The sequence below is a fragment of the Priestia sp. J2 genome, from assembly GCF_020790095.1.
GTDB lineage: Bacteria > Bacillota > Bacilli > Bacillales > Bacillaceae_H > Priestia > Priestia zanthoxyli.
This window is the reverse complement of sequence record NZ_CP086208.1, coordinates 1,950,361-2,008,031: the sequence shown is the minus strand read 5'-3', so window position 1 is coordinate 2,008,031 and position 57,671 is coordinate 1,950,361. Positions and strand designations below refer to the sequence as shown.

Below are 57,671 nucleotides of genomic sequence, written 5' to 3'. Positions count from 1 at the left end.
TTTCATCTTCAACATCAATGACGCCTACTTCTGATGAAAGTATGATGTAATCATCTTTTGTAACATAATAGCGAGCTGGACGTAAACCGTTACGGTCTAAAATAGCACCGATTTGCTTTCCATCCGTAAACGAAATAGCAGTCGGACCATCCCATGGCTCCATTAATGCGCTATGATACTCATAGAAAGCACGTTTTTCTTTTGACATGTGCGGATTCTCAGACCAAGGCTCTGGAATAAGCATCATCGCTGCATGGGCTGGCTTGCGGCCGGCCAATACAAAGAACTCTAGCGCATTATCTAACATGGATGAGTCGCTTCCTTCAGCATCTAAAATTGGAAGAACCTTCGGCAAATCCTTACCAAATGCGTCCGAAACAAACTGCTGTTCACGCGCTCTCATCCAGTTTTGATTACCGCGAAGCGTATTGATTTCACCGTTGTGAATTAAATAACGGTTTGGATGTGCTCTTTCCCAGCTTGGGAACGTGTTTGTGCTAAAGCGAGAATGCACTAAAGCAAACGCTGAAGTAAAGTCTTCATCTTGTAGGTCAAGATAAAAAGCATCCACTTGTTCAGGTGTTAACAACCCTTTGTACACAATTGTTCTGCTTGAAAGACTTGTAAAATAAAAACGGTTTTGACGTGCCTGCGCCCAATTTTCCGCTTGCTTACGAATAACATATAGCTTGCGCTCAAACGCTAAGTCATCTTGAATACTGTCATTTGCCCCAATAAATACTTGTCGTACGTATGGACAGCTTTCTTTTGCAACTTTTCCGATTTTTCCGACATTTACAGGCACAGTTCTCCAACCTAATAACGTTTGTCCCTCTTCTTCAATTAATTTATTAATATAAGCTTCAATTTCTCGACGCTCGTCTTCATTATTTGAGAAAAAGATCATTCCAACTCCATAACGACCGTTTTCTGGCAAGTTCAGTTCAACGCATGTCTTTTTAAAGAACGCGTGTGGAATTTGTACCATTAATCCAGCTCCATCTCCTGTTAGCGGATCACTTCCCTGTCCGCCTCGATGGTCAAGCTGGCAAAGCATGTTTAGTCCTTTTTTAACGATATCATGTGACGCTACGCCTTTCAATTGAGCGTATAGTCCGATTCCACATGCATCGTGCTCAAATTCAGGACGGTAGAGACCTTGAGCTTTTGGCATTTGATTGTATGTCATCTTCTTCTCCCCCGTTCGTTTTCTTTATCTTTTTAAGATCACCTGTTTACATTGTAAGTTTTCAAATCAATATAAACAATATATAATTTAGATAAAACTAATCTAATTTTGATATATATAGATGGAGGATGCTTATGGAACTGCGTCAATTACGCTATTTTATGGAAGTTGCAAAAAGAGAACACGTATCTGAGGCGGCAGAATATCTGCATGTAGCTCAATCAGCAATCAGCCGTCAAATTGCGAACCTGGAATCTGAGCTAGGTGTTAGTTTATTCAAACGTGAAGGAAGAAATGTCAAGTTAACAGCAATAGGAAAAGTCTTTCTTGAGCATACGGAGACGGCTATGAAAGCTATTGACTATGCGAAAGAACAAATTGATGAATACTTGGATCCCGAAAGAGGAACGATTAAAATCGGATTTCCAACAAGTCTTGCTAGTCACCTTCTTCCTACTATTATATCAGCCTTTAAAGAAGAACACCCAAATGTTGCTTTTCATCTTAGACAAGGTTCGTACAAATTTTTAATTGAATCGGTTAAAAAAAGAGATATCAATATCGCTTTTTTAGGCCCTGTACCTGTAGAAGATCAGAGTATTGAAGGGCATATTCTATTCACTGAAAATCTTTTAGCCCTTGTTCCTTCTCATCACCCGCTCGCTGAACGGGATAACATTCGGCTGCGGGATTTAAGAAATGAAGATTTTGTGCTATTTCCAAAAGGATTCATTTTACATAAAATGGCCTTTGACGCTTGCAAACAAGCAGGATTCATGCCCAATATTTCATCTGAAGGAGAAGATTTAGATGCGATTAAAGGTCTTGTATCTGCAGGAATTGGCGTGACGCTTCTTCCTGAAAGTACAGTGTCTGAAACGACTCCTCGTTTTACGACTAAACTTCCTATTCATACGCCGCAGCTTCAGCGGACAGTCGGAATGATTATTCCTAGAAATCGTGATTTAGCACCTTCTGATAAAATTTTTTATAAGTTTGTCAAAACCTTTTTTGAACGTTTGGAACAGTATAAATAAGAGAGGCCCCCTGCCTCTCCTATTCTTTGCTTTACACACTATTCCTCAGCTGATCAATTGTATAAATAGATCTTTTTCCCCTAAAGCTAACAGGCATTGACGCTTACCAGACTCTTTCTTATACTGAAGTAACTGACTAAAAAGAAACAAGGTGACTGCTATGGATTTTAAAATTAATTTTTTATCATTTTACGTAATACAAGTAGAAGGAAAAGAAGAACAGGCCTCTAAACAATATAAGCATTTTCAAACGCTTGATACGGAAGAATATGAAGAAAGTTCCATTAAAGATTTTTTAGACGGTGAATTTAAAAAAATTGTAAAGCGCAAAGTAGAGCGACACCCCAAAGCAGAACAAGTGCCTACAAAGCTCGGGTATTTTATAGTTGAACCGGGACACGCTCTCGACTCAAACCCTAATTATAATTTATTTCACCGCACTCGTTTTGCCACAACCAAAGAAGAATTTGAAGAAAACAGCGAACAGTTTATCAATGCGTACCTTGATACTGCAGCCGTTCGAGGAGGAGCATTTTTAGTGGTATCTGCTGTTCCAAGAAAATATTTTGATCATGCTTTTGTGTTTATTTTAAAATGTGACTTCGAACCAAAAGTGGCTTCAATTTCAGATGAATCAACCCTTATTCGTCACGTAGAAATGGCGATTACTACTAAAAACATGAAATCCATTCAATACCCATACATGCCTGAAGAAGGCATGGTGGAAGAAAGCGAACTCGTTATCCACCAAGCGTCTCACGCCCGTTATTTTGAAGACTTTTTGAAATTCATTGATTACAACGAGCCCATGCCTGAGATTATGAAAACACAAGTGATGGATATGGTGCGTGAACACGTCAGCGAAACGCTTGAAGCAGAAAGCGTAGAGCTTGAACAGTTTGAATCAGACATGGAACTGTGGGCAACAAGCGAAAAGCGTGAGCTTCAAGAACGTTTGGATACCCATCAAGTCATGGAAGCCGCTGCTCATATCGTCGAGCATACGCCTGATGCCGAGCTAAAAATGAAGCTTGGCGAAACCGAGATTAAAGGACTGTTAGCTGATTTTGGGGAGAATATTCACTTAGCGAAAGTGAACGGACGCTACGTGGCGTTAATTGAAGCGGAATCGATTCTGTTTGAAAAAGGCGCGTCTCCGATTGAGTTTCATAAGCCTGGTGATTTGCACGGGATTATTGAGAAGATTAACAGTAAGAAATGGGAAGAATAAATAAAAGGAAGAGAGCTGTGTATCTGCTCTCTTCCTTTTATTTAACTGAACTAGTAGCTCTATTTATCCACCTTAATTCTCTACTAATTGACTCACCGCAACATTTTGTTCATTTTCCGGCTGACCTAGCGGATAAATTCTTGCCGTATCATTTTCTTCGCTTACATGTTGAATATAAACGGCCGTATCGTTATACGTAACGTTAGCCATAACGGGTGAATCAGCAATTTGTTTTGCTCGCTGCTTGTCCACGTTTCTTCCCCCCTCTATGCTGATATACATATAAGGTTTGCTTAAAGAATGGATGATATTCGCCGTTTATAATCGTTCTAGCGCTTTTTAGCGGTGCGGTAGCCAAGGTAAAAGATGAAAGAAGTATAGATAATAAATGCAGCTCCAGCTAGCAAGATCATTTTGTGATGATGCCAAAGGTCTACGTATGTTTTGATGAAGACCCCTTTTGTAAGTAAAATATATTGATACACAATAAAACCAACCGCCAAAGCAAGAAACAGCACGCGAAACAAACGAATGAAATCAATGTTAGATAAAATGGAAGCAGCTTTTACCCAGGGCGATGTAGGAGGCGGAGCTTTTTTGGTGCTGCGGCTCTTCGGCTTTTGTTTCTTTGCAGGCGGAGCTTTTGATTCTTCTATTTTAGGTGCTGGTTTTTGTTTCCCTTGAGCCATCGGTCACTTTCCCTCTTTCTTAAATAAAGTGTCTAAAAAAGAAGCTTTTCTATTTTGCATATTCAAGAAAGGGTTTGCTATCTCCTTTTTCCTCTTAAAAATACTTTCCTTTTTTAAAATACAGAATGTCTTTAGGTATGTGCCTATAGCATTTTTCTTATCTTCGCATACGTTATATCGTGTTTGATTTGAAGTTACTATTTAAAAGGAGCGGTGCCCTAATGAACCCTTATTATTTCAACCCTGGATATATTCCTCAGCAAGTTGATTACTCAGTTCAACAATACTATCCCCCTTACGTACCACAGCATGAAGAATACGATGAAAGACAGCAGCTTCAAAATCTTGGAGGATTTGAACGAAGAATTCGTGCTCTTGAGAGACAAAATGAGGAGCAAGTCAGAGAAATTACTCGTTTAAATCGAATTGTGGAGCGACATACTGACCGTATAAACAGATTAAATCAGCGCTTACGCAATGTAGAAAGAAGACTTAACATTCCATTTACAGCAAGCCAGGACGGATTTTAAACTTACCTTAAGCATTCCCGTTTCTTTTGAGCGAGAATGCTTTTTACATATCTTCCGTCGTTTTTGATAGCACGAAGGATATTTGATTAAACTTTACATAAAATAAAATTCGACTATAAAAAAGAAAAGGAGAAAATCACATGAAATCCCCTGTTGTTATTTGTCCTAACTGTCATTCTCAAAAAGAGCTCGCTACCGTTTTAACTGCTCAGTCCAATCAAAACGTTATCTATATATGCTCAGCTTGCGGCTATAAGCTGACAAACATTAAAACAAGCAAAGGATAACCAGTATCTCTCCCCTCACTTAGTACCTATACTTAATACATTCTTCTGTCCACATACAAAAATTAACGTTTACGTAAATGTTATTAATTTTGTATACTGATAGTATTATGGGAAAGGGAGTTGAAGAAGTTGAAGTTTAAAATGAAGGAACGCGGGCAGCTGCATTTGAGTCCGGAAGGAAAACAATTGATTTTAGACTTATACGAATCAAATATGATGGAATCTGTAAATGAAGCTTTGGATGCTGAAACAAGAAGCTTTCACAGCGGAAAAGCCGACGGGATACAGGCTATTCTACTTCTTTTAGGGGTACAGCTAGAAGAAAACTCTTCACAATCATAAATAAATTCCCTATAAAACACATAAAAGCAGACGCACTCTTCTGGTGAATGCGCCTGCTTTTTATGATTCTTCCTGCTCGAATTTTACAATTGCAGCCTTAGCACGATCTCTCAGTGACAGAAGGTCAGACTCTACTTTTAAGATGTTTTTCTTTTTCTGTTCAATCAGCTTGAGCTGCTCTTCTACCGTATGTAACACTCGCTCTAACTTTTCTTTTTGTTGACTTGTTCCTTTCACTTGCCTATAATCCATCTTTTGTATTTCAAGAGTATCACTTAAAGCAAGAAATTCCTGTAATTCTTGAAGTGAAAAACCCATGACTTCTTTGGCATTCGTAATTTTCTTTAAGAATTCTACGTGTTCTTCCGTGTACAGACGAAATCCACCTTCACTTCTTGGAGGTGCTGGCATCAGTCCAATTTGTTCATAATAACGAATCGTACGTTTTGTTAAACCGCTTTGCTTCGCTACATCATCTATTTTTAGTTCACTCATTTTTAAATCCCCTTTAATCAATTAACAATGTCAACTTTTCGTACTTTTTACTATTATACACTAACGCTAGATATCTCAAAACAAATCTGAACAGCTGTGCACTTATTTAAAAATAAATAAGCAATTTCTTCACCCTTTTTTAGAGTAAAAAAATTGCTTATACAGTATATGCTGGGTTCTTTTCTCTAAAACCTTATCATAAATGCCGTTTCTGTTAATTTACGATTTAGCATACAAATTAATAAATTTGTTTTTGAGACTTCTTATTTCTATCGACTAAATGTTTATTAACTTGTATGTAGCCTTCTCTTTCTGTACTAGCCCCGCCTGCGCTGAGTACACCGATAGCCACGCATGCTATCCAACCTAGTTTCATTATAACAGAAAGCGCTTACATAATAAAGTGTTATGCTTTAATTTCTAAAAAGTTATAAATAAAATCAGCAGGTCTTTTTCTAGCCCCTGCTGATTTGTTAAATAGAACGAGCGACGATACACCTTTATGAAATAGTAAATAAGTCGTCTTAATAAGCTACTTTATAAATCAAAAACCGTTCATATGGATTTTTACGATTCAACTCTGGCAGCATTACCTCTTCTTTTAAAATGAAAGAAGGGTGTTTTTCGAGATGATGAAGATAATCCTCTGAACTATAATACAAAATTAAATCAATCTCGCGCTTATTCTCTTCCCACGAAAGCAAAATATTGTTCACTACTTGGATAAAAATTTGAACTGAAAAAGGATTAAAAAAATAAAAGCAGTTGTCTAGTGGGTGAATCTTATATTCCTGGGCTAAACAACACTGAAAATAAATATGACTTTTTCGGCCCTTGGCTTTTTTTAAATAGCGCCTCTGATTATCTATGGCCTGCTCATAGAAGTGCTCATTCATTTCTATCCCTACAGCGGTGGCATTACATAGGTAGTTCACATAAAAATTCAGCCTTCCTTTCCCACACCCGAAGTCGACAATTCTATCGCTGCTTGTTAGCTCATACTGACTGAAAAGTGCTTCTAATGCACTATAAGGCGTGGGTTCATAACGATGGTAATGAAATGAATCATTAAATCCCTTTTGTTCTCCCGTTGTTTTTATATTTAATAAAGCGTCATAATATTGTTCATTCATGGCCAATCTCCTGTTTATAGTTGTCGAAAAAGAGAAAGAAGGACAGATGTCCTTCTTTCTCTTTTTACTCACTCTACTTTTACGCGCATTTCTGATATTTTAAGACCAATCTCTTCGATTAACTGCACAGCTTCCGCTCGTTTTTGATCATCTAATGTGCTGATTTCTGGTATGTCTATGCTTTTTAAATATCGATAAGAGGCTTTAAGTCGTTCTAGGGTATCTTCTTGGTCAAACTTTTTCATGATTATCTCCTCCAGTTTATGTAGTTACTATATGTATACCACAAACATGTCCGTAATAAATCTAACCTGTTTAATAAATACTAAACGTATCTGATTTATCTAAGAGGAAATGCACTTCTAATAGCTGATATATACTCAAAAAATTCCTGGGTTTTCGAATTTTTACGTTCATTTCTCGTGTTAGTTGAAAAAAAAGCTTCTCTTTGCCCTTTACTTATCTCAATTTGCACACCCATCCGCCTAGCTGTTTTATTGGTTATATTTCTAGGGCTGGTACCGGAAACAGGATCTTGATCTGATAAAATTTCTGTACTAAAGCCTTTAGAAACAAGCGCTTCATGTACTTTGGACCTTAACGCTTTGTCAGCACCGCCGATTTTAGTATGCTTTTCACTTTTGTCGTTGTATCCATGAAAAGATACTGCATAGTCTTCTTTTGATATAATCGTTAACGCATGAGGTTCATCAAAATGAGTGGATGTGATATGAAGATCGGCATTTCCTGATTTCTTTAACCCTTCAAATATATAGTACGAGTATTCGTTGCCCGCTAGGCCAACAGCAAGTTCGGATGTTCCAGTTTCGATACCTCCGCCGTGTATCGCGAGCATAATAATGTTAGAAGGTCTGATTTCAAATTGAATTTTGTAGTCTTGGTTGTATACTTCATAAGAGGCAAGTTCAGAGAAGCTAGCATATTTATCTGGCATCATATATCCTCCTTGTGAATAAGACATAGTAAATAAACTTATTAGTTCTTTCTTTAATGTACCACATCTTTTCTTTCATCACATACTATGTGATTGCAATTACCAATAAATATGGTACGATTAAGTTCGAGTTTCTTGCTCGTTAAAAGTTCACCAGATAGTCAAAATTTTCGTTTTTAAGCATTCCATTTTTATCTTATAATAAAGGATGTACTTATTTTCAGTCGGAAATTCGACATTTTTCTTTGTTTTTTAAAAAAGTTCAAGGAATGTTAACAAATTTTACGAGCAACCTTGATGTAATTACGATATTTTTTTGTTAAAATAGTTTAGTTGATTAATAAAGATTAGGTTTATTCATGTAAGAATAAGCTCAAAAAGGAGAATTGCTGTGAAAAATACCGAAGTTATCACAAAGGAATCACTTCCTATCAATCAGTATTTTTCCCGGGAAGTAATCAGTGCTATTATAAAAACTGGGATTATTAAATCGAACTCACTAGGAATGGTTGCTGGGCTTTGTCTCGCAATTGCTGTTAATGACTTAAGCTTTGTGACACAAATTCCTATCATTATTTTGGCTTTAATTGGGACATCCTTTGTCGTAGGAGGAGCTGGGGCAGTTAATAACTTCTATGACCGTGATATCGATGCAATCATGAAACGTACAAAAGACAGACCGACGGTAACAGGAGCGGTCAACCCTAAATTTGCTCTATGGTTAGGACTGGCTTTATTTGTTATTGGTGTAGGTATTTTATTTTTAGTTTCTAACATGGCCGCCATTATGGGTATTTTAGGATTTTTCTTTTATGTAGTGCCTTATACTATGCTTACAAAACGTACAACCATTTATAATACCGAAGTCGGAAGTATTTCTGGAGCTATGCCTCCAATCATTGGCTGGGCCGCTATTTCACCAGACTTATTTCATCCGGTAGCAATTGGATTGTTTGTATTTATGTTTTTATGGCAGCCTCCTCACTTCTACGCTATTGCGATTAGAAGACTTGAGGAATATAAAGCCGCAGGTGTACCAATGCTTCCTGTAGTAAAAGGTATCCGTCGTTCCAAAGTCCAAACGCTTGTATACCTAGTTATTTTACTAGCGGCATCGTTCTTATTTTTATCGTTTAGTAAAATTATCGCATTTACAATGTTCGGTTTAACACTCGTGTGGATGCTTCTTGGAATTGTTGGATTTAAAAAATTAGAAGATACAAAATGGGCTACTTTAATGTTTGTGTTCTCATTGAACCATCTTACGATTATTTTTGCCCTTATGATTATACTGTCATTTTTTAAATAATAAATGCTCAAAAGCAGGTAGCTATCAGCTACCTGCTTTTATATTAGATACATCTTTTGCTTTAAGCGAAATCATTCCTCCGTATCTCGCCGAAACTGCTCCACCTAACGCGTTGGCAAACATTGTGTACTGCTTACATGACTCCTCACTTTCAGGCAAACCTTTTTCATGAATACACCAGAGAATTCCTGCCATAAATGCATCACCCGCTCCTGTTGTATCTATCGCCTGTACTTTCTTTGCACTCACATGAAGCATTTGATTTGCAGTAACGGCTACTGCGCCCTTTTCTCCTTGAGTGACCCATACGAACGGAATATGATACGCTCTCAGTTTTTCTAGGCTTTCTGCCAGATCTGTTGAATTCATCAAAAATAGGAGCTCATCTTGAGAGATTTTCAAAATATCTGTTTCGTACAAAAACGATGTTACAATATTTCTACATGCTGCTTCACTTTCCCATCTTTTCATTCGAATATTCGGATCAAAAGCTACCAGCATAAGATATTTTTTTGCGAGCCTCACAGCTTCTCTTGTAGTTTCCTGGGAAATCGGATGAAACAAAGTGCCTGATCCAAAATAAAAAATCGCTGCCTTCTCAAATAGAGCTTCCTGCAGCTCATATTTATACACTTGCTCATGAGGGGTAGAATCTATGTAGGAATGAAAGTAACGATCTCCTTCTTTACTTTTATGTACATACACTTCACAAACTTTTTTCGTCACCGAAGTTACACAGCCGCTTTGGTTTACTCCTTCAATTAAAAGCTTCTTTCTTACAAAATCACTTGTTTCATCACTCCCTAACTTGCAGATATAAGATGCTTTTGCTCCTAACTTCTGAACTCCAACTGCTACATTAACGGTTGTGCCTCCTAAAAAAGGGTCAAAGTCAGTGTTAGATTCATTTTTAGCGATAAAATCAATAAATGCCTCACCGTATGAAATAATTCCTTTTTTCACGTTAATCCCCACCTTCTTCCTTCTGTCTCGCAACGCATTTGACGCATACACACGCTTTCCCTCTGCTTTCCAAAGGAATTTGTTTAAACAAATCAGGAGTAAAAACTTTCTGCATGCACCAACACTTTTCTATTTCTCTGCCTTGTACAGAAGCACAGTTATTTTTCTCTTCGCAGATAGGACATCTGCTATCATCGCCTGAAAATGCCATAAATTCCTCTCCTTTTTTCTATGCAGTTGTATAAGTTATCTTTATTAGTATACAAGAGGCAGTTAAAATGCGCTTTCTGCTTTTTGATATTTTCGTTTTCAACTTCTTCTATTCTTGATACTATACATATAAAGGAAATAACATATTGAGAAAGGAGCCTTTATGACGATACATTTATTTCACCAAAAACCCCTTGCTACATGGATGCGTGAATATCCTTTATTAACACCTTTAATCAATAAACAGGAAATACTTTGGATAAATCCTTATTTAAAACCTGCTCAAGAAGCACTTTCGTCTCTTTCTTTACATACCAAAGATATAAAAGATGCAAAAGAGCGACTTTCTCGCTTTTCTTCTTTTCTTCAAATCGCTTTTCCGGAGCTAAAAGCATCAAAAGGAATCATTGAATCACCTCTTCAAGAAATTGCATACATGAAAGACTATTTAAATCAACAAATGAATAACGAGCTGCAAGGAAAATTATTGATGAAATGCGATCACGATCTTCCTATATCAGGTTCTATTAAAGCAAGAGGCGGCATTTATGAAGTATTAAAATTTGCTGAAAGTCTTGCTATCAAAGAAGGGCTGCTTACCGAAGAAGACAGCTATGCTCTTCTAGCTGAAGAACGATGTAAAAAGTTATTTTCTTCTTATTCTATTGCAGTAGGATCTACCGGTAATTTAGGTTTAAGCATTGGTATTATAAGCGCCGCTCTCGGCTTTAACGTCACCGTCCATATGTCAGCCGATGCGAAGAAATGGAAAAAAGATTTGCTTCGTTCGAAAGGCGTAACCGTTATTGAATATCAGTCTGACTACGGAAAAGCCGTGGAAGAAGGACGAAAGCAAGCCGAAGCAGACCCCGCCTGTCATTTTATTGACGATGAGCAGTCTAGAGATTTATTTCTTGGTTATTCCGTCGCTGCCTTACGCTTGGAAAAGCAGCTAGCCGAGCTGCAAATTCAAGTAGACGCTGAACATCCTTTATTTGTCTATTTACCTTGCGGAGTAGGGGGAGGTCCTGGCGGTATTACGTTTGGATTAAAAGCAATATACGGTGATCATGTTCACTGCTTTTTTGCTGAACCTACTCACTCTCCTTGCATGCTGCTCGGATTAATGACCGAGCTGCATGATGGCATTTCCGTTACCGATATTGGACTTGATAACATAACAGCTGCCGATGGACTAGCTGTAGGAAGGCCATCTAGCTTTGTAGGCGAAACGATAAAATCGCTTATTAGCGGAATTTATACTGTAGAAGATGATCAGCTTTTCCGATTTATTTATGAGCTAGCCAATCGTGAAAATATGTATATAGAACCTTCAGCAGCGGCTGGTTTACAAGGGCCTCTTCACCTGATGGAAAGCGGGTCTTCCTATATACAAGCGCAAGCACTAGAAAACGATATGTCAAAAGCTACTCACCTTGTATGGTCAACTGGAGGCAGTATGGTGCCCGCTGACGTGATGAATAGCTATTACGAGCAAGGAAAAAATTTAATGAATAGATAACGTCAAAAGGCATGAAGAACAATGATGTTCTTCATGCCTTTTTAGAAGAAGTAGCTTGCAGAAAGATAGGATGCCAAATTTCAAATGGAAAATATCCCGATTTATAGCTGCCGCTTGTACCCATAGTTGAAATTTTTATTTTCCTGTATCCTTTTTTCCATAAAAAGGTGCCTGCAAACACCTCAATTTGCTCCACTTTCTTCCTTCTAATAATCGTTGTTTTTCGTGTTAAAAACTGTGAGCGAATAGCGACAAATACCTCGTTCATCATTAAGCCGCCTTGGCGATAGCCCAACCAGTGAATAAGTACATATGCAAGGCATAGCACAGCAATAACCCACACGAACATTGATTTCCAAAAGCTGATGCCAATCCCTGCCGCTACAAATAACAAGAGCGGTAATAGTAATGGGTACCATGCATATTGAATAGCTGTATTTCTTGGACACTTTATATATTCGTAGTGCGGGACATATACGTTCATTAACGATGAAATCTCTTTTTGCTGGATAAACGGGTGTAAATAGACCTTTTCTTTTAAATCAGAGGTTACGACATTTAACGAAACGGAAGACCATCCAAATAAGCGTCGAACCAACCCTTCCTCTATCGTAACAGCCTGTATTTTATGAAAAGGAATCGTAAGGGATTTCTTATTTAATAGTCCGTATTTAATATGTAGATAATGATCGTAGCGTTCCACTGTAAAACCGCCAAATCGTATCACATATAAAACGATAGACAACAAATAAGCAAGCACCACAATTGCAGCGACTAATACAAATAAACCAAGCATCGATTGATGAATCACTTCTTCGTAAGCTGTCTTCACCCAGCGGTTGATATACGTATCAATATACTGATAGAGAAAACCAAGAGCAGCAAATATATAGCCAAAATTCCCGGAAAACGCAGCAGCTAACGCCAGCTGTTTCACCGACACTTTCATCATACGTTCAGGACTTTTTTCTGTTATTTCCGGCTGACTCCCTGACAGCTTTAACGTATCTTTAAGATGGTGCGCTTCTTTTAGTGAAATACCAGATAAATCAATTTCAGCATCCGTACCGCTGCTGGCCGTGTCAATACGAAGCCGGGCTAAGCGAAGAATTCTAAAGACAAACGGCTGATCTAACTGAATCGATTGAATGCGATTTCGTTGAATAAATCGTTTTTCTTTTTTAAAAATCCCTTTATACAGACGCACTTCCGTTTCCGTTACTTCATAACGAAATTCCCTCCAGGTAAAAAAAGCAAATAAAGCGACTACGCCTCCCGCTAATAGCGTTGCCCACCAATATGTAAACAACAGGTGCCGATTGACGATAAATACAAACACAAAAGGCAGGATATTATTTTTTATATGTTCAATAAATGCTATTGCAATATATAGCGGATGCAGCCGCTTACTCATCTTCATCATCTACCTCTGCTAGTCTAGCAATATACTCTCGCAGTGCTTCAGCATCTCTTTGTACGAGTGCAGGAATTTCGACGCTTCCAGCTGCTGTGATGATTTTAACAGATGCCAAGTCAAATTTTCGAAAAATCGGCCCTGTCAACGTTTCAACGTGCTGTACTTTCACAAGGGGAATTTTCGTATGATACCAGATGAAGAGCCCTCTTTGCACATCAATTTGAGTATCTGTTACTTCATATGAATATACATTCATATATACATTTGGAGCTATAATTGTATATATGATAAAGCTCACGACTAATAGTCCAGCTGATATCCATCCAATAATTGACCACCAATCAAAAAAATGAACGAGTAGAAAATAACCCGCTGTTGCCAGAAGCCACAGGCTATGCGTAAAAATGGATTGCCAGCGCATCGCTTTTTTAGCCTCGAGGGGCAATTTGCCCTTTAAATGTTCAAACTCCATAAAAACTCCTTTCTCTACCTTTTTTACTATTTCTATTACTATATTACGTTAAAAAAGGAAAAAAGTTTCATCGTTTACTATTTTCTTATTATTTTTTGATAAAAAACAAACAAGGCTGCCTATTTCGAGGCAGCCTTGTTTGTTATCGATAAACGCCGTCTTTCTCTCCGTGTGCAACAGCCGCTCTTTCAACTGCTTCAGATACTGCTTCGTGTACAGCTAGATTAAGAGGGTGAGGAACTAAATCGCCTGGACGCGTTGAATTTGCAATGGCTTCAGCTGCAGCTACAAGCATCGTATGCGTAATATCACGCACTCCCGCATTTAATACTCCTCTGAAAATACCTGGGAATCCAAGCACATTATTCACTGACCTTCCGTCAGTAGCATAAATAGCTCCTGCTTCAAGAGCATCTTCAGGTTCAATTTCTGGTTTTGGATTAGAAAGTGCTAAAATGATTTGCCCTTTTCGAATCCATTCTTTCTGTATTAAGCCAGGTACACCTGTTGTCGCAATAACAATATCACAGTTCTCCATAAGCTCTTCTAATGAATCCGCTACTTTTCCACCGTAGCTGACCAAGCGCTCATTCGCTTCAGGAGACTTATCAGCTCCTATCACCTGTTTGACACCGTAAGCCATGAACATTCTGCAAGTAGCGATACCAGCAGCTCCTAAACCAATCTGCCCTACTTTTGCTTCTTTCAAATTCACACCTGTGCTGCGACAAGCTGAGATAGCTGCTGCTAGCGTCACAACTGCTGTTCCGTGTTGATCATCATGCATAACTGGAATATCTAGCTCTTCTTTTAAACGTTCTTCAATTTCAAAGCAGTGAGGCGACCCTATATCTTCTAGTAAAATACCGCCAAATCCTGGTGAAATATTTTTAACCGTTTGAATGATTTCTTCCGGCTCATTTACATTCAACAAAATAGGGATAGCGTTTACACTGGCAAGCTGATCAAATAACGCAGCTTTTCCTTCCATAACAGGCATTCCTGCAACTGGACCAATATTCCCTAGTCCTAGTATAGCGGTACCATCCGTTACAATCGCAACCGTGTTTCCAATGCTCGTATAAATTTTAGCTTTGTCGGGCTGTTCTTGAATAGCACGGCAAACGTTTGCTACACCTGGTGTATATACTCTTCTTAAGTCAGCGATCGACTCAATTTTCATTTTGCTTTTCATTTGAATTTTACCGCCTTCATGCGCATGAAGAACTTCATCTGATACTGTATGTAAAGTAATGCCTTCTAAACTGCGAACCGCTTCAAGCAATTCCTCAAGCTGGTCTTCACTTTCTACTTGAACCGTAATACTTCTCATCGTGTAGTTATGTCCTACTTTAACGGTTTCAACCTCGCCAATGTCTCCTCCAACATTTCCAATGGCTGTTGCTACTCTTCCTAAGTTTCCTGGTACAGTCGGTGTTTGTACCATTAATGTGCGTATTAAATTATTCATCATATCCCCATATCCCCCTTGTCCTAATCCTGCAAGTACGTATACTTACTAATGAAGCGTTTAAAACGGTCCAATCTCCCATAAGTTCATATTATCTACTTATCTTACAAGTAGATCTATGCGTACTCTCTTTTTCATCAAAAGAAAAGAAATAGATAACGCTTTCAAACAGATGTTTCGCTTTGATTATAAGCAAAGTTTTTAGAATAATCAAGCGATGACATTGTGAAAATTCATAAATTATTAAGAAGGATTTTGTTGTTCATAAACAGAAAAGACTTATATAGAGAAGAAACAAAGGAGTGAAGAAATTGAAATCAATTTGTGTGTTTGCAGGATCAAGCGCAGGAATAAAAACAGAATATAAAGAGGCCGCCGTCTCGCTAGGACGCTACATGGCCCAAGAAAACTACCGGCTGATTTACGGAGGCTCACGAATGGGCCTGATGGGAGAAGTCGCAAATGAAATGCTTGAACATGGGGGCGAAGTCATTGGTATTATGCCCCGCGGTTTGTTTAGCGGTGAAATTGTTCATACCGCGCTGACAGAACTCATCGAAGTAGAGAGCATGCACGAGCGAAAAGCAACTATGCACGAGTTAGCAGATGCTTATATTGCCCTTCCTGGAGGTTTCGGGACATTTGAAGAGCTGTTTGAAGCTCTTTGCTGGGCTCAAATTGGCATACATAAAAAACCAGTGGGGTTATTAAATGTAAACGGCTACTACAACCCCCTTATGCAAATGGTTCAGCATGCAGTAGATGAAGGATTTTCTACGGATTCTGCTATTCGTCTCATCAATATTTCTGATACTCCCGAACAGCTTATCTCTTCAATGGACACCTATACGTCTCCTTCAGAGGACCAAAAATGGAAGACTGAACGCTAAAAAGCAAGCGCATCATTTGCGCTCGCTTTTCAGGCGTTGTCAAAAGTAATTTCATATTTTTTTACCCCAAAAACAAAAGGGCTATCTATTGGCTTTAAAGACTGATTCTGAACTTTGGAAAATTCCCCTTTTTCTAGTAATTTAGCAAAGGCAATTTTCCCTTCCATTCTTGCTAACGGTGCTCCTAAGCAAAAATGGATGCCAAAACCAAAGCTTACGTGAGGATTCGTTTTACGACGCACGACAAAAGTGTTAGACCGTTCAAACTTAGCTGAATCTCTATTTGCACTTGCTGCCCAGCTAATTACCTGCTGCCCTTTTTTAATTTTACACTCTCCAAGTTCTACATCTTCAGCGGCTATGCGTCCAATCGCTTGAATAGGAGGATAATAGCGGAGCGTTTCTTCCACGAGATTCGGAACTAGGGATATGTCTTGACGAACTTCATTCTGTATGTCTACGTCTTCTGTCATATACCGGACTCCGTTCGTAATTAAGTTTGTTGTTGTTTCATTGCCTGCTACTAGCAATAGAATACAAAACCCTAGTACTTCCTCTTCTGTTAAATGTTCGCCGTCAATTTCTGCTTCTAAAAGCAGCGAAATCAGATCTTCTTGTTTCTTTCTCTGACGCTCAGCGATAATTTCTTTAAAATACCCTTGTAAAAAAAGCACCCCTTCATTACGCTTTTGCATCATTTTCGCAAAAGCTTCGTCTGAATTATTTTCAGCACCGCTCACTAAGTCATCGGAGTACTTTTTAAACAGTGCTCGATCTTGTATAGGTACTCCTAGCAGCTCAGCTATTACAATAATCGGCAGTGGTCCAGCAAAATCTTCTACTATATCAAACTTTTTTTTGCTGCTTACTTCATCTAATAAATAATCTGCAATCTCTTCAATATGACCCTCCAAGTGCTGAATAGCTCTTGGTGTAAAAGCTTTATTCACTAAGTTTCGTAATTTTGTGTGTTTTGGAGGATCCATCATTAAGATACTTTCTTGGCGTTCTTCCATTGCTCGTTTGGATGAAAAAAGCGACGGGTTTTTTAAAATATACTTTACTGTTTCATAATCAAATACATCCCAGCAGTTTCGGCTTTCATCGTAACGAATAGGTGCTTCTTGACGCAGACTGTTATAAATATCAAATGGGTAAAGCTGCTGTTCAACGGATTTAATTTCTTGCATAGGAATTAAGTTAGCATAACGATTTTCTCTTTTCACTGCTTTTGGATTCATCTCGTCTTCCTTCTTTCGTTTAAAAGTGACCTCATTAAGTTTTTTGACCTTCTACAGATGAAAGAATTTTTTTCCATCTTTATATCTTTTGATCAGACTATCACAAGGTTTTTTCACTTTCAACGGACATAATCAGAAAATTTTGTCAATTATACAGAAGACTTATTTTATTTAAGGTCTAAATCAGTGATTCTTTTCCATTTTTTTAGTTCTTTTATCTTGTTTCATAATAATCACATAGATGGTTACACTACAAATAAGTACGCAAGAAAGTAGGGATCTCATGTGATAGATGCCCTTATGTGGGGTGGTGTCTCAGGCTCAGCTGTATTAATTGGAGCTATTATAGCTATTTTTGTACCTTTAAAAAAACAGTTGACTGCTTATATTATGGCTTTTGGCACGGGCGTTTTGTTAGGAGCTGCTGCTTACGAGCTCATTCAAGATTCGGTAAAAGAAGCGGGAATTATTGCTTCTTCTTTAGGCTTCTTAACAGGCGCAGCACTTTTTACTCTTCTTGATATGTCTTTAGCTAAAAAAGGTGCTCACAAAAGAAAACGTTCAAACCACCTTGTCCCAGCTAGCTCAGGACTAGCCATTTTTATTGGTACCATTATGGATGCTATACCTGAATCACTAATGATTGGCGCAAGTTTGATTGAACAGCACCACGTTAGCTGGCTGCTTGTTGTTTCTATTTTTATCAGCAATATACCGGAAGGAATCTCCGGGACAAGCGGACTACTAAAAAGCCAATATAAGCGAAAGAAAATTTTTTCATTATGGCTTTCGGTCTTCTTTATATCAGCTCTTTGCTCTTGGATTGGATATCTATTTCTTCAAGACGCTACCCCAAACATGATGGGCTTTATTGCCTCATTTGCCGGTGGTGGAATTGTGGCCATGGTTGCTTCTACGATGTTGCCGGAAGCTTTTGAAGAAGGTGGTCCTGTTATTGGTTTTATTGCTTCATTAGGGTTATTAACTTCTATTATTTTGGATTATCTGTCTTTTTAATGAATAAATTTATATTTTGTATGAAACAAAAAGTGTAGGTCTTTCGTCTTTACAAGTAGATATAAACAAAAGGAGTTACCATTATGAAAAAAATAGATGCTTCTCTTACACTTTGTATAGTGCTCACTTGCCTATCAGGGTGTGCCTATGCACCTCATAATAATCTGTCTGCTGAAAGAGTCTCTGCTTCTTCTATTCATCATACTTCTTCTTTAAAACGTGATACTTCAATAGAAGAAATAACAAATAAACTTCCAGGACACGTTTATTTAAAAGGTATAACTTTTCAAAATGCGCAAAAACCTTACTACTTAGCAATTAACTACGCTGCAACAGATAATCAGCATGCGTTTGAAAAAAGCTGGACGTCTGTTAAAACTAAACGTACACTTTTACATAACGCAACCATTTTACTTTCTGCCGTACAAAATGTTGACAGCGTTCACTTTACTATTAACACGACTGTTCCTCAGACAATCACGATTACTCGAAAAGAGTTAACCGACTTCTACGGAACAGATCTGCGCAATTATAAGGACGGGACTCAAGCATGGAAAGCAAAATACGAAGGGCAGCAAGAAAAAATCGAGGAATTTTATGATGCACATCCAATTACGGAAATGCAGTAAAAGCGGCCCATTGCCGCTTTTTAAAGTTGTTTTTTCATAAACACCTGCTCAAGTTTGATTCCTTCATCTGTATATAAATCTTGAAAACCAAATGATTTTAACATTTTCACGAGTAAGCTATTTCCTTTTTCAGGTACATTATGTGTATTGTAAGCAATTGGTCCATACATATTAAAAATGGTTGCTAATAAAAAGGCCAGAACGTCCTCTGAATTTGAGATATGTTCCTTAACGCTTCCTTGATAAAAAGTAACGGAATTCACGATGCCTCACGATGCCTATGGAAGAAAAATTCTTTTGAAATAATAGATAGCCAACTTCTTCGTTTCTTTCATTCAACGCAATAAACGATTCTCCATCACAAATACAGTCAAATTGATTTTTCCACGGAACGTCGTATGTATAAAAGGGTAGGTTCTGAATATCTTTTGCAAGCCTTCGCTTTAACGAATACGCAAGCTGATTCTTCTTTTTAAGTAAAGAAGCGGGAAAACTACCTCTATGCTTTAGAAAGAAAAGCGTATCTACAATTTCATATCCATATTTCTCATAAAGGTGAATGGCTTTTTTATTGACTGTAAATGCTTCCAGACTGGCTTCCACTACTCCTTGCTGCTGATATTTCTCAAGTGTAGCTTTTAGTAAGGCTTCACCAATTCCCATTTTTCGGTAAAGGAATGCTACACTTGTACCTCCATTCCAAGCATGTTTCTTTCCTTTGACTCTTTTTATTCCATTTAACATAATTCCAGCTGGTGTGTCATTATAAAAAGCTACAAAAGAATGCTCGACAGATAAACGATCCACACCAAACCTACAAATGAATTGATCTAGTGACATCTCAACCGGAATGTAATAATCTTCAAAACCCTTATTAAATGCTTCTAGCGCATCAGAAAAAGAACACTGACTTAAAGGCTTAATTATAATCACAGGACATTCCTTCCTTTTTTAAAAAGATAATAAGCTAAAAAACCATTATAAGGAAAAATCATCAATAACATTCTGAATTTTTGTGGTTTTAAAAAGGAAAGGAAGAAACAAACCCTTTATACACCCTGTCTCTTCCTTTCTTTTAACACTCTATTCTATTGTTTTTTAATCTCTACATCCGAAGCTTTCACAAACGCATAGCGGTGATTAAAATAAATTTGATAATATTCATCTTTTCCCACAATCATTTTGTGATCGTTTGGATTTGTTGTAAAAGTGGGTGCATAGTAATAGTCACTCCTTACTTTTTCTACCCCTACGTACACCTGATCCGGAGAGATTGTATACTGAAGTGGGACCATGTCTTTAACCGGGATATCAGAAGGATAGGCTGAAGCTTCCGGGAAAGCTCCTCCGTACACTTGAATGCCTTCTTTTCCTGCTTTTGGCGTTAATAATATGCCCGTACCTTTACTCGTATTTTTATTATGCGGATTGTAAAACCAGGCTTTTTGTCCTCCGTACCAAATCGCTGTCCATTCTCCTTTTGTCTCAGCCACTGCGTACGTTTGGCCCGTTACAGCTTTGCTTCCCCAGTCTAACGTTTGTTTCGTTCCTGGCCCTGAAGCTGCAGGCTCATTCAGTAGCGGTGAATCATTGCTCGGAGCTTGATGCAAATACACAAAGTTGGCCGGCTGCTTTGGTGCATCTGATACCTCTGGCTGATTGTTTTCAAAGACGGGATTAATTGTAACGGCTAGTTTGCTTGTATGCTGGCGCTCGACTGGGCTTCCTACTAAATCCATATAGTGCCCCCAATCCCAAAACGGCCCGGGATCCGAATGCATACCTGATTGAGCCTTAGGAGACAAACCCGGTACCTCGTCATGACCGATAATATGAGCTCGGTCTAATGGAATATGATATTCTTTGGCAAGGTGGCGTACGAGTCTTGCTGAAGAACGGTACATTTCTTCTGTAAACCACGTGGATCCTTCAAGGGCGAACCCTTCATGTTCGATTCCAATACTGTGCGTATTAAAATACCAGTTTCCTGCATGCCATGCTACATCTTTGTTATGGATCATCTGTGCAATGTGGCCATCACTTGAACGTATGACATAGTTTGCAGCTGCTCTATTAGGGTTAGCAAACAAATCAATGGTTCCGTCATAACTTACTTCTGTATCGTGAATAACAATATAGCGAACATCTGATTTTTGACGATTTGCAATATCATAGTTTCCGTAATCTGAAGGACTTTCGCTGAATTTCCCGTAAAAAGCAGGAATATATTCACATTTTAAAGATGCCGGACAATCCGCTTTATTCGTATTGGAATTTTCAGCACGAGGAATCGACATACCTATATGTTGAGGAGAAATTTTAAGATGCTGTCCATCTGATGTTGTACGCTCTGCCCCTTTTTCCAGCGTTTCATATACATCATCGGCAAATACTTGAGCGTTTTCTTTATCTTGAGAAGAACTGTAAGCGGCGACTGCGTCGTACCATTTCTGATCAGTAGACGGTACGTTTCCATTTTTGTCCTTTGCAATAAAAGCTAGTACAGCAGCGCCACCACGAATATTTTGCACAGGGTCATTTTTTAATCTTTCTTTATCTGATTTAAGCAGCTTAGCAGCTAAGGAGAGCGTTTGCTGTTTGTCATATGCTGGCTTTGAAGGCGCAGCTCCATTTCCTTTTCCATCTTCTAAAGAAGGGATGTCTGTTAAATGCATCAGGCCGTATCCCCCGGCTGCGCTGGGTTTTCCATTATGACTTTCCCAGCGCGACTTGTTGTAGGAAATTGCTTTTAAAAGCGAAGCTGGCACACCAAATTCTTTAGATGCTTGTGCAAATGCTAGCTCCAAAGAGTCCGACTGATTCTCTGCAGCCTGAGCGACTAGAGGCGCTTGTAGCATATGAATAGGCGTATAACCTGTACATATCACCCCAGCCGCAAGCATGGCTGCCCCTATCTTGTTTAGTTTAAATCGTTTTTTTAGTTTCAAACGTATTCCTCCCCCGTAAAGTATGTAAATGAGGTAAATAAAGACATAATATGACTTTACCTCGTTCTCAACCATTTCGTCTTCTTTCTTTCTATTCCCTTGAGACAATAGTCTAGAAGATTCGACAGAGTTACTAGGAGGAAAGATGTGGTAGGAGGAAAAAATGATAAAAACCATCCCTCTTCTTTAAAGCTGCGCTTTCAAAAATGGTGAGTACAAAGGCGGTATATTCATCCCTTTGGCTGCCTTTTTAATAAAGCAGCAATATTGTAGATAATGACATTACTTCTATAATTCAACTATTACTAAACCAAATTTCTTAATTTACCAGTTTTTTAACAGACTGTACGTTCGACATTTTAGTAACTTTTCACCATAGTTAACCATGGAAAAGGTTGCTATTATTAAAGACAAGAGAATGTTTACATATGATTGAACGCAGCAAGAACTGCTCTTGAAAGGAGATACCTTATGAGAGGACACAGCATTCCAGCAATTAAGTTGAATGAAGAAGAAAAAGAAAAATTAGAGGAACTTATTGAACACTATAATTTAAAACGAACGTCTCTCATTCGAAAATTTATTATGGATGGAAAAGTTAAGCCGCCTTTAATCGGCAAAGAAGCAGGTGTGGAACTATTAGTTAACCTGCGAAAAATTGAGTCTGAGCTAAGCCGGCTAAGCAATAATATGCATCAAATCGCAAAGTATTTACATAAACCAAAAGATAAGCAAAATCATTCACAGAACCTTGAACAAATCCTGTTAGAAATGATGAAAAAACAAAAACATGTGCAAGAAGATGTAGAAACTATTTCAGAGCAGCTTAGCGATCATTTATACGTTAAATAGAGAAAAAACGCTCTTTTCATTTTAGAAAAGAGCGTTTTTTATAAAGAAGTAGGGATTTAAATACTTTTTTTCATGCCGCACTTTGCGCATGTACGGATAAAAATAAAGTCTTTTACTAAGCTTTTAAATTTCACATGTCCACAGTTATCGCATCTGCCTGCAACTTTATCCGGAAACTCCTCATATACATATACTTTTGTTAAATCAATCGCTTCTTGTTGCTCTTCCATTTCCATCACACCTTTATACATCTTTACGATTCAGCTCTTTATATTCTATCAAAAATAAGTAAAATTACTAGGGTGAAAGCTTCAAAAAAACAAGCAGGTTTCTTCACGATGTTTTTATCCGTTCAGCTTTGTACCACCATTTTTCTCTATCTAAAAATGCTTTTACATTCAATATTTTTTTATCGTGAAGTGTAAAGATGGCTACCGCAGCTCCTTCTTCAGAAAAGGTTACCGCTGTTTCTAACTTTTCTTTCGTCACAAACACTTTTAATGTTTCCATATTCTCTTTTGTTAATTCCGCAGTTGTGATAGTTTCTCCTTCAATGATTGTATCTTTTTTTTCAATAAAATGTTCTCCATCAATTATCCAGGCTGCATGCGTTTCACTATAAACTTGAAAGAGGGTATTCTTTTTTAAATAACCTGTTCTCTCTGACATATTGATATACTTATACGTCTCCTTATCCTCGGTTGTTTTTATCCATAAAGGTTTATATAAAAAAGTAGGCTTTAGAAACCCTTCCTCGTCAGGATCTCCCACAGAATTTGTAGATTTAGGCTCTAAGTTTAAAAACTGCGCAATCCCTTTTGCATATGCCACCCCCATATCTTTTAGAAATTGAGGATTTTTTAAGAGCTTTGCATCGTGTTCTGTATCAATAAACCCAATTTCAGTTAATACAGACGGCATATATGAACGCCTTAACACACTATAATTAGCTAATTTCCTGCCTCGGTTAGAGTGATTGTATTTAGCGAGAACAAATTTCACATGATCGTGAATATCGTTTCGTAACACAATGGTTTGGTTATTTATATTTTTGCTATAAATAAAATCTTCATATCCCGTTTCGCCACCTGAATTTATATGAATAGATAAGTATATATCAGCCCCCCACACATTGGCTTTGTTGACCCGTTCATTTAATGACAAAAACACATCGGTTGTACGCGTTGTGCAAAGAGAAAATCCTTGATAGTGAGTAGAAAGAAAAGAGATGATGTACTGTTGAACAGCTAACACTACGTCTTTTTCATATAACCCGCTGGCTACAGCTCCTAGATCTGCCCCTCCGTGACCTGCATCTAAATAAATTTTTTTCATATAACCTGTCTCCTCCTTATTCCTAGCATATGCATAAATAAGCGAAGACGTTTGTTATACAAAACTACTTTTATGTATAAAGCTTTTTGCTATGGCTCATTTAGAAGTCTTTACAACTGATTTACCATAGCTGGTAACATCAAAATATGTATTTGATCCATCGTCTTCATTGATCACAACATCTAAGTCATGAAAATAACGATGAAGTTCTTTTAACAGTGCTTGATCTTTCGTCTGCTCTAGCTGTCCAGCGAGCTTTTCCATATGCTGAAAGTCTTTCTTTAAAACAGAATCTTTTACTTCAATGGTGCCAATCGTATTTTTAATGGCTGCTGCTTCTTCTTGTACAGCAGGCCAGTCTGGGTGTTCAATGGCACTCCACCCCGTCAAATCATTTAGTACGTCATGATGTTCAGCTATAAAATCTTTTGCCTGCTGATCGCTGCTTTCCAGCTTATCAACTTTTTGTTGATTCACCTTAATGGCACTTGCCTTTATACTTTGCTGTGATAAAAAAGGAATTTTTCCGTTTTGGTACAATATCCATCCTGTCGCTCCTCCTCCGACTAAAAGAACGGATAAAGATATCGAAATGATCATACGCTTCTTCTTACTTTTATGTCTTTTTTCCATTTGACTCCTTTCCGGGTATTCAAAACCCTTTAGGCCTTATGAACTGAAACGAATAACCTACAAAAATAATTTTACCATATTTTTAATATTAAAAATATTAAAAAAAGAGACTCCTTCGAGTCTCTTTTAATCCACTTCAGTTAACTTTCACCTGTGTGTAACGATTTTTAGGAACATTCAATTGCAAGTTACTTCTTAACGTACTCCCTTCGTATTCTGTACGATACAGGCCTCTTTCTTGCAGTATCGGTACGACGTGTTCAACAAAGTCATCTAAGCCATGCGGAACGCTTGAATGAATAATAAAGCCGTCAGCTCCTTTTTCTTCAAACCACTGTTGCATCAAATTAGCGATATGCTCTGGCGTCCCAATAAATTGTGTTTTAGGTGTAGCAATTCGCAGCGCCACTTCTCGCAGTGTCCACTTATGTTTTTTAGCGTTTTCTTTGATTTTATCAGTTGTACTGCGGAAACTATTACTTCCGATATCCCCTAAATCAGGAAACGCCTCATCTAATGGAAACTGTGAAAAATCAAAATGATCGAAAAAACGTCCTAAATAGTTGAGCGCATGTTCAATTGTTACCAATTGAGCAAGTTCTTCATATTTTCTTTCGGCTTCTTCGGTTGTACTGCCAATGATAGGACCTATTCCCGGGAAAATTAAAAGTTCGTTTTCATTGCGTCCTTGCGCTACGGCTCTTGATTTTACATCTTGGTAAAAAGCTTTCGCTTCTTCTAAATTATCTTGTCCCGTAAACACTGCGTCAGCCGTTTTCGCTGCTAAATCTTTTCCGCTTTCAGAGGAGCCTGCTTGAAACACTACGGGCTGCCCCTGAGCTGAGCGGCCAATGTTTAACGGACCTTCTACAGAAAAAAATTCCCCTTTGTGGTGCAAGCGATGCAGCTTTTTCTCTTCAAAAAATTGTCCGGTTTCTTTATTTCGAATAAATGCATCATCTTCCCAAGAATCCCATAATCCCTTCGTTACCTCTAGAAACTCTTCAGCTATTCTATAACGTTTATCATGAGTGGGGTGCTCTTTTCCATAGTTAAGCGCAGATCCTTCCAATGGAGATGTTACAACATTCCACCCTGCTCGGCCGCTGCTAATATGATCAAGTGAAGCAAATTGTCTAGCCACCGTAAACGGCTCGCTATACGAAGTCGATAGAGTGCCAACTAAACCAATATGAGAAGTGACAGAAGCAAGTGCTGATAGAATAGTGAGAGGTTCAAAACGATTCAAAAAATGCGGAAGCGATTTTTCATTAATATATAACCCATCGGCAATGAACACTAAATCAAATTTTCCTTCTTCCGCTTTTTGAGCCTGCTGCTTGTAAAAACCGAAATTAACGCTGGCATCTGACAAAATTTCAGGGTGTCTCCATGCCCCCATGTTTCCTCCCACTCCATGAATAATAGCCCCTAGCTTTAATTGTCTTTTTATTGTCATATTACCATTCTCCTTTTTCATATCCATTCATAAATTCTCGTAGTTGATTGGTCAAACCGCCTGCTCCAAAGCGAAGGACTCCTTCTTTTTCTGTCTTTCTTTCATTTCCTTCCTGTGCAAATTGCAAAAAAGCGATAACGTGAACTCTTCTAGGGTGAATATTTTCAATTCCTTCGTCATAAAACCATTGATCAATTGTATTGTAAATCCCTTTATTGACTCTGAATTGGCTGTGGCACCAATTAAAAAACTGTAGATCAGGCAGATTTAAATATCTCGCTTGCCCTAGCTTGGAAGCTGTATGTTCACTAGATACATAGCCCATATGTTGAAATCTTTGCTTAACTTGTAGTGTATCGGCTTTAATTTGATGTTTTAAAAACTCAATGGAAGGGAACTTTTTCTCACCTCGCACCCGAAAGATAACGTCGCATTGAACTGTCTCTCCATAAATAACGTCGTTAAAATCCAAAATATGAACCTCAAATGTTTTAGATAGTTCCGATCCAAATGTCGGCTTAACGCCTACATTCATAACTCCTATATGTTCAAGTCCCCGCAGATGAACGAGGACACCATACACGCCATTTTTTAATTCCTCATGCTGAGTATCTATATTAGCTGTCGGAAAACCCAAATGTCTTCCTTGCTGCCTTCCAGGTACAACCTGGCCTTTTATAATAAGTTTTTTGCTTGTTTTAGCTTTTAATGCTCCTCGATTCACTACGTTCACCCTTCTTCCCTTAAGTCTAGTAAAAAATAAAAGGTTCTTTGCACAATGCGTGACATTGTGCAAAGAACCTCTAGTGATCTAGTCGGTTTGTTTAATTTGATGATTTTATCATATACTTATTATTCCTATGAGTCAAGTGGGTTTTAAATTAAAATATTAGATTGTTTTTTCATAAACATAAGAGTAAGGCGAATGCGTTGGGTTAATACGCTTGAAAAATTGCTTTGTTCGATCTTCTTTTGGATTTAAAAATATTTCTTCAGGATGACCTTGTTCGACAATCTTTCCTCCGTCCATAAACACCACGTGATTAGAGACTTCACGGGCAAAACTCATTTCGTGCGTAACAATAATCATCGTAATTCCTTCTTCAGCAATTTTACGAATAACAGACAGTACTTCACCCACCAGTTCAGGGTCCAAAGCAGACGTTGGCTCATCAAATAAAATGACTTCAGGATTTAAAGCAAGCGCTCTAGCGATACCCACTCGCTGCTGTTGACCTCCTGATAACTGACTTGGGTACGCATTTGCTTTTTCAGCAAGCCCAACTTTTTCAAGGACGTCTAAACTTCGTTGTTTTGCTTCTTCCTTTGGCAGCTTTTGAACAATAACTAGCCCCTCCATAATATTTTCAATAACGGTTTTGTGTTTAAACAAATTGTATTGCTGAAAAACCATCGTTGTTTTTTGTCGAAGAGTTAAAATATCTTTGCGGTTTGGCTTTTGGCACTGAACCGTAAATTGATCGATTGAAACTTCTCCTTCATCTGCTTTTTCTAAGAAATTAATGCAGCGTAAAAACGTAGTCTTTCCAGAGCCACTCGGCCCTAAAATGGTCACAACGTCCCCTTTTTTAACAATTAAATCAATACCGTCCAATACTGTATGTTGACCAAATGTTTTTTTAATATTTGTTAATGTAATCATACAATCCCTCCTCGATTATAAACCGTTAATTTTCGTTCAAGCAGCGCTGTTATTCCTTCTATTAACATCGTCAGCATCCAATAAATAAGGGCAGCAGCAATATAGGCTTCTAAAAACTTAAGATTATTTGAAGCTACGATATTAGCTGCACCGTTTAACTCTTTTTGTGAGACGATGAATGCGATAGAAGACGTATGCAAAAAGCCGATGAAGATATTGCATAAATTTGGTAAAGATAAAGCAAACGCCTGAGGGAAAACAATTCGTTTCATCGATTGAAAACGATTCATTCCAATGGAATACGCAGCCTCAATTTGTCCTTTTTCTACCGCTAACAAACCAGAGCGAATGATCTCTGACATATAAGCCCCCGCTGTAAAAGACAAAGCGATTAATACAAATACGACAATAGGAATGCTGTTTGCATTGAAGCCCCATCCATAGTAGCTTGATAGTTTATTAATCAATAGCGGGAACCCTAGGTAAATAACCATAATATGAAGAATGGCAGGCGTTCCTCGAAAAAATGATACGTATACGTTGGCAATAGGCGTTATTATTTTTACTGAATTAATTCTCACAGCCGCAACAGCAATACCAATAAGCAATCCGCCTAGTAATGGACCGATGGTAATAAGGAGTGTTAAAGGTAATGCCTTCAAAATTTCTACAAATGCTGTCCATATAAACGGTACGTCAATAATCATGTTTACACCTCTTTTAGTAAGCTCGTTTTATACATGAACAGGCTGATCGTGTTTTTGCAGCTTCTGTTCGGATTTCATAAAAAATTTCTCTAATATAATGGCTACCAAATAATAAATAATGGCAAGTGCAATATATACTTCAACTGCATGAGCCGTTGCTGCGATAATGGTATCTCCTCTTCCCATCATATCCATGACACCAATGGTAAAGGCTAAAGACGTATCTTTTAAGGAACCAATCACAAGGTTTCCAAAGTTAGGAAATGCTACAACGAGAGCTTGCGGCAGCAAAATTCGAGTGAACGTTTGTTTTCCGGTCATTCCTACACTATACGCTGCTTCAGTTTGCCCTTTATCTACACTATTAATGGCACCGCGCATCATTTCAGAAAAAGACGCCGCCGTGCTCAGTGAATATGTGATAATCACAAATACGAGCGGAGCCATTCTAGAAACGTCAATATGAATCAATTGTAAGAGGGCAGGTACCCCGTAAAAAACTAAAAATAATTGAATTAAAATAGGCGTCCCCCTCATAAAAGAAATATAAACTGCTGCTAATTGACTTAACACCGGTACTTTATAAATACGAGGCAGGGCAATAAACAATCCCAAGGTACTGCCAATCAAAAGTGAAGCAACCAAAATCCAAATTGTAATATGCAAATAAGATAATAATTGAGGAATAGAGGTGAAAATCAGCTCTATATCAAATGCTTTTCCCATCTTTTTCTCTCCTTTGTTTCCCTCTACAGGTAGCGAAAGGACCCAAGTTCAAGGCTTGGGTCACAGTAAGTGATTTAGTTATTTCCAGCTGCTTTTGTATAATCTTCTCCTAGCCATTTTTTGCTTAATTTTGTCAATGTTCCGTCTTCTTTTATTTCTTTTAGCGCTTTATCAACATCTTTTTGTAAACCTGTTTCATTTTTTCGAAGCATAAAATATACTTTTGAATTTGAAATAGCAGGTCCCACAACTTTTTGCTCTGCGTCCGCTTGCTTATTGACAAAGTCAACTGCAAACGGCGTACTAATTGTAGCGTCCGCACGTCCTGTTTTTAGCTGCGTTTTTGTATCATCAGATCCTTGACCTGAATAAACGATATCAATTTTATTTCCATGTTCTTTGTTATACTTATCGATTAAGTTAGCAGAGTTACTCGTTGCTCCTACAATTACCTTTTTACCGCTCAAATCTTTAATTGATTTAATTGACGTATTTTTTTCATTTACAACTACATGTAGCGGAAAGATATTATAAGGTTCTTTATTAAACAGGAACTTTTGTTTTCTTTCTTCATTCACTTCCATCTGATGGGCGACTAAATCAATTTTGTTGGATTCCAAGCTCAAAAGTAAATTAGAAAAATCCATCGTTTTGAATTCAAACTTATAGTTTGGAAGACGTTTGTCTATTTCTTTAACAAGCTCTACGTCATAACCCGTTAGATTTCCTTTATTGTCAAGAAAGCAAATGTTGGGAAATTGCGTACCCGTTCCCACAATAATTTTTTGCACTTTGTCTTTGCTTGCGTTAGCTGCTGTTTCTTTATTGGGTGTTCCGCAAGCGGCTAATAATAAAAGAAGTGATAAAAAGATAGCTGTCAGCTGTAGTTTTTTCATGTGTTTGGTCCCTCACTATGTCTCAAAATAATTTATTGTTTTAACGAGTTAATAAAATGGATGTTGCAGCTATTTAACGATTGGTGAATAGTCTTCAATCAACTTTTCTATTTGTTCATAATCTTTTTCAATAACTCCTTTAAACTGCCCCTTATCTCCAATTTCAACGACCGGTACATGACGAATACCGTATTTAATTTCAAGTAGATCTCGCAAATAATCTTTTCCTTCTACATCGATACTTTCATATTGATGGCCTTTTTCATGAAAATATGCTTTTAGTTCTTCACAATGATGACAACCTTTTCGATTCCATAATAAAATTTTCACTGACATGGTTTCTCCTCTTTTCTTTTAAATGATTAATTAGCTTGTTGTAACTCCTTGTGTTTTTCTAACTCATATCTTTCGGGATGTAAGATCTTCCTTAAGAATACGCCTTTTCCTTCTTCTCCTTGATCGACTTCAAAAAAGCGTTCATACCCTTTTCTTTCATACATAGGAATCAGCCATGGGTGTCGATCAGAAGTAGCTAATGTAACAGCAGGAGCCCCCAGTTGATCTCGAATAACCGTTTCTTCAACCCACGTTAAGAGTTTAGAACCTACTCCTTTCTTTTTAAGCAAAGGATCTACCGCAAACCACCATAAGAAAGGCCAGTTCGTTATTTCTTTATACGTTCTTGCTGTAATCGTAGCTACGATTTTTTCATCACTTTCCAGCACGTAGCAGCGGCTGTTTTGAATGTTTTCTTTTACAAGTTGAATCGTTGCCGTCGCAGCAGGAAATTTAATTCCTAGCTTTCGAATCGGCTCATATGCTCGAAGCGTTAAATCCAACAGTTCTTCAGCATCTTCTACGGTAGCTAATCGAAATAATTCACTCATTTTCTTCACCTCATTTTATAAATGTTTGAAGGGATAGATTACCTTTGTAAATCAGCTCATCCACCGCTTCCTTTAAACGACTTTTGGCATTCGCATTGTTAATACCTGTAAAAGAGACGTATTCATGAAGTAGAAAAAGACTGCTGAGCCAGTAAGGTCTACCTAAAAAAGACGCTAAAAGTTTTAAATCATACTTAGCTTTTAGTAAAGAATTCACATTTTCACCAATAAGAATTGGCAGAAGTATTTTTTTATACAATAAATCTTCTGGCAATATTTTTGTTAGCCGTTCAAAAGATTCTACGTATGTTTCATTTACTCCCGATAACAGAACGACAATGCTTTTAGCTTGGTTCATTTTCGAAATAAATGCCTTTACTTCTTTCTGCGCTTCCTGCTTCAAAGCGTGTACATCATGATACGAGATAGCTTCGGCGTGCACTCCTTTTGAGGTTAAGCAAGCTTCTAGCTCATCTTTCACTGAGGCTATTTGTTGATAATTATGAGAGCTTCCGTTATATAAAATACATACATCGCTCACCTTTTCCCCCTCCTTTTTACAGCAAAAAGACTCCTAGAGTTTCCTCAGGAGCCTTTGGTAGACCAATCAGCTTTAACTGTTTTTTTGATAAAACCGGAGAATGAAGTGAAGTGTCTTTGAAACATACTCACTCAATTCTTATTTATCCAAGTTGTTTTATCGGCTTTTCTATTTGATGATTCAACTATATAGCCTCAAAATGGCAAAGTCAACTTATTTTTCAAAAAATATTTTTCTTTAAAAAAACTCTTTTCATCTGGAAAATCCTTTGCTAAAATTAATCCCAATTATTCTTACCTTTTTTATCAACTTTAAGGAGTGTTTTCAGTGAAATTAAGTATTTTAGATCAAAGCCCGCGTTATGAAGGTGAGCGTGCTGAAGATGCATTTCAGCATACCATTCAATTAGCTCAGCTAGCAGAAGAACTTGGCTACCACCGTTTTTGGGTAGCGGAGCATCATGACTCTGAACATGTTGTAGGATCATCACCCGAAGTGTTAATTTCTCACCTGCTCGCCAAAACACATCATATCCGTATCGGCTCAGGCGGTGTTATGCTTCAACACTACAGCCCTTATAAAGTAGCAGAAAATTTTAACGTTTTAGCCTCATTATCTCCAAATCGCATCGATCTTGGAATCGGCAGAGCACCAGGAGGACTACCTCATTCTACTCAAGCCTTGCAACAAAACTCTCAGCCCACTAAGTCCTTAACAGACAAACTGATAGAACTTAAACAATACCTAAACGATACGCTGCCGGAAGATCACCCTCTTTACGGTTTAAAAGCCTATCCAAGGCCCCAAAAAGCAGCAGATATGTTTTTACTGGGAGCAAGTGCTTCAAGCGCAGAGCTAGCGGCATCTCTAAATCTTCCTTATGTATTTGCTCAATTCATTAATGGTGATCAAAAAGTGCTAGAAGAAGCGATTTCCGTCTATAATCAGCACGTTTCATCCCATGCACGCTCGCTTGTCGTTGCCCTTTCCGTCATCGTAGCGGATACCGTAGAAGAAGCAAAAGCATTAGCATCCAGCACAAAAATATTTAAAGTATACTTACAAAGTGGGAAATCCGCTACATTAGGCTCCAAAGAAAAAGCGGAAGAATTTGTTCAGCAGTCTAAAGAAAGCTATCGAATTGAAGAAAAAGAAGCAAACGTCATATACGGCACAAAAGAAACCGTTCGTCAAAAGCTCCAAGCTTTGAAACAGGCATTTTCTATTGATGAATTTATTATTCTTACTGCTCTTAAAGATTTTGAACAAAAAAAGCGGTCTTATACGCTCTTAAAAGAAGCTTTCAGTGAAGGAGATGCTCAGAAAACGAATCAAACTCTAGCAGCTTACTAATCAAGAGGCTGAAATAAAAGAATTTTAGTCGAAGTAAAATACGAAGTAATAATTAAAATGATTGATTATTACTTCGTATTTTTTCGTTGTCATGGTAAACGTAGCTTTCATGTGTTTAATTGCTTTTAGCTATTGATTGGGCTGTTTTAGCTATGTCTCAAGTTCTTTGTTTCATCTACTTACGAGGCGTTCAAACAAAGTATACGCATGCTTCTTTTTTTCAAAAAATCATTAAATTGAATCAAACGTTTTTTTATAGTACCATATGAAGATATGAGTCTAGTAGAAGAAGGGAATTTAAAATTATGCCTTACAAAATGATTGTTTTAGATTTGGATGATACACTATTATGCGATGATCACACTATTTCTCCGCGCACAAAAGAAGCATTAATGAAGGCGCAAGAATCGGGAGTAAAAGTTGTACTTGCTTCTGGCCGACCAACTTACGGAATGGTTCACATCGCCAAAGAACTGGAGTTAGAAAAGTACGGAAGCTTTATTTTATCGTTTAACGGGGCGAAAATTATTAATTGCTTAACAAATGAAGAGCTATTTAGCAGCACATTATCTCCGAGAACCGTTGCACGTCTCGACGATATTAGCCGCGAAGAAGGAGTTTTAATTCATACGTACGTTGGAGATGAAATTATAACAGAAGTAGAAAATAAATTTACGGATATTGAAAGTGACATTACAGGTCTGCCGATCCGTGTTGTTTCATCTTTTACTGATGCCGTTACAGAACCTGTTGTAAAAGTACTCATGCTTGCAGAACCGGAAATGCTGGTTCACGTTGAAAAGAAACTTCAAAAGCAGCTTCAAGGAGAGCTAAGCGTAATGCGCTCTAAACCATACTTCCTTGAATTCACAGAAGAAGGTGTCACAAAAGGGACAAGCTTACATTTATTAATTCAGCAGCTTGGCATTACACGCGATGAAGTGATTGCTATTGGCGACAGTTATAATGACCTTGCCATGATTGAATTTGCTGGACTTGGCGTAGCAATGGGAAATGCTCCTGAAGATATTAAAGAAAAAGCCAACCACGTAACAGATACAAACATGAACGACGGTGTGGCAAAAGTTGTGGAAGAATTCATCTTAAAACCTGTTAGTGTTTCATAAGACAAAAAAAGCAGCTCGTACGAACCGAGCTGCTTTTTTGTTTTGATTTTATACTCCTAAAAGTTTCATAAGAAGCGTAGCTAAAATAACAGTGGAAGCGCCTCCAAGTCTTGTTGCTACTTGAGCAAATGGCATAAGTGACATACGGTTGGAAGCTGATAAAATCGCTACGTCTCCCGTACCTCCTAAACCGCTGTGACAGCCGGTTACAATTGCTGCATCCACCGGATGCATTTTCATCATTTTACCTACAAAATAACCGGTTGCTACCATAGCCATAACAACTGCTGCACATACGACTACATAACCTGGTGTCACAATTTTCACTACATCTTCAAGAGGAATATACAAAATTCCTAGGCCTACCATTAACGGCCATGTCAAGCTCGTAGAAATGAATTTGTACATATGGTAAGCACCTTGCTCCATCTTAGCAGGCATTACTTGTAAACATTTGACTAGCGTTGCCGCTACAATCATTAAAACTGGACCTGGAATTCCTAAAAACTTATGTGCTAAGCCTCCAAAAATAAAGAAACTACATGCAATTAAAAGACCTGCGCCCATTAACGAAAAATCTACTGGTTTCTTGATATTTGTATCTTCTGAGATGCCATCTCCGCCTTTTGTCTTCACAAGAACTCCATTACCTGTTAATTCTGGCTTTTTCTCTCCTAGACGTTTCATTAAGCCAGCACATACGATAGCAACGATGTTTCCAATAACAGCAGCTGGAATCATTTGCGACACAAAAGATTCTGCTGAACTACCTAAAATTTGAGAATAAGCAAGTGAAAGCGGTAAAATACCTTCACCAATTCCTCCTCCAATGATTGGTACAACAATATAGAAAAATGTATGTTTTGCTCCGTAACCAAATAACATCCCAACGGCTACGCCTGCAGCTACAGCGGCTAGCGTACCTAACACAAGCGGTACGAACATACGTGTAAAGCCTTGAATTAAAACTTTACGGTTCATGCCCAGAATACTTCCGGCTACTAAACAAGAAATATAAAGGTATAAAAAGTTTGATGTTTTCATCAAAGTTGTTACCGCTTCCATAGACGCGGGATTTAAAACATTATAAAAAACTAATACGGAAGGTACAAGCAGTGATAAAATAGCTGGTCCGCCAATATCTTTTAAAATCGGAATTTTTAATCCTAAATCACCAAGCAGCATTCCCATTACCATAATAATCGCAAATCCGCCAATCATATCTGGAGGAAGTTCGTTGTAAACGGCCGCGCCATATACAATTAATGCAAGTAAAACGTATAGCGGTAGAGGAATAACTCCTACTTTAATATTGTTGATTCGGTTCCAAAAACCCTTATTTTCAGGCTGTGAATCTTGAGTAAACGTTTCCAATTTACGTGCTGTATTCATCTCATAACCCCCTGTGGTTCTAATATAGAGAATCATACACAAGTTTAAAAAAACTATATACGTTATGTAACTTAAGAATTCTTTTTGTAACTAAAAAAAGCACAGCTTCTTTTTTCAGAAGCTGTGCTTTTTCTATCTAAAAATTAAGCATTTACCGTTTCTAAAGCTTTAATTTCTTTGTATGTTGGTTCCCACATTGCTGCTTTTACTGCCGCTTTTACATCTGTTGGAACTTCTTTTGCAACGCCATCTTTAATTGCTGCGTTAGCAACCGCTAAAGCAACGTTATATGATACTTCACGTAATTCTTCTACGCGTGGTAGTAATGAAGCTCCTAGTTTGCTGCTGTCTACCATTTGAGCTACAGCGTGTGCACATGCTGCGAACATGCTGTCTGTAATAACTTCTGCTTTTACCACGATTGATCCAAGACCAAGACCAGGGAAAACAAAAGCATTATTAGATTGACCAATTTCATATTCCACACCATCGTAGTTAACTGGTTCAAACGGACTTCCAGTCGCTACAAGTGCTTTTCCTTCTGTCCAATTTAATAGGTTTTCAGGAGTAGCTTCCGCAAGCGGAGTTGGATTTGACATTGGTAAAATAGCTGGGCGTTCTACATGCTTCGCCATTTCTTTTACGATTTCTTCTGAGAATGCGCCTGCTACACCAGACGTACCAATTAAGATTGTTGGCTTAACTTGTCTGACAACTTCTAAAAGAGAAATTTTGTCTTCTTCACGGTTCCAGTCCTTCACTTCTTCTGCTTTTCGTGCATAAGGCGTTTGGAAACCTAATAAGTCGTCCATGTCATCTGTTAAAAGGCCTCGGAAATCGACTGCCCAGAAGTTTTTGTATGCTTCATCTTCTGTGATCCCGTCTAATACCATTGCATCACGTACTTGATCTGCAATACCGATACCTGCTGTACCTGGTCCAAAGATTAAAACACGGTGGTCACGAAGTGGCATTTTAGACACTTGAACTGCTGAGAAAATAGCGGCAAGCGTTACGGCACCTGTGCCTTGAATATCATCATTAAACGTTAGAATTTCTTTTCCGTACTTGTTAATAATATTACGAGCATTTACATTACCGAAATCTTCCCAGTGTAACAGTGCATTAGGGAATATTTCAAGAGATTTTGAAATAAATTGATCTACGAAATGATCATAGCGCTCACCGCGGATACGTTCATGGCGGTTTCCGATATATAAAGGATCATTTAATAATTTTTCATTGTTTGTTCCTACATCAAGAACAACTGGAAGTACTCTGCTTGGATCGATTCCTGCTGCAGCTGTGTACACGGCTAATTTACCGATAGCAATATTAATACCACCAACGCCCCAGTCACCAATTCCTAAAATACTTTCTGAATCTGTAATAACCATTAAATCAATGTCTTCACTATTTGCATCGATATTTTTAAGAGCTTCTTCAATGCCTTCTACATTATCGATTGACAAGTATACGCCACCCGGACGGCGATATTCGTGGCTGTATTCTTGGATTGCTTGTCCAACTGTTGGTGTATAAACAACCGGAAGCATTTCTTTTAAGTGATCTTGCAATAAACGATAAAATAATACAGCATTACGGTTCTGTAAATCGTTTAAATACACATTCTTACCAAGGTTATCTGCCTGAGCTAAAAACTGCTCATATGCACGTTTTGCCTGCTCATCTAAACTTAAAGTCATTGGAGGAAGTAAACCTTCTAATCCTAACGTTTTACGCTCTTCTTTTGTAAAAGCTACTCCTTTGTTTAACATTGGAGCTCCTAAAATTTCTTTCCCACGTAAAGTCGTTTCAATTGTTTCATTATCTGTAAAAAATACGTTACGCATACGACTATCTTCCTTTCTGTAGACTTGTATGACAAGCATACAAGTTGGTTAGATTTAAGTAATTGATACCTTATATGGATATTACTCATATTATTCAAATGTCCGTTAACTTTTTATGAATAGCTTGCTAATTCATTTGACAATAGTATATTTTATGCCTATCTATTTCTGCTGTCAACTATTTTAGTAGAGCAATTTTTTAGTTATAAAGAGGTAGAAATTTCTGAATTTAATATTTTTTATCAATTTTCTTTTTATATAGGTACTAAGAACCCTCTTTATTCTATTCATCTCTTTTGGAAAGTCAAAATAATCCTTTAATATGGAAAAAATGTTTAATTATAAAAAATTTATTTTGAAATAATTTTAGTTTGCCTATAAAAGAATATTTTTTATTTTTTTGTCTATGCTGATTAGTGAATTACTATGAATATTTTTTCCTTTCTATCTATACATATAAACTACATAGTTCTTTTTTATAATAATGGAGGTTATTATATGTTAAAACCAGATACAGCTATTATTTTTGGATTTCTTATCGAAGAAGCGGCCAGTCGATTAGACGATCAAGAGATTAAAGAAATTGCGGCTAAAGAGCTAGAGAATGGAGAATTGGTGTTTGAAGAAGCCAGTTATTTTTATAAACGCTTTTTTATCCCTGCTTCCTCTGAATTAAGACAAGCTCTTCGCCGAGAGGTCTTATCGCTTCATTTAACATTAAATCAAATTAAAAATGCTTATGGCAACGGATCCATGTCTAAGATTGCTCATATGCATCAAATTATTGCAGAAACTGAAAAATCAACAAACGAACTTAACAGACTTTTAAATCTTGCGTTCTATGAGGGTGAGGACGATCAGACATACGCCTCCTTCATGAATATTTTTTCAAATAAATCATAAAAAAAAACCGCCCTTAAGGACGGTTTTTTTTATTGAACACCTTTCATTAAACGCTGAATTTTTGGCGAAATCATTAGTACAATTACACCTAAAATGACCGACACTCCGCCCAATGCAGCAAAATAAACAACTTGCGAAATGTTTTCATAGTATTGAACAAGCTGAGCATTGATTGCCTGCGCCGCTGCGCTTGTTAAGAACCATAAACTCATTGTCTGAGCAGAAAACGCTGCAGGTGCTAGTTTTGTTGTAGTTGATAGCCCTACTGGTGATAAACAAAGCTCTCCAACTACAACTAAGAAGAAGCTTAATACTAGCCATAGCGGGCTCGCTAACGTTTCGTTTCCATGAATACTAGCCGGGATAACCATGACAAGGAAAGAAAGCCCTGCAAATAAAAGTCCTAATGAAAACTTCTTTGGTGTAGAAGGCTGTCTGTTTCCTAATTTCACCCAAATTGCTGCAAAAACTGGGGCAAATATAATAATAAATAACGGATTTAACGATTGGAACCAGCCAACTGGAATTTTAAAGCCGCCATACGTTAGCTGTGTATGATCTTTTGCATACGTTGCTAAAATTGTTGACCCCTGCTCTTGAATTGCCCAGAACATTACTCCAGAAATAAAAAGAGGGATATAAGCTAATACGCGTGAACGCTCATCAGCTGTTGTCTTGGGACTCTTATACATAACCACAAAGTAAATAATTGGAATAACAATCGCTAAAATACTTACAAATAAAATAACGCCTTCAACTGTTAAAATACCTGCTAAAGAAGTCAGTACAATAAAGATAGCAAGTACAACTACAGCAAGTGCAATAGTACCAAAAACTTTTTTGCGCTCTTCTGGTTTTAAAGGGTTTGGAACTTGTCTACCTGCACGCCCTAGGTTTTTACCTCGTGTAGCCATAAATACGATTAGGCCTAAAAGCATTCCTACTGCCGCGATTCCAAAACCTAAGTGGTAGTTATACTTTTCACCTACTGTTGAAACAACTAGCGGCGCGATAAATGCTCCAGCATTTACACCCATATAGAAGATACTAAATCCAGCATCTCGACGGTTATCAGTCGGGCTATACATATCGCCCACAACGCTTGAAACGTTTGGTTTTAATAAACCTGTTCCAATGATAATCAAGAACATTGAAATAAACAGCGCCGTTACACCTGCTGGCAATGCAAGCACTAGATGTCCGAGCATAATAAATATACCGCCGTAAAACACCGTATTAGACGTACCTAAAATGCGGTCTGCAATCCAACCGCCAATAATTCCAGACATATAAACAAGAGAACCATAAATAGAAAAGATCGCTAAAGCGGTTCCTTGTTCCATTCCTAATCCACCGTTTGCAATTGTATCGTACATGTACAATACAAGTAGCGCACGCATTCCATAGTATGAAAAACGCTCCCAGAATTCTGTAAAGAACAAGGTAAATAAACCTTTAGGATGTCCGAAGAATCCTTTTTGAGGAACTGTTTCATACACTTTTTCTCTCTCTACTGACATATTCCTTAACCTCTCTTTCAACCGTAAACCACCATAGACAAAACTGTCAAAAAATTATGATGATATAAAAAAATAGAAACAAGAAAATTTTATTCTTATAAAATGATTCTGTCAATATCAGAATTTTACAATGAGTGCATAATATACGGTTTTTCATTATAAAATTGCACCTATAAAAAGCTTTAAATCAAGATTTCCTTTCTTAAAATATCTTTTTGAAAATTTTTTTATACAAAACCCTTGATTACAAAGCATCTGATTATCTACTTTTCATACAACCAGATAATATTTTTCTTTTTGGGAAATTTTTCTTTATATTTAAAAAGAAGCTTTATTCTTTTTAAATTATGCTTCCCTCAATCAAAAATATACTTTTTTAAAATAATAAAACCTTCTTTAAAAATGTCTCTTTTGTTATAGTAGATACTCTTTTTTCACCTATGTAATACTTTTAATATAAGTCATCCTCATTTTTTTATGTAAAAAAAGAGATAAAAGGTTTATTTTTCATCTCTTTTTTCACTGTGCCTACAATTTTACGTATTCACCATTTACCATTTGTCCTTTGTGAAGAGGAAACACACCTTCTTCTTTAGTGTATACAATCGTTCCTCTATTAATGGTAGTTAAAATAACGCTATTAAATACCGTTCCTTCATATATACTGTGCTTATGTTTGAAAACCATTCCTTCTTTTGTCACTTTTTCAGTTTGATTAAGATCAACGATAACCAAATCCGCATCGGCTCCTAGCAAAATGCTTCCTTTTTTGGGATATAAGCCGAATCGTTTAGCTGGATTGGTTGATACAAGCTTTGAAATGTGAGAAAGAGAAATCCCTCTAGTGATCGCTCCTTCACTAATCATTGCTTGCAAAGAGTACTGACCGCCTGATATTCCACCCCAAACTTTAAATAAATCATTCTGATGAGCTGTTTTTAACTCAATCGGGCAAGGAGAATGATCCGAAGAAATCATATCTACTTCTTCTGATTGAATACATGCCCATAATTTTTCTTTTTGACTCCTGCTGCGAAGAGGAGGTGCACACTTAGCCGTTACGCCAATTTCTTCAAAGTCTTCCTCTGTAAAAAGTAAATAATGCGGACAAGTTTCCAGCGTAACGTTCATTCCATTCTTCTTTGCTTCCGTAATAAGCTGCACTGCTTCATAGCTGCTAATGTGTACAAAGTGAAGCGGACATCCCGTTTCTTCACCGTACTCAAGCGCTTGCTTTACTGCGTTTACTTCTGCTACAACCGGTCGCGTTTCTAAATAATCTTTAATAGCCGTTTGCTTTTGCTTCTGTTTAGCCTGTTCAAGCTTTTGTATTAAGTCATTTCTTTCAGCATGCAGGGCAAGCACTTTATTTAGTTTTGCAATCTCTTTCATTCCTTCGTATAATGTGAGGTCATCTGAGAAATCAAATTCAGAACCTGCTTCTGACATAAATGCTTTAAAACCTATTACACCCGAATGAGCCATTTTGGCTAATTCTTCTTTATTACCAGGAACCAACCCTCCCCATAGACCGTAATCTACTACTGACTTTTGATCAGCCAGCTTTTTCTTTTCCCACAGCGCTGCTTCTGTTACGGTAGGAGGAACGCCGTTTAAAGGCATATCAAAATATGTAGTGCAGCCTCCTGCGGCCATAGATGCTGAACCGTAGTCAAACCCTTCCCAATGGTCTCGGCTCGGTTCATCAAAATGCACATGAATATCAATCATTCCAGGCAGAACATATTTGCCTTTAGCATCTACGTATTTTTTTGCTGGTATGCTAACACCTTGCGCTATTTCTGCAATCTTTCCTTTTTTAACACCTATGTCCGCTTTTACTATTTCGTCTTCTAATACGACCGAACCATCCCGAATAATTAAATCGTACATATTATCAAACTCCCCTTTACTTACTTCATCTTTTTGTTAAACGAAGTAGTCTGCTATTGTTCTATCATGCACTGTTTCCTTTAAAAAGTCTTTATCATTGTAAAGAACCCTGACACACAGACTGATTATTACGCCAGTTAATATAACTGAATTATCCGATTTTTTCATTCGCCATTTTGTCTAAACTTTTCTTTTTCATTTGGTCACTTTCACTAACTGAAAAGAGATGGAGACATAACTAAATCAACGGACGAACAAATTGGATAAATGAAACCTACCTCCACTCTAACCATAAAAAAATCCGAACGAGTTTGATTCTCCATCAAGAATCAAACTCGTTCGGATCTTCCTTCAACTAATTTTGTCACAGTCTCTTTTAACTCTTTTTTACTTTTTGTGACATTGGCAACCTTACTGTAAATGTACTTCCTTTTTCTTGTTCACTTTCTACATCAATTTTGCCTTTATGTGTTTCTACGATCCATTTAGCGATTGCTAGGCCTAGCCCGTGACCTCCCATTTGACGGGATCGGGATTTATCAGCACGATAAAAGCGGTCGAAGATTCGATCCTTTTCGTCGGGATGAATTCCAACCCCTGTATCACGTACTTTTAATGTACATTCACTCCCGTGCTGAACCACTTGAATGTTTACACTTCCATGAGGAGTCGTATATTTAATCGCATTGTCTAACAAAATGTAAATCAGCTGAGTGAGACGCTCTTGATCTCCAGTTACGACTAATTTTTCAGGCGTATCCAGCTGCAAATCAATATGTTTAGAAATCGCTAGAGTTTCAACCGATTCCATTACCTTTTGTACCGCATCTGTAATATCAAATGGCATCATTGCTTTTTCTACTTTATTAGAGTCTGAGCGTGCAAGCGTAAGTAAATCACTGACGAGACTCGTCATCCGCTTCACTTCAGCTTTCATATTATTAATTAATTTTTTAGAGAAGGGATCTTCTGTTACTTCCTCCTGCATTTCTAAAGCGTTGATAGAAGAAAGCATAACGCTAAGCGGTGTCCTTAGCTCATGGGATGCATCCGCCACAAATTCTTTTTGCTTTTGGAAAGCTGTTTCAATTGGGACCATGGCACGTTTTGACATTAAGCGGCTGATATAAATGGCTACTCCTACAAACAGTACCGTAAGGCTCAGCATAATAATGAGGAGCCACTTTAACAGCTGATAAAGAAACGAAACGTCTTTTCCAATATAAAGCATCCCTAAAAATTGGCCTTTATAAAAAATAGGTTCCCCCGCCATCATTAAATCAATATCTATTTTGCCTTCCCCGTTTTGCCCTTTTACTCCTTCGATGTGCTCAAAACTAGGACGCGGGGCTTTTATTCGTTCTTTTCGCACTTCGTTTTCAATAGGGATCCATCCATCAATTAAATCTAACAAGTTAGAGCGAAGACGCTCACTCGCTTCGTTGCCCATAATAAGGTCCCCTTCAGGACTGATGACATAATAAAAAAACTGGTCTTCACCGGCTACGACAATGTTTTTATACTCTTCTTTCGACTGTTGATTCGAACTGTTTACCGCTTGTTTAATTAAGATGCTTTGGACAATTCGAGACTCTTGTTTTAACATGCTATTTAAGTTTTGCTGCTGACTATTGGATACAACCACATACACCAATGCATAAACAATAAATACGAATAAAAGCAGAAACAGCATTAGCAATGCGCTGTATCGGAATGTTAAACGATTTTGCGTCTGGCTGAATAAATCTTGCTTTACTTTTTGTTTTACTTTCTGTTTAGCCCTCGTAAGAAGTTTAGCTTTCAATTTTGTAGCCTACTCCGCGAATGCTTTGAATAAGATCTTGTTTGTTAAATTTCTCTAGTTTTTTTCGCAAAAGTTTAACCGTCGCATCAATCGTTTTAATCGAAACATCTGATTCATATCCCCATACCCTGTCTAAAATAATATCCCGGGAAAGAACTTGTCCTTTGTTTTTTACTAAAAAATCTAGCAGTTGAAATTCACGAGGACTTAATTGAATAAACTCCTCGTCAAACTGCACGGTTTGACTTGCTCTTTTTAATATCATGCTGGCAATCTCTACTTCTTCTTCTAAAATTGGTGCATAATTACGACGAGCCAAAGCGCGAAGCCTTGCAAGCAGCTCGTCAATTTCAAATGGCTTAATAACGTAATCATCCGCTCCCGCATCTAAGCCTTGTATACGATCTTGAACCGCATCTTTTGCTGTTAACATAAGAATGGCCCCGGCGTATCCTTCTTTTCTTAGACGTTTACATACATCGATTCCGTCTCCATTGGGCATCATCCAGTCAAGAATTAACACATCATAATGTGCTTCAGATGCATAGTCATATGCATCATTCCCTTCCGTCACCCATTCGACGTTATAGCCTCCTTTTTTCTTCAGCATATAACTAACTAATTCACCTAGCTGCAAATCATCTTCTGCTAGCAGTACGTTCATTCTGCGTAACTCCTTCCTTCGTTTGATACATTTCCCTGCATCCTTTTGTTTACTTTATTATACAAAAAGAATCAGCAGAAACAAGTTGCCTCTACTGATCTCTTTTCATTTTAATTTTCCCTACCTGTATTAAGAACGAGAGCAAACTGCTGTTCAGCCGTTCGCGTCTTTTGTACTTTTATGAATGACTAACGATTTGATTTGAATATGAAGGATTTGATCCATTAACAGTTTCTGTGACCTTTACAACACGCCGGCATATTTCAGCTCGTACACCTCTGTGCTTCAATTGTTCGACGATTTTTTCTAATTTGCTATAAGACGCTGTTTGTTTCATATCCATCCCCTCATTTCGTTAAGGTATTATTTATGAATCAAGTTTGTTTGTAATATCATACTTTTTCTTTAGCTTTTGTAACCATGTTGGATACTCTGTTTGGTATTTTTGATCAAGCAGCGTTTGCTTGATTTTTGCTTTGCTGTTTTCATATGTTGCTTTTTGCGCTTCTTTTTTGCCTGTTACTTTAATAATATGGTAACCGTATTCTGTTTTAACAGGATCACTTACTTCATTTACCTTCATTGAAAATGCTTTGTTGGCAAAAGCTTCGACCATATCGCCTTTTTTGAAGTATCCAAGGTTTCCGCCATCTGATTTAGAAGCTGTATCCGTTGAATATTCTTTTGCTAGCTTTGCAAAATCTTCTCCTTTATCAAGCTTTGCCTTTACTTCTTTTGCTGTTTTTTCGTCTGCTACTAAGATATGACTAGCTTTTACCTGTGCTTCTGTAGCTAGTGAATCTTTATTTTGATTAAAGTACGATTTCATTTCACTATCTTTAATATTAATAGTCGACTCGACCATTTTTTTTGCTTCAATATTCGTCTTTAAATCTTTTTTCAGCTCTGACAATTTTACACCGCTAGATGCTAATGCTTGATTTAGTGCATCTTCTCCACCGTACTGACTTTTAAGGTTTTCTAATTCAGCATTAATTTCTTTATCGGTTACTTTAATATTTTGTTTAGCTGCTTCTTTTGAAATGACTTTTTGTTCGATTAGTGAATCAAGGACGCTTGATCCTCCTTGAGCAAGAAGAGCATCATACAGCTGATCTTTTGTGATTTTTTCATCACCAACGGTAGCAACTACCTTTGATTTATTCATTGCTACGGCACCAATAGCTACTGCAGCAATAATGACAACGGCTGCGATAATCATAATTATTTTGTTTTTAGACATCATTAAACTCCTTTTCCATTTCTCATTACTTACCTAAACTTAAACTTTTGCGCGTTGGTAAAGGTTTAAGCTCAATTAAAGGCCTTGCAATCGTAGATACGTATTTACTCGACAACAGCCACGCCACTCCACAAGCTCCAATCAAAAGAATGCTGTATCCTTGTACACTTTCTATCCAGTCTCCAAAAGAAGATAAGCGAATATATTTAATCAGAAATCCATGTAGCAAATACACATAAAAGGTTTGAGCACCTCGAGATGTAAAAGACATCGTCTGTGTAGGGATCAAAGCTAAAAAGGAAACCGTCATTGCTAAGCTGATGCTATAAAATAGTGTACGAATGATCATTCCCTCTACTTGATTTACACCTAAGGAGGCATAAGATTTTGAACCAAATAGCCACTCCTTCTCAAAATCCGGTGCTACGTACTGGATCCACAGAGCAATAATGAGCAATGTGCCTCCAGCTATTTTCTTACAAGAAACAGACGTCAACTTTTTAAAATGTTCTTTTTTCATATAAAACCCTGCTAAGAAGAAGGGGAAGAATACAAATGTTCTAGAAAGACTTAACGTTGTTTCTAGCGGTTCACATAAGCCAATCATAATTCCTAAAACTGCCGCGACGGCTAAAGGATATTTGATCTTTGTAAAAATGAACAGCATCGCATTCCAACAAAATAAACTTAGTAAAAACCACAGTGACCAAGCTGGCTGAAATACTGAAACTTCAAATGACGATTCATCATACAGTTTATAATCATATACCGCATAGATAAGTTGAAAGATAATATAAGGAAGTAATACTTTCTTCGCCATCTTCCACATATATCCTTTCTTTCGGTATCCTTTTGCAAAATATCCGCTTATTAAAATAAACGCTGGCATATGAAAAGTATAAATAAATATGTAGAGTGTTCGTAACCACTGTTCATCATTAATGAAGGGAGTTAACAAATGGCCAAACACTACCAGTACAATTAAGATAAATTTCACGTTATCAAAATACGCATCCCGCTTAGCCATTTGACTTCCTCCTTTCTTTTACGTTCTATGGATTTGTACGACGTGCTGCTGCGAATATCTTTTCTTTACATCCCTTACTATACATAGTGAAAATGAAAAAACAGTGAAAACTTTTCTTTTTTCTATTTTTAAATAAGGCGCCGCTAAATAAGTTTGACAAATGGCGCCTCTTTCTCTACTATATAGATACGCACCCTATCCAATTCAATTTCGCTTGTTGCGGGACACTTAACCAGTACGGATGGATAGGGTGTTTTTGTATGCAAAAAAAAGCAGAAGACCTAGGTCTTCTGCTTTTTATTTTGCTATAGGCTGACTGTCATCTTTTCCGTTTTCTTTTTTGCTTTTTAAATAATAAAACAGATAACAAAAAAGGACAAATGGGATACCGCAGTATAATGCGATACGCTGACTCTTATCAAAAGCAAGTCCTACACAAGCAGCAAAGCATAAAACGAATGCTAAGATAGGAACGAGAGGATATAAAGGAGCTTTGTAAACAAGCTTTGATACATCATTTCCTTCTTTAATATAGCGTCTTCTGAACATAAAATGAGAAGCTGCAATAGCCATCCATACAGCTACCACCGCAAATCCAGAAATAGAAACTAATACTAAGTAAACAGTAGTTGGTGCAACCACGCTTGACAGCAAGGACAGACAAGCCACTCCCATGCTGATAAGCAACGAATTAAATGGAACTCCTTTAGACGTTACTTTCCCTAACCAGCTGCTAACCATTTTTTGATCGGATAATGACCAGAGCATTCTCGAGCATGCATATAAGCCTGCATTAGCGTTTGATAGTAAAGCTGTTAAAATAACCAAGTTCATAATATCTGCTGCATAAGGAATACCTATTTGATCAAACACCGTCACAAAAGGACTTTCTAACACTCCTGCTTGTTTCCATGAGATCAACCCAGATAGTACAAACATGGCGCCGATAAAGAAGAAGAATGTACGCCAAATGATATTTTTAATGGCTCGAGGTATGTTCTTTTCTGGATCTTCGGTTTCTCCCGCCGTAATACCAATTAATTCTGTTCCTGAAAAAGCAAAACTCACGGAAACCATCGTAATTAATACAGGCATAAGTCCATTTGGAAATAAACCGCCCTCTCCTGTAAAATGAGAAAGCATCGGCGCTTTTTCATGACCGCTAAGGGGAATGAATCCAAACATCGCTGCTGCGCCTAAAATAATAAATACAATAATCGTTAATACTTTAATACTTGAAAACCAAAATTCTGTTTCGCCGAAAAAACGTACAGATGTTGCATTTAAACCAAATAATAAAAGAGCAAACAGCGCGCTCCATATCCAAACCGAAACGTCAGGAAACCATCTTTGCATAAGCAGCCCAGACGCTGTAAACTCCGAACCGACAGATACTACCCAAGTCAGCCAGTAGAGCCAGCCCACCGCAAAACCAGTTCCCGGCCCTATAAACTTTGTAGCGTATACTTGAAATGATCCTGACACAGGCATTGCTACGCTTAGTTCCCCTAGACATATCATGACTAAATACATAATTAATCCACCGATTAAATAAGCAAGGAGCGTTCCCCCAGGACCTGCTGCATTAATTGTATAGCCAGAATTAAGAAACAACCCCGTACCGATAACACCGCCAAGGGAAATCATAAATAAATGACGGCTTTTCATTTTTCTTTGTAACTGATTCATAGATGTTGTATTCTCACCCATTATGTACCTCCTTTTTATAGTAAACCCATCCAAAAACTTGGTTTTTTTACATATTCTCTATAGTCTCTTCTCTTCAGGAATAGGCTCTATTTCTTCGATATGTACGAATTTTGTATATTGTATACAATATACACTTCTTAAATCTTTTTACGATTATATCATTTTTCAGATTTTTTACAACAATGAATAGTAAAAAATATTTCAATAATTCTATTTTTTTATATTCTAACTAAGATTAAATGAAGTGATATGATATGATTATTTTTACACCTGTACGTTCTTTCTTGCTATTTTTATACTCTTTCATCACCATGACATGAAGAGAAAGAACAGCTGATGCGATATTTATTTTAGGGGGAAACAATGAACAAGGGGCCTATGATTTATCATTCATTAAAAGATCATGTATATAACTACATAGCAAGTCAAATTCAAGAAGGTACACTGCTGCCTAACGACAAAATAAATGAAGCCAGTATTTGTTCTCAGCTGAATGTCAGCCGAACGCCTGTAAGAGAAGCGCTTATTAAATTAGCTTCAGACAACCTATTAGAATACAGACCGCGCAGAGGGTTTACTGTAAAGGAAATTGACACACACAAAAAACTAGAAGTGTTTGAAATCGTCGGTGCTTTAGATGGTCTGGCAGCTGCCTTGTCGATTGATCACTTAACTGAAGAAGATTTTACGAAGATGGATGAGCTTATTAAAAAAATCGATGTTTCGATTGAATCAGAAAATTATCAGGATTATCAAAAATATCAAACATATTTTCATCGAGTATATTTGAACCGATGTGATAATGTGACCTTAAAAGAACAGCTTATGTCTTTACAAGACGGATTCATCAGACAAACGTACTTTAGCGATGACAAAAAAGAGCTATACGCCATTTTACGCGTAATGAATGAACATCACCGCCATATTCTAAAACTTCTGCAGCAGAAAAAAAAGGCGGATGTTCAGCTTTACCTTCAAAATGTTCACTGGAAAATCGAATACCCAGAAATGATTTGATCAAAAAGAACTCGAGACATAACTAAATCAATTCGATCAACAGCTAGAAGAAACGAAATACATGAAACCTACGTTTATCATACCAATGAAAAAATCCGAACGAAGTTGATTCTTCATTAAGAATCTCAATTCATCGTTCGGATTTTTCTTCAACTAAAACTCTTTTGTCCCAGCCTCTTTTATTTTGCTATGGCAGAACGCTGTTTTTCTTCTTTTACGTACCAAATGAATTTCCCTGTATATCCGTAAACAATCGCCAAAATAATAGAGACAAAACTGAGCCACATAAACGGCAGATAAGCGAATGTAGAAATCCCAAGCGTTGTAGCTAGAAATACACCGTTATCCGTCCACGGAACCATTCCAGAAGTTAAGGTTCCCCCTACTTCTGAGTTACGGGCAAGCACTAGACGCTGTATTCTTAACTTATCATAACTTTTCTCCATAATTTTCGGTGTTAAAATTAATGAAACATACATCGCACAACCAAATATATTTCCTAATAATCCAACGAAAATAGTAGAAGCCGTAACGTTTCCTGAATTGACAAGAATTTTTTCAAATTTAGATAGCAGGACTTCTAAGACGCCGAGCTCATCTAATAACCCGCCAAATCCTAGGCCAAAAATAATGACAATAATAGAACCGACCATGCTTAAAATTCCGCCACGATTTAATAGCTCACTTAAAAATGTGTTGTCGGTATTAATTTTAAATCCTTCATAAGCCGTATTAAATGCGCTCGCCACATCCATATGTTGAAAGACAACTGCCCATATAATTCCTAATAATGAACCAACCGCAATTGCTGGAAGAGAAGGTTTCTTTAATGCTAAAAGGACAATGACAGCCAAAGCCGGAATCAGCATCCACCCGCTGATGTGAAATGTATCCAACAGCGAAGATTTTAATTCTTCTACCCGTCCAGCATCAAAATCTTTTCCCCCATACATAAACCCTGTTACCGTAAATAATACTGCCGTAATGAGATAAGCAGGAATATCCAATACTAACATTGCTTTTACGTGATCGATAACGTTCACTCGGGCCATTGACGCAGATAAAATGGTACTATCAGAAAGAGGAGAAAGCTTGTCTCCAAAATAAGCTCCTGAAATCACGGCTCCAGCTACTAAAGGAAGCGGCATACCTAAGCCTTGTCCGATTCCCATCATCGCGATTCCGGCTGTACCAACCGTTCCCCAAGATGTTCCTGTTGAAATCGAGGTAATAGAGCAAATGATCAGTGTAGCAAGTAAAAAGAATGTTGGATTAATAAACTCTAATCCAAAATAAATAAGAGAAGGAACAACTCCTCCGGCAATCCATGTTCCAATTAACGTACCGACGGCTAATAAAATTAAAATAGCTTCTAAGCCGTTTGATATTCCTCTTGTAATGGCCCCTTGCAGCTGATTATACGTATACCCAAGTCGTACTCCTAGCGCCATAACAATAAACCATGAAATAAATAAAGCGAGCTGAATAGGTAAATCAAAAACAGTTGCAAACGAAATAACAACAGCTAAAAATAAAGCAAGCACAATCATTATTTCCCACATAGATGGTAAACGGGTTGTGTTCAAACTAGCTCCTCCTAAACTGGTATGTAGATTCTGGAATGTGGTATCGTTTAAGAGCAAAACGTCCTTATTTTTTAATTGTTCCTCTTACTGCTCCAACGTATGTATTTCTATGAGTACTTAAACAATAAACTGCATCTTTTTAAGAACATAAAATAAGGATACTCGCGTAAACAATAAGCCATCTTTCTTTTATCCAGTGGTCATAATACCATAAGAGTGTGCTTTCTTACAAGACTCGTTATAAAGCGCTTTCTGTTTGTTTATACATTTTAATATATAAATATATTTTCATTTATTTTATTCAACGAAAAGAGGAAAGTAACATGAAAGAATATGCAACGTTTGCAGGAGGATGCTTTTGGTGCATGGTCGCTCCTTTTGATCAGCTTACAGGAATCATTAGTATCCGCTCGGGCTACGCTAGAGATGAACAAATCGCTTCTGAAGCTAAACAGGAAAGCGAGTACGTAGAGGCCGTGCAAATTGTATGGGATCCTTCTCAAATTACGTTTGAAGAGCTGCTTAACCTGTATTGGCAGCAAATTGACCCTACGGATTCCGCCGGACAGTTTTCAGACCGCGGACCATCGTATCGAGCCATTATTTTTTATCATAACGAAAAGCAAAAAGAAGTGGCTCTCGATTCTAAAAGAAAGCTCGCCCAAAGCGGACGTTTTAAGAACCCTATCGTCACACCTATTTTACCTTTTTCTTCTTTTTACGAAGCAGAAGAACAGCAGCAGGATTATTATCGAAAAAATGCATTTCACTATAAATTATACAAAGAAGGCTCGGGGCGAACTGATTTTCTGACGCAGCATTGGCCCAAGGACCGCTCTTACCTTAAAAAGTTCCTAACGCCTATGCAATATTTTGTTACGCAGGAAAACGGAACCGAACCCCCTTTTACAAATTTATATTGGAATAACAAAAAAAAAGGAATTTACGTTGACCTTCTAACTGGAGAAGCACTGTTCAAAACGTCAGATCAGCTTCCTTCTCATACAGGCTGGCCCATTTTTAAGCGTCCTATCTTATACGGAAACATAAAAAAAGTGCCGGCTCAGCATTCAACAGCGCTAAAAAGCAAAGAAGGAGATAACTATCTTGGTTTACTTTTAACAGAAGAAAACAGCGAATACTATCAAGTAAATTCTGCGGCTCTTCGCTTTATTCCAAAAGAGAAGCTTAAAGAAGAAGGCTATGAAGATTTTTTAATTTTGTTTTGATGCCTATACTTTCTTAAACGGGTAAAAATAAGCAGTTACTTTCTTTGCGTAGTGTACAGTTAAATTATGATAGTCCGCCGGACGCAAAAAAGGCTGAGTGATAGAATCATCTCTTATTTCACACTCTCCTTTTTGCAGCTCCCAAGGATCATGATAAAGGTCTCCTCTGTAGACATTTCCTTGATGAGTGGTAAATAAGCAATAGCGCTCTGTAAGCCAATGAGCTAATTCTCCTTTTCTACTGCGATAGGACGGAGAAGTACCTCTATATGTAAGCTTTACTCGCTCTTTTTTTGAGTCTCTGTGCGTTCGAACTGACTGAAAAGAAATATAGTTCTGAGTTTTGTTGAATGTCATAGCAGCGTGGTAATAAGGCAAGTGAAAAAACTGACGAGCAATCCATACTCCTAGTGGATTGCTTGCGTCTAAACTAAAAAAATAAACGCCTTTTTCCCCTTTATATGTAACATAGGTACGCACATTTAGCTCATATAGCCGTGAAAAGATGGGCACGGCGGGCGTTCCTTTGAATCGAATGTCTGTCATCGTAAAAGGCACAAGCGCAATCCACGCTTGACCATTATAGGTGTCAGGCTCTAACTGACTCGGCAATAAAGAAGCCAAAAATGCCGGATCTACAGGCCAATGAATAAACAGTAAATCTTTCCACGTTTGTTTCATTATCCAATTATTTTTCACTTCTTGGTCCCTCCTTTTTCTAGATGTTCTTTTCCATTAATTCAGCGGCTGCCGATTTGCCTGACAAATATGCGCTCTCTAACCGTGAGTGATTCGTCTCGTCTTCCCTTCTTAAAAAAGCATCTCCTGCCACCAGTAGCGACGGCATAATTTTAGCAAAGGGCTGATGAAGAACTTGTTCAACCTCTGCATAGCGCCATTTCTTTATCTGGATGCTTTTAATATGATTTGCACCTATCCATTCTTTTATTTCATTTTTTATCATCGGCAGCAACTCACGTTCATGTTCATCAACATGTTTTTCTGACCAGTCTTTATTCATATATATGCTAAGAACGGGCGTCTTTGATATTCCTTTTTGCTCATGATTAATGATTCTTTGGATTGTGCCAGATGGATTCGTGAGTTGACCATGATCACCAAACAGCGTCTCTGTGTAAAGCTCCACGATAGCAACCAAGCAAGGACTGAATTTCAGTGTTTTAAGAATAGATTGGTCCACCTGTAACCTGCTGTTATTAAGCATCTCAATAACCTGAGGAGACGGAGGTGTAAGAATGATATCAGTCGCTTCAAAAATCTCATTTTCTTCTGTATATAACTGATACCTTCCGTTTTGAAAATCAATGGCTTGAACTTTTCGATTTACATATACGCGTAGATCTTCAGCTAAATATTTAGCTAGCGCATTCATGCCATTCGGACTTTGATACCGAGGGTGATGGTCACCAAACCACTTCTTAACCTTTCTATCACCTATCCATTTATTTACGTCTTGTTGAAATTCATCGGATCTCACTGTAAAAAATTGAGCTCCGTGATCTGCTTTTCCATCCCCTACTCGTCGGGTAGCCATTCGTCCCCCTACACTTTTGCCCTTATCAAGAAGAAAGACCTCTATTCCCTCTTTTTGCAATTCAGCCGCTGCTGTAAGGCCCGTCATTCCAGCACCTACTATGCCTACTCGTCTCATTTTTTCCTCCTTATTTAACGCATTTATTTACAGTATAAAAAAAGCGGAATGATTGAGCTAATTTAAACTGTCTTTTTCATTTACCTTTGCTCCTGCTTGTCTCAAAAAAATAGTCTACGATTCCTTTCATCTGAGTATACTTGTCGTATACAAATATATCTTTACCTGCTAGCACGTCTATAAATAGGAGGACTGTCACATGATGCTCTATGATATTAAGCATAAAGTATATTACGAAGTATTTAATACAGCTCGCCCTAAAATGAAGGACGCTCACCAAGGACGAAGCTGGGGATATGTTTATAAAAATCTCAATGGACAACCTACCAAGTTTTGGATTGACTTTACGCACGGACGTTTTATGTACTTTCAAGTTGAAGGCAAGTGGTATCGCGTGCAATATTTGCAGTCCAATGATAAGAAAAAAACAGCAGATGTCTTTAAAGGCGCTCTCATTGATTTGATTTTAGATGGAATGGACCTCAAGTTAGTACGAGGAAACTTTGAAAAGAGAAGACTCTTAGCTTTATAACACATAGAAAAACAGCCGTAAAAGCAGGACTGCTTTTACGGCTGTTTAATTGTACGAGGAGTAATCAATATTTCAACCCTTCTATTTTTCGCTTGCCCCTCTGCTGTATTGTTAGATGTCACCGGTTTGAACTCTCCAAATCCTTTTGCACTGAACATGCTTGGATTAAGCTTATCGTTTTTTAAGATAACTTTCATAAAGTTAACTGCTCTCATCACGCTTAACTCCCAGTTGGATTCAAAACCAGCGTTGCGAATAGGTACGTTATCGGTGTGGCCGCTAATAATAATATTACGAGGAGGATCAATCACCAAAAGCTCTGAAATATCATTTGCGATTTTTGTATCTTCACTCCGCACTTGTGCTCTTCCCGAATCAAACAATACATTGTCTCGAATGGAAATTAAGAGACCTTCCTCGGTTAGCGAAGTCTGTAATTGATTTGTTAAGTTTTTCTTTTGAATATACGCATTAATTTTAGATTGAATTTGCTGAAGCTCTTCTTGATCAGCTTCTCGAATGGTTTGCTCCTTTTGTTCGCTCGTTAACGATTGTGAAGAAGCAGGAGACTGATTGGGAGCTGTCTCTACTTCATTTGTTTTTTCCGTACTTTTAGCTGCAGGAGTATTTGAAGGCTGAACCGCTTCTTCAGATTCCTGCAGAGATTGAAATTCCATCACGCCCGTTCCTCCAACGAACGCTTCATTAAATGCGCGGGAAAGGTTCTTAAATTTTTGCGCATCCACTGAGCTCATTGCAAACAATACAATGAATAAAGCAAGTAAAAGTGTAAGCAAATCTGAGTAAGGAAGCAGCCAGCTTTCGTCAACATGGTCCTCTTCATGCTTTCGTTTTCTGCGTCTACTCATTTATGCCCACTTCGCTTTCTTGAAGAAGCTTTTTACGTTCCGCTGTTGGCAAATAGGAAGCCAGCTTTTGCTCAATTACTTTCGGTGTTTCTCCTTCTAGAAGTGAAAGCACTCCTTCGATCATCATATACTTTACCTTTACTTCATGTTTCGATTTACGCTTCAGTTTATTTGCAAACGGATGCCATAGTACATACCCAGTAAAAATACCAAGAAGCGTAGCAACAAACGCCGCGCTGATCGCATGTCCTAGCGTATCCGTATCTTCCATGTTCCCAAGCGCAGCAATTAACCCTATAACAGCTCCAAGTACACCCAGAGTTGGAGCATATGTACCTGCTAAAGCGAAAATACTTGCACCCGTTTGATGTCTCTCTTCCATAGCATCAATTTCTTCAGACAACACGTCTCGTATATAATCCGCACTTTGACCATCAATAGCTAAATTCAAACCATTTTTTAAGAAAGGGTCATCTACATCAATAATTTGGGCTTCAAGTGATAGTAACCCTTCTTTTCGAACAACTTGTCCCCATTCTGAAAACATGGATACTAAATCAACGGGCTGCAGCATTTTTTGTTCTTTAAACAGGACACCAAACAGTTTTGGGACTCTTTTGATTTCATTTGAAGGAAATGCAATCACTACTGCTCCGACGGTTCCGACAATAATAATTAAAATAGCAGCCGGATTTCCTAACACAGATGGATTAACCCCTTTGAAAAACATGCCTACAATAAGAGAGGCTATTCCTAAAATCAGTCCAATAAAAGATGTTTTATCCATATGTAATTCTCCTATCCTTAACTTCCTGTTCTTTCTTTTTGTGTATTTTATCCTCATCTTTTATTTCGACTATTTCATAGAATTTTTAAGCTTTTTATGAATCATATTTACAATTACATCTTTTCTCTATTATAAAAACACTTTTTTCAACTTTTCATACAGAATATCTGAAGGTCCAGCTATAATCGCTACAATTTGATTTTCCACATAAATAGCAGCCGTCATCTTATTATCAATATCAGCTAAAATTGCAAACCCGACGTTAATATTCAACTTTACTCACCTCTGTAACGTTGTTGTTTATTCAACATATAAAAAGAGCAGTCTTACCATTTATTTTTCCGTGTTTTATTGACATTTGTAAATTTTATATTAAGATTATGTAAATGAGTTGACAAAATGGAGGTGATATTATGCTACTAGAAAAATACTGTAAAGACACTGATTTAATGATTATCCAGTTTACAATCGAACTAACAAAAGATATTCACGCTAAAATCTCCGCACGTACTTTATTTTATGAAGAACAGGTGATACGTTATGCTGAAAAAAGAATACGTTCTTTCTTACATCCTCTTTCCCTTAAACATACGCTAAAATTTGTCTATCAATCTGAAATACTACAAACCATTCTATTCAAATTAAAACCAACTTTTGAACAGCAGCACGTACTGCGCTGTATTTCATCTTAAAAAGGAGTTCCCTTTAGCGGAAACTCCTTTTTGATTTGATTCTACGATATAGACGATATGCTTTTCTGATAACGTTTAAAAGCGGATACGGCAAGCGGATATGGTATTTATCAATAAACGGATAAAAGGTGTAATAAGCTTTTACAAGGTCTGTCCATTTTTTATCAATACCCTCCTTATAAAAGTCAGAAATATCCACCACATATCCTCTTCCATCTTTCATCATGACATTTTTGCCATGCACATCATACGGGTTTAACCCCTGGCTTCTTGCATAGTCCAAAGCTTTGTTCACATCTTTTATGACTTGTTCTGGAATCTTTATTCCCCGCTGTACAGCATCATACAAAGTAACACCTGTAAGTCTTTTTAAAATCAAGTACGTCTTTCCCTCATGAAAAAGTTGAGAATAAGCTGGGTGAACGCCCAGCTTTCTATACACTTGCGCTTCTTTTTTTACACCATAAACGTCTCTTCCGTATACTTTTACGACAAATTCAGGATAATTCTCGTGCGTAAACACACCGGCATAGTTTCCTTTACCAATAAGTACCCACTCTTTTGTTTTGTTCGTAACTTCAACTGGATCATAGTCACTTTCACTTTGAATCTTAACTTGCGTTAGTAATGATGTTTCAACTAGCGACACTAACTGTTTAATTGTTTTATCCATAGTCCCCTCTAAAAATCCTTCAGTAATCTCTATCAAATATTATCCTATGATAAATCTCAATGCAGGATGTGTCAATAAATTGACAGCCTGATATAAAGAGGGAAAGGATTCCCGTTCATTCAAGACTGCGTGTGAACTTTGTGAACATTCACATCCAGTTCTTCTTTCATATTCAGCATAACGCCCGCCATCGGAGCAATAGGCTCGGGCTTAGTCAGTTGAAATAAAAAGCGCTTTGTCATTTCTGACAGAAAAATAGTTACTATTTCAGTGATATAGTCCATGCCTCTTTCCGCTTGATGCTCAATCCCAAGCGGCATATACATATAGCTTGGGACATCAATGGACCCTCCTTTTTCAAAACGGTCAGGTAAAAATTCACTGGGCTCTAAAAAATAATCTTCATGGCGATGCATCATATAAGGGCTAATTAACATAATCTCCCCTTT

At 37.6% G+C, this 57,671-nt stretch carries 64 protein-coding genes (2 of these 64 only partly in view); 18 read left to right on the top strand and 46 right to left on the bottom strand.

Going from position 1 to position 57,671, the window contains the following annotated elements:
* Nucleotides 1–1,189, bottom strand: the 5' portion of a protein-coding gene (gltB, locus tag LJY09_RS10095) for a glutamate synthase large subunit (RefSeq protein WP_228307697.1). The gene continues 3,365 nt to the left of window position 1, outside the view; only the first 1,189 of its 4,554 coding nucleotides appear in the window; its start codon is at nt 1,187–1,189; its stop codon lies beyond the left edge, outside the window.
* Between the two features lie 134 nt (nt 1,190–1,323).
* Here gltB and LJY09_RS10090 point away from each other — a divergent pair, with 134 nt between their 5' ends.
* Both LJY09_RS10090 and LJY09_RS10085 read left to right on the top strand, forming a co-directional pair.
* Complete coding sequence (locus LJY09_RS10090; protein WP_013056801.1) at nt 1,324–2,226, top strand: glutamate biosynthesis transcriptional regulator GltC; 903 nt, start codon at nt 1,324–1,326, stop codon at nt 2,224–2,226.
* 160 nt (nt 2,227–2,386) lie between these two features.
* Nucleotides 2,387–3,457, top strand: a complete 1,071-nt coding sequence (locus LJY09_RS10085) for a DUF3900 domain-containing protein (RefSeq protein ID WP_028413563.1) — start codon at nt 2,387–2,389, stop codon at nt 3,455–3,457.
* A 72-nt stretch (nt 3,458–3,529) separates the two neighbouring features.
* Here LJY09_RS10085 and LJY09_RS10080 read toward each other — a convergent pair whose 3' ends face one another.
* Together LJY09_RS10080 and LJY09_RS10075 are read right to left on the bottom strand one after the other, a co-directional pair.
* Nucleotides 3,530–3,709 carry a small acid-soluble spore protein H gene (locus tag LJY09_RS10080; protein ID WP_028413564.1) on the bottom strand — a complete coding sequence of 60 codons (180 nt, stop codon included), beginning with the start codon at nt 3,707–3,709 and terminating at the stop codon, nt 3,530–3,532.
* Between the two features lie 77 nt (nt 3,710–3,786).
* Entirely contained in the window at nt 3,787–4,146 is a 360-nt protein-coding gene (locus tag LJY09_RS10075) for a hypothetical protein (RefSeq protein ID WP_028413565.1), read from the bottom strand.
* Nucleotides 4,147–4,367: 221 nt separating this feature from the next.
* On the opposite strand from LJY09_RS10075, the gene LJY09_RS10070 reads away from it, so the two are divergent.
* The 3 genes from LJY09_RS10070 to LJY09_RS10060 all read left to right on the top strand — a co-directional run bounded on the left by LJY09_RS10070 (nt 4,368) and on the right by LJY09_RS10060 (nt 5,305).
* Entirely contained in the window at nt 4,368–4,676 is a 309-nt protein-coding gene (locus tag LJY09_RS10070) for a hypothetical protein (RefSeq protein ID WP_028413566.1), read from the top strand.
* A 140-nt stretch (nt 4,677–4,816) separates the two neighbouring features.
* Complete coding sequence (locus LJY09_RS10065) at nt 4,817–4,963, top strand: hypothetical protein (RefSeq protein WP_098626789.1); 147 nt, start codon at nt 4,817–4,819, stop codon at nt 4,961–4,963.
* 129 nt (nt 4,964–5,092) lie between these two features.
* Nucleotides 5,093–5,305: a hypothetical protein gene (locus tag LJY09_RS10060; protein WP_028413567.1), complete on the top strand. Its 213-nt coding sequence runs from the start codon at nt 5,093–5,095 to the stop codon at nt 5,303–5,305.
* 60 nt (nt 5,306–5,365) lie between these two features.
* Here LJY09_RS10060 and LJY09_RS10055 read toward each other — a convergent pair whose 3' ends face one another.
* The 4 genes from LJY09_RS10055 to LJY09_RS10040 all read right to left on the bottom strand — a co-directional run bounded on the left by LJY09_RS10055 (nt 5,366) and on the right by LJY09_RS10040 (nt 7,888).
* Entirely contained in the window at nt 5,366–5,800 is a 435-nt protein-coding gene (locus LJY09_RS10055) for a MerR family transcriptional regulator (protein WP_028413568.1), read from the bottom strand.
* A 524-nt stretch (nt 5,801–6,324) separates the two neighbouring features.
* Nucleotides 6,325–6,933, bottom strand: a complete 609-nt coding sequence (locus LJY09_RS10050; RefSeq protein WP_028413569.1) for a methyltransferase — start codon at nt 6,931–6,933, stop codon at nt 6,325–6,327.
* A 68-nt stretch (nt 6,934–7,001) separates the two neighbouring features.
* Entirely contained in the window at nt 7,002–7,178 is a 177-nt protein-coding gene (locus tag LJY09_RS10045) for a hypothetical protein (protein ID WP_165573411.1), read from the bottom strand.
* Nucleotides 7,179–7,273: 95 nt separating this feature from the next.
* Nucleotides 7,274–7,888, bottom strand: a complete 615-nt coding sequence (locus tag LJY09_RS10040) for a poly-gamma-glutamate hydrolase family protein (protein WP_223546553.1) — start codon at nt 7,886–7,888, stop codon at nt 7,274–7,276.
* Between the two features lie 391 nt (nt 7,889–8,279).
* Here LJY09_RS10040 and cyoE point away from each other — a divergent pair, with 391 nt between their 5' ends.
* On the top strand, nt 8,280–9,197 hold the full coding sequence (cyoE, locus tag LJY09_RS10035) for a heme o synthase (RefSeq protein ID WP_013056789.1): 918 nt from the start codon (nt 8,280–8,282) through the stop codon (nt 9,195–9,197).
* Nucleotides 9,198–9,221: 24 nt separating this feature from the next.
* Here the strand turns inward: cyoE and LJY09_RS10030 are convergent, their stop codons facing one another.
* Both LJY09_RS10030 and LJY09_RS10025 read right to left on the bottom strand, forming a co-directional pair.
* Nucleotides 9,222–10,160: a carbohydrate kinase family protein gene (locus LJY09_RS10030; protein WP_028413571.1), complete on the bottom strand. Its 939-nt coding sequence runs from the start codon at nt 10,158–10,160 to the stop codon at nt 9,222–9,224.
* 1 nt (nt 10,161) lies between these two features.
* Nucleotides 10,162–10,371 carry a cysteine-rich CWC family protein gene (locus LJY09_RS10025; RefSeq protein ID WP_028413572.1) on the bottom strand — a complete coding sequence of 70 codons (210 nt, stop codon included), beginning with the start codon at nt 10,369–10,371 and terminating at the stop codon, nt 10,162–10,164.
* 162 nt (nt 10,372–10,533) lie between these two features.
* Here LJY09_RS10025 and LJY09_RS10020 point away from each other — a divergent pair, with 162 nt between their 5' ends.
* Nucleotides 10,534–11,892: a D-serine ammonia-lyase gene (locus LJY09_RS10020; protein WP_051418572.1), complete on the top strand. Its 1,359-nt coding sequence runs from the start codon at nt 10,534–10,536 to the stop codon at nt 11,890–11,892.
* A gap of 31 nt (nt 11,893–11,923) precedes the next feature.
* Here LJY09_RS10020 and LJY09_RS10015 read toward each other — a convergent pair whose 3' ends face one another.
* The 3 genes from LJY09_RS10015 to LJY09_RS10005 form a co-directional block, all read right to left on the bottom strand.
* Nucleotides 11,924–13,306 carry a PH domain-containing protein gene (locus LJY09_RS10015; RefSeq protein WP_223546552.1) on the bottom strand — a complete coding sequence of 461 codons (1,383 nt, stop codon included), beginning with the start codon at nt 13,304–13,306 and terminating at the stop codon, nt 11,924–11,926.
* The gene (locus LJY09_RS10010; RefSeq protein WP_013056785.1) at nt 13,299–13,781 is read right to left on the bottom strand and encodes a PH domain-containing protein; all 483 of its coding nucleotides are present in this window, start codon (nt 13,779–13,781) and stop codon (nt 13,299–13,301) included. The genes LJY09_RS10015 and LJY09_RS10010 overlap by 8 nt, the downstream gene beginning before the upstream one ends.
* Before the next feature lie 142 nt (nt 13,782–13,923).
* Entirely contained in the window at nt 13,924–15,255 is a 1,332-nt protein-coding gene (locus tag LJY09_RS10005; RefSeq protein ID WP_034265658.1) for an NAD-dependent malic enzyme, read from the bottom strand.
* Between the two features lie 308 nt (nt 15,256–15,563).
* Here LJY09_RS10005 and LJY09_RS10000 point away from each other — a divergent pair, with 308 nt between their 5' ends.
* A complete protein-coding gene (locus LJY09_RS10000; protein WP_028413576.1) occupies nt 15,564–16,142 on the top strand; it encodes an LOG family protein in 579 nt (192 codons plus the stop codon).
* Nucleotides 16,143–16,171: 29 nt separating this feature from the next.
* Here the strand turns inward: LJY09_RS10000 and LJY09_RS09995 are convergent, their stop codons facing one another.
* Nucleotides 16,172–17,383, bottom strand: coding sequence for a cytochrome P450 (locus LJY09_RS09995; protein ID WP_028413577.1), 1,212 nt, complete (start codon nt 17,381–17,383; stop codon nt 16,172–16,174).
* A 285-nt stretch (nt 17,384–17,668) separates the two neighbouring features.
* On the opposite strand from LJY09_RS09995, the gene LJY09_RS09990 reads away from it, so the two are divergent.
* On the top strand, nt 17,669–18,400 hold the full coding sequence (locus tag LJY09_RS09990) for a ZIP family metal transporter (RefSeq protein WP_028413578.1): 732 nt from the start codon (nt 17,669–17,671) through the stop codon (nt 18,398–18,400).
* An 83-nt stretch (nt 18,401–18,483) separates the two neighbouring features.
* A complete protein-coding gene (locus tag LJY09_RS09985) occupies nt 18,484–19,029 on the top strand; it encodes a DUF4825 domain-containing protein (protein ID WP_028413579.1) in 546 nt (181 codons plus the stop codon).
* 20 nt (nt 19,030–19,049) lie between these two features.
* On the opposite strand, the gene LJY09_RS09980 is transcribed toward LJY09_RS09985, so the two are convergent.
* The 3 genes from LJY09_RS09980 to LJY09_RS09970 form a co-directional block, all read right to left on the bottom strand.
* The gene (locus LJY09_RS09980; protein ID WP_228307696.1) at nt 19,050–19,292 is read right to left on the bottom strand and encodes a hypothetical protein; all 243 of its coding nucleotides are present in this window, start codon (nt 19,290–19,292) and stop codon (nt 19,050–19,052) included.
* Nucleotides 19,258–19,962 (bottom strand): GNAT family N-acetyltransferase, encoded by a 705-nt coding sequence (locus tag LJY09_RS09975; RefSeq protein ID WP_228307695.1) that lies wholly within the window; start codon nt 19,960–19,962, stop codon nt 19,258–19,260. Before LJY09_RS09975 ends, LJY09_RS09980 begins: the two co-directional genes overlap by 35 nt.
* A 155-nt stretch (nt 19,963–20,117) precedes the next feature.
* Nucleotides 20,118–21,977 carry an N-acetylmuramoyl-L-alanine amidase gene (locus LJY09_RS09970; protein ID WP_098112541.1) on the bottom strand — a complete coding sequence of 620 codons (1,860 nt, stop codon included), beginning with the start codon at nt 21,975–21,977 and terminating at the stop codon, nt 20,118–20,120.
* Nucleotides 21,978–22,448: 471 nt separating this feature from the next.
* Between LJY09_RS09970 and LJY09_RS09965 the strand changes: the two genes are divergently transcribed.
* On the top strand, nt 22,449–22,829 hold the full coding sequence (locus LJY09_RS09965) for a plasmid mobilization protein (RefSeq protein WP_028413582.1): 381 nt from the start codon (nt 22,449–22,451) through the stop codon (nt 22,827–22,829).
* A 56-nt stretch (nt 22,830–22,885) separates the two neighbouring features.
* Here the strand turns inward: LJY09_RS09965 and LJY09_RS09960 are convergent, their stop codons facing one another.
* The 12 genes from LJY09_RS09960 to LJY09_RS09905 form a co-directional block, all read right to left on the bottom strand.
* Nucleotides 22,886–23,065 carry a DUF8096 family protein gene (locus LJY09_RS09960; protein ID WP_025752091.1) on the bottom strand — a complete coding sequence of 60 codons (180 nt, stop codon included), beginning with the start codon at nt 23,063–23,065 and terminating at the stop codon, nt 22,886–22,888.
* A 97-nt stretch (nt 23,066–23,162) separates the two neighbouring features.
* Complete coding sequence (locus LJY09_RS09955; RefSeq protein WP_028413583.1) at nt 23,163–24,164, bottom strand: N-acetylmuramoyl-L-alanine amidase family protein; 1,002 nt, start codon at nt 24,162–24,164, stop codon at nt 23,163–23,165.
* 96 nt (nt 24,165–24,260) lie between these two features.
* Complete coding sequence (locus tag LJY09_RS09950) at nt 24,261–24,764, bottom strand: hypothetical protein (RefSeq protein WP_228123049.1); 504 nt, start codon at nt 24,762–24,764, stop codon at nt 24,261–24,263.
* Nucleotides 24,765–24,933: 169 nt separating this feature from the next.
* Nucleotides 24,934–26,256, bottom strand: a complete 1,323-nt coding sequence (locus LJY09_RS09945) for an LLM class flavin-dependent oxidoreductase (RefSeq protein ID WP_033578807.1) — start codon at nt 26,254–26,256, stop codon at nt 24,934–24,936.
* Between the two features lies 1 nt (nt 26,257).
* Entirely contained in the window at nt 26,258–26,980 is a 723-nt protein-coding gene (locus tag LJY09_RS09940; protein WP_047751101.1) for a riboflavin kinase, read from the bottom strand.
* Between the two features lie 165 nt (nt 26,981–27,145).
* Nucleotides 27,146–27,919, bottom strand: coding sequence for an amino acid ABC transporter ATP-binding protein (locus tag LJY09_RS09935; protein WP_034265635.1), 774 nt, complete (start codon nt 27,917–27,919; stop codon nt 27,146–27,148).
* Complete coding sequence (locus LJY09_RS09930) at nt 27,916–28,626, bottom strand: amino acid ABC transporter permease (protein WP_155010187.1); 711 nt, start codon at nt 28,624–28,626, stop codon at nt 27,916–27,918. The genes LJY09_RS09935 and LJY09_RS09930 overlap by 4 nt, the downstream gene beginning before the upstream one ends.
* Before the next feature lie 27 nt (nt 28,627–28,653).
* Nucleotides 28,654–29,352 (bottom strand): amino acid ABC transporter permease, encoded by a 699-nt coding sequence (locus tag LJY09_RS09925; RefSeq protein WP_155010188.1) that lies wholly within the window; start codon nt 29,350–29,352, stop codon nt 28,654–28,656.
* A gap of 74 nt (nt 29,353–29,426) precedes the next feature.
* Nucleotides 29,427–30,248, bottom strand: a complete 822-nt coding sequence (locus LJY09_RS09920; protein ID WP_033578803.1) for an amino acid ABC transporter substrate-binding protein — start codon at nt 30,246–30,248, stop codon at nt 29,427–29,429.
* A 69-nt stretch (nt 30,249–30,317) separates the two neighbouring features.
* Nucleotides 30,318–30,584, bottom strand: coding sequence for a glutaredoxin family protein (locus tag LJY09_RS09915; protein WP_028413591.1), 267 nt, complete (start codon nt 30,582–30,584; stop codon nt 30,318–30,320).
* Between the two features lie 26 nt (nt 30,585–30,610).
* The gene (locus tag LJY09_RS09910) at nt 30,611–31,135 is read right to left on the bottom strand and encodes a GNAT family N-acetyltransferase (RefSeq protein WP_028413592.1); all 525 of its coding nucleotides are present in this window, start codon (nt 31,133–31,135) and stop codon (nt 30,611–30,613) included.
* A 10-nt stretch (nt 31,136–31,145) separates the two neighbouring features.
* The gene (locus tag LJY09_RS09905) at nt 31,146–31,676 is read right to left on the bottom strand and encodes a hypothetical protein (protein ID WP_028413593.1); all 531 of its coding nucleotides are present in this window, start codon (nt 31,674–31,676) and stop codon (nt 31,146–31,148) included.
* A 327-nt stretch (nt 31,677–32,003) separates the two neighbouring features.
* On the opposite strand from LJY09_RS09905, the gene LJY09_RS09900 reads away from it, so the two are divergent.
* Entirely contained in the window at nt 32,004–33,029 is a 1,026-nt protein-coding gene (locus tag LJY09_RS09900) for an LLM class flavin-dependent oxidoreductase (RefSeq protein WP_155010189.1), read from the top strand.
* A 305-nt stretch (nt 33,030–33,334) separates the two neighbouring features.
* Nucleotides 33,335–34,156: a Cof-type HAD-IIB family hydrolase gene (locus LJY09_RS09895; protein WP_013082899.1), complete on the top strand. Its 822-nt coding sequence runs from the start codon at nt 33,335–33,337 to the stop codon at nt 34,154–34,156.
* Nucleotides 34,157–34,204: 48 nt separating this feature from the next.
* On the opposite strand, the gene LJY09_RS09890 is transcribed toward LJY09_RS09895, so the two are convergent.
* Together LJY09_RS09890 and LJY09_RS09885 are read right to left on the bottom strand one after the other, a co-directional pair.
* A complete protein-coding gene (locus LJY09_RS09890) occupies nt 34,205–35,548 on the bottom strand; it encodes a 2-hydroxycarboxylate transporter family protein (protein WP_028413595.1) in 1,344 nt (447 codons plus the stop codon).
* A gap of 143 nt (nt 35,549–35,691) precedes the next feature.
* Nucleotides 35,692–37,401: an NAD-dependent malic enzyme gene (locus LJY09_RS09885; protein WP_028413596.1), complete on the bottom strand. Its 1,710-nt coding sequence runs from the start codon at nt 37,399–37,401 to the stop codon at nt 35,692–35,694.
* A 498-nt stretch (nt 37,402–37,899) separates the two neighbouring features.
* Between LJY09_RS09885 and LJY09_RS09880 the strand changes: the two genes are divergently transcribed.
* Entirely contained in the window at nt 37,900–38,304 is a 405-nt protein-coding gene (locus tag LJY09_RS09880) for a hypothetical protein (RefSeq protein WP_028413597.1), read from the top strand.
* Nucleotides 38,305–38,333: 29 nt separating this feature from the next.
* Here the strand turns inward: LJY09_RS09880 and LJY09_RS09875 are convergent, their stop codons facing one another.
* From LJY09_RS09875 to LJY09_RS09840, 8 genes are all read right to left on the bottom strand, one after another.
* Nucleotides 38,334–39,824, bottom strand: coding sequence for a peptide MFS transporter (locus LJY09_RS09875; protein ID WP_028413598.1), 1,491 nt, complete (start codon nt 39,822–39,824; stop codon nt 38,334–38,336).
* Between the two features lie 528 nt (nt 39,825–40,352).
* The gene (locus LJY09_RS09870; protein ID WP_098112537.1) at nt 40,353–41,717 is read right to left on the bottom strand and encodes an allantoinase; all 1,365 of its coding nucleotides are present in this window, start codon (nt 41,715–41,717) and stop codon (nt 40,353–40,355) included.
* Nucleotides 41,718–42,093: 376 nt separating this feature from the next.
* Nucleotides 42,094–43,521, bottom strand: coding sequence for a sensor histidine kinase (locus LJY09_RS09865; RefSeq protein ID WP_028413600.1), 1,428 nt, complete (start codon nt 43,519–43,521; stop codon nt 42,094–42,096).
* Nucleotides 43,511–44,185 carry a response regulator transcription factor gene (locus tag LJY09_RS09860; protein WP_028413601.1) on the bottom strand — a complete coding sequence of 225 codons (675 nt, stop codon included), beginning with the start codon at nt 44,183–44,185 and terminating at the stop codon, nt 43,511–43,513. Before LJY09_RS09860 ends, LJY09_RS09865 begins: the two co-directional genes overlap by 11 nt.
* Before the next feature lie 178 nt (nt 44,186–44,363).
* Nucleotides 44,364–44,522: a hypothetical protein gene (locus LJY09_RS09855; protein WP_155017217.1), complete on the bottom strand. Its 159-nt coding sequence runs from the start codon at nt 44,520–44,522 to the stop codon at nt 44,364–44,366.
* Nucleotides 44,523–44,552: 30 nt separating this feature from the next.
* Nucleotides 44,553–45,428: a peptidylprolyl isomerase gene (locus tag LJY09_RS09850; protein ID WP_033578796.1), complete on the bottom strand. Its 876-nt coding sequence runs from the start codon at nt 45,426–45,428 to the stop codon at nt 44,553–44,555.
* 25 nt (nt 45,429–45,453) lie between these two features.
* Nucleotides 45,454–46,455 carry an acyltransferase family protein gene (locus LJY09_RS09845; RefSeq protein ID WP_033578795.1) on the bottom strand — a complete coding sequence of 334 codons (1,002 nt, stop codon included), beginning with the start codon at nt 46,453–46,455 and terminating at the stop codon, nt 45,454–45,456.
* Nucleotides 46,456–46,752: 297 nt separating this feature from the next.
* A complete protein-coding gene (locus LJY09_RS09840; protein WP_034269273.1) occupies nt 46,753–48,165 on the bottom strand; it encodes an amino acid permease in 1,413 nt (470 codons plus the stop codon).
* A 363-nt stretch (nt 48,166–48,528) separates the two neighbouring features.
* Here LJY09_RS09840 and LJY09_RS09835 point away from each other — a divergent pair, with 363 nt between their 5' ends.
* Nucleotides 48,529–49,182 carry a GntR family transcriptional regulator gene (locus LJY09_RS09835; protein ID WP_034269276.1) on the top strand — a complete coding sequence of 218 codons (654 nt, stop codon included), beginning with the start codon at nt 48,529–48,531 and terminating at the stop codon, nt 49,180–49,182.
* 179 nt (nt 49,183–49,361) lie between these two features.
* On the opposite strand, the gene nhaC is transcribed toward LJY09_RS09835, so the two are convergent.
* Nucleotides 49,362–50,768: a Na+/H+ antiporter NhaC gene (gene nhaC, locus LJY09_RS09830; RefSeq protein WP_028413606.1), complete on the bottom strand. Its 1,407-nt coding sequence runs from the start codon at nt 50,766–50,768 to the stop codon at nt 49,362–49,364.
* Between the two features lie 323 nt (nt 50,769–51,091).
* Here nhaC and msrA point away from each other — a divergent pair, with 323 nt between their 5' ends.
* A complete protein-coding gene (gene msrA / locus LJY09_RS09825) occupies nt 51,092–51,997 on the top strand; it encodes a peptide-methionine (S)-S-oxide reductase MsrA (RefSeq protein WP_033578792.1) in 906 nt (301 codons plus the stop codon).
* Between the two features lie 3 nt (nt 51,998–52,000).
* On the opposite strand, the gene LJY09_RS09820 is transcribed toward msrA, so the two are convergent.
* Both LJY09_RS09820 and LJY09_RS09815 read right to left on the bottom strand, forming a co-directional pair.
* Nucleotides 52,001–52,696 (bottom strand): YqjF family protein, encoded by a 696-nt coding sequence (locus LJY09_RS09820; RefSeq protein ID WP_028413608.1) that lies wholly within the window; start codon nt 52,694–52,696, stop codon nt 52,001–52,003.
* A 19-nt stretch (nt 52,697–52,715) separates the two neighbouring features.
* Complete coding sequence (locus tag LJY09_RS09815; protein ID WP_176344157.1) at nt 52,716–53,669, bottom strand: NAD(P)/FAD-dependent oxidoreductase; 954 nt, start codon at nt 53,667–53,669, stop codon at nt 52,716–52,718.
* 199 nt (nt 53,670–53,868) lie between these two features.
* Between LJY09_RS09815 and LJY09_RS09810 the strand changes: the two genes are divergently transcribed.
* Nucleotides 53,869–54,201: a hypothetical protein gene (locus LJY09_RS09810; RefSeq protein ID WP_033578790.1), complete on the top strand. Its 333-nt coding sequence runs from the start codon at nt 53,869–53,871 to the stop codon at nt 54,199–54,201.
* 35 nt (nt 54,202–54,236) lie between these two features.
* Here LJY09_RS09810 and motB read toward each other — a convergent pair whose 3' ends face one another.
* The 3 genes from motB to LJY09_RS09795 form a co-directional block, all read right to left on the bottom strand.
* The gene (motB, locus tag LJY09_RS09805) at nt 54,237–55,070 is read right to left on the bottom strand and encodes a flagellar motor protein MotB (RefSeq protein ID WP_025752068.1); all 834 of its coding nucleotides are present in this window, start codon (nt 55,068–55,070) and stop codon (nt 54,237–54,239) included.
* Nucleotides 55,063–55,857 carry a flagellar motor stator protein MotA gene (motA, locus tag LJY09_RS09800; RefSeq protein WP_013056745.1) on the bottom strand — a complete coding sequence of 265 codons (795 nt, stop codon included), beginning with the start codon at nt 55,855–55,857 and terminating at the stop codon, nt 55,063–55,065. The genes motB and motA overlap by 8 nt, the downstream gene beginning before the upstream one ends.
* Nucleotides 55,858–55,986: 129 nt before the next feature.
* Nucleotides 55,987–56,130 carry a hypothetical protein gene (locus LJY09_RS09795; RefSeq protein ID WP_014460421.1) on the bottom strand — a complete coding sequence of 48 codons (144 nt, stop codon included), beginning with the start codon at nt 56,128–56,130 and terminating at the stop codon, nt 55,987–55,989.
* Between the two features lie 140 nt (nt 56,131–56,270).
* Between LJY09_RS09795 and LJY09_RS09790 the strand changes: the two genes are divergently transcribed.
* Complete coding sequence (locus tag LJY09_RS09790) at nt 56,271–56,549, top strand: hypothetical protein (protein WP_014460422.1); 279 nt, start codon at nt 56,271–56,273, stop codon at nt 56,547–56,549.
* A 13-nt stretch (nt 56,550–56,562) separates the two neighbouring features.
* Here the strand turns inward: LJY09_RS09790 and LJY09_RS09785 are convergent, their stop codons facing one another.
* On the bottom strand, nt 56,563–57,222 hold the full coding sequence (locus tag LJY09_RS09785; protein WP_028413611.1) for a serine/threonine-protein kinase: 660 nt from the start codon (nt 57,220–57,222) through the stop codon (nt 56,563–56,565).
* A gap of 119 nt (nt 57,223–57,341) precedes the next feature.
* Nucleotides 57,342–57,671, bottom strand: the final stretch of a protein-coding gene (locus LJY09_RS09780; protein WP_228307777.1) for a cytochrome P450. Its footprint extends 957 nt past the window's final position; only the last 330 of its 1,287 coding nucleotides appear in the window; its start codon lies off the right edge, out of view; the stop codon is at nt 57,342–57,344.

Coding starts and splice junctions, on each gene's coding strand:
- LJY09_RS09960 (WP_025752091.1), bottom strand. CDS start 23,065: ATGGAAATGGAAGAGCAACAAGAAGCGATTGATTTAACAAAAGTATAT.
- LJY09_RS09920 (WP_033578803.1), bottom strand. CDS start 30,248: ATGAAAAAACTACAGCTGACAGCTATCTTTTTATCACTTCTTTTATTA.
- LJY09_RS09895 (WP_013082899.1), top strand. CDS start 33,335: ATGCCTTACAAAATGATTGTTTTAGATTTGGATGATACACTATTATGC.
- LJY09_RS09850 (WP_033578796.1), bottom strand. CDS start 45,428: ATGTCTAAAAACAAAATAATTATGATTATCGCAGCCGTTGTCATTATT.
- LJY09_RS10045 (WP_165573411.1), bottom strand. CDS start 7,178: ATGAAAAAGTTTGACCAAGAAGATACCCTAGAACGACTTAAAGCCTCT.
- LJY09_RS09860 (WP_028413601.1), bottom strand. CDS start 44,185: ATGAACGTACTGCTAGCAGAAGATGATTTGCAGCTAGGTGAATTAGTT.
- LJY09_RS10090 (WP_013056801.1), top strand. CDS start 1,324: ATGGAACTGCGTCAATTACGCTATTTTATGGAAGTTGCAAAAAGAGAA.
- LJY09_RS09955 (WP_028413583.1), bottom strand. CDS start 24,164: ATGAAAAAAATTTATTTAGATGCAGGTCACGGAGGGGCAGATCTAGGA.
- LJY09_RS09935 (WP_034265635.1), bottom strand. CDS start 27,919: ATGATTACATTAACAAATATTAAAAAAACATTTGGTCAACATACAGTA.
- LJY09_RS10025 (WP_028413572.1), bottom strand. CDS start 10,371: ATGGCATTTTCAGGCGATGATAGCAGATGTCCTATCTGCGAAGAGAAA.
- LJY09_RS09785 (WP_028413611.1), bottom strand. CDS start 57,222: ATGGATAAAACAATTAAACAGTTAGTGTCGCTAGTTGAAACATCATTA.
- LJY09_RS10070 (WP_028413566.1), top strand. CDS start 4,368: ATGAACCCTTATTATTTCAACCCTGGATATATTCCTCAGCAAGTTGAT.
- LJY09_RS10020 (WP_051418572.1), top strand. CDS start 10,534: ATGACGATACATTTATTTCACCAAAAACCCCTTGCTACATGGATGCGT.
- LJY09_RS09885 (WP_028413596.1), bottom strand. CDS start 37,401: ATGCGTAACGTATTTTTTACAGATAATGAAACAATTGAAACGACTTTA.
- LJY09_RS10085 (WP_028413563.1), top strand. CDS start 2,387: ATGGATTTTAAAATTAATTTTTTATCATTTTACGTAATACAAGTAGAA.
- LJY09_RS09930 (WP_155010187.1), bottom strand. CDS start 28,626: ATGATTATTGACGTACCGTTTATATGGACAGCATTTGTAGAAATTTTG.
- LJY09_RS09950 (WP_228123049.1), bottom strand. CDS start 24,764: ATGATCATTTCGATATCTTTATCCGTTCTTTTAGTCGGAGGAGGAGCG.
- LJY09_RS10040 (WP_223546553.1), bottom strand. CDS start 7,888: ATGCCAGATAAATATGCTAGCTTCTCTGAACTTGCCTCTTATGAAGTA.
- msrA (WP_033578792.1), top strand. CDS start 51,092: ATGAAAGAATATGCAACGTTTGCAGGAGGATGCTTTTGGTGCATGGTC.
- LJY09_RS10050 (WP_028413569.1), bottom strand. CDS start 6,933: ATGAATGAACAATATTATGACGCTTTATTAAATATAAAAACAACGGGA.
- LJY09_RS09790 (WP_014460422.1), top strand. CDS start 56,271: ATGCTACTAGAAAAATACTGTAAAGACACTGATTTAATGATTATCCAG.
- motA (WP_013056745.1), bottom strand. CDS start 55,857: ATGGATAAAACATCTTTTATTGGACTGATTTTAGGAATAGCCTCTCTT.
- LJY09_RS10010 (WP_013056785.1), bottom strand. CDS start 13,781: ATGGAGTTTGAACATTTAAAGGGCAAATTGCCCCTCGAGGCTAAAAAA.
- LJY09_RS09840 (WP_034269273.1), bottom strand. CDS start 48,165: ATGGGTGAGAATACAACATCTATGAATCAGTTACAAAGAAAAATGAAA.
- LJY09_RS09835 (WP_034269276.1), top strand. CDS start 48,529: ATGAACAAGGGGCCTATGATTTATCATTCATTAAAAGATCATGTATAT.
- LJY09_RS09915 (WP_028413591.1), bottom strand. CDS start 30,584: ATGTCAGTGAAAATTTTATTATGGAATCGAAAAGGTTGTCATCATTGT.
- LJY09_RS09880 (WP_028413597.1), top strand. CDS start 37,900: ATGTTAAAACCAGATACAGCTATTATTTTTGGATTTCTTATCGAAGAA.
- LJY09_RS10015 (WP_223546552.1), bottom strand. CDS start 13,306: ATGAGTAAGCGGCTGCATCCGCTATATATTGCAATAGCATTTATTGAA.
- LJY09_RS10065 (WP_098626789.1), top strand. CDS start 4,817: ATGAAATCCCCTGTTGTTATTTGTCCTAACTGTCATTCTCAAAAAGAG.
- LJY09_RS09855 (WP_155017217.1), bottom strand. CDS start 44,522: ATGAAACAAACAGCGTCTTATAGCAAATTAGAAAAAATCGTCGAACAA.
- LJY09_RS09870 (WP_098112537.1), bottom strand. CDS start 41,717: ATGTACGATTTAATTATTCGGGATGGTTCGGTCGTATTAGAAGACGAA.
- LJY09_RS09985 (WP_028413579.1), top strand. CDS start 18,484: ATGAAAAAAATAGATGCTTCTCTTACACTTTGTATAGTGCTCACTTGC.
- LJY09_RS09845 (WP_033578795.1), bottom strand. CDS start 46,455: ATGGCTAAGCGGGATGCGTATTTTGATAACGTGAAATTTATCTTAATT.
- LJY09_RS09965 (WP_028413582.1), top strand. CDS start 22,449: ATGAGAGGACACAGCATTCCAGCAATTAAGTTGAATGAAGAAGAAAAA.
- LJY09_RS09890 (WP_028413595.1), bottom strand. CDS start 35,548: ATGAATACAGCACGTAAATTGGAAACGTTTACTCAAGATTCACAGCCT.
- motB (WP_025752068.1), bottom strand. CDS start 55,070: ATGAGTAGACGCAGAAAACGAAAGCATGAAGAGGACCATGTTGACGAA.
- LJY09_RS09995 (WP_028413577.1), bottom strand. CDS start 17,383: ATGAATCCAAAAGCAGTGAAAAGAGAAAATCGTTATGCTAACTTAATT.
- LJY09_RS09815 (WP_176344157.1), bottom strand. CDS start 53,669: ATGAGACGAGTAGGCATAGTAGGTGCTGGAATGACGGGCCTTACAGCA.
- LJY09_RS10075 (WP_028413565.1), bottom strand. CDS start 4,146: ATGGCTCAAGGGAAACAAAAACCAGCACCTAAAATAGAAGAATCAAAA.
- LJY09_RS09925 (WP_155010188.1), bottom strand. CDS start 29,352: ATGGGAAAAGCATTTGATATAGAGCTGATTTTCACCTCTATTCCTCAA.
- LJY09_RS10005 (WP_034265658.1), bottom strand. CDS start 15,255: ATGATGAATAATTTAATACGCACATTAATGGTACAAACACCGACTGTA.
- LJY09_RS09910 (WP_028413592.1), bottom strand. CDS start 31,135: ATGAGTGAATTATTTCGATTAGCTACCGTAGAAGATGCTGAAGAACTG.
- LJY09_RS10055 (WP_028413568.1), bottom strand. CDS start 5,800: ATGAGTGAACTAAAAATAGATGATGTAGCGAAGCAAAGCGGTTTAACA.
- LJY09_RS09945 (WP_033578807.1), bottom strand. CDS start 26,256: ATGACAATAAAAAGACAATTAAAGCTAGGGGCTATTATTCATGGAGTG.
- LJY09_RS09810 (WP_033578790.1), top strand. CDS start 53,869: ATGATGCTCTATGATATTAAGCATAAAGTATATTACGAAGTATTTAAT.
- LJY09_RS09875 (WP_028413598.1), bottom strand. CDS start 39,824: ATGTCAGTAGAGAGAGAAAAAGTGTATGAAACAGTTCCTCAAAAAGGA.